Origin of the sequence: Actinokineospora pegani, assembly GCF_009745975.1 — a bacterium.
Taxonomy (GTDB): Bacteria; Actinomycetota; Actinomycetes; order Mycobacteriales; family Pseudonocardiaceae; genus Actinokineospora; species Actinokineospora pegani.
On record NZ_WHOL01000079.1, the window covers coordinates 1 to 55,913 of the forward strand.

Sequence of the window (55,913 nt, forward strand, 5' to 3'; positions counted from 1 at the left end):
ACACCGCACGACCGTGCCTGTCGATCACACCCTGGTTCGGGTCCTCGAGCAGGGGCGGCAGAACCGAGCCCATCCAGTCGCCTCACCCACCAACCCCGTGCGCGAGGCAACCGAGCAAGCCGACACCGACCGGACCCCCTCACCCGAACCCTCCACCACACCCGCCCAACCAGGAAAAACACTAAGTAAGTGGCATTGCCGGGGGCCTGGAGCGCGGCGAGCAGGGACCACGCCGACGAGGGGGCGGGGCGCGCTGGTGCCGCCGGGGCGCACCGATGGGCAGGGCGAGGTGGGGATACGGTTTCGGGGAGAGCAGCGAGCGAAGGAGTGAGTGTGCGCCCAGAGCCGGACCCGGACCTGGGGACCCTCTACCTGGTGCCGACCCCCATCGGCGACCCCGAGGACATGACCCCGCGCGGTGTCGCGGTGCTGCGCGCGGTCGCGGTGGTGGCCTGCGAGGACACCCGGAACACCAAGACCCTGCTCGCGCCGCTGGGCGTGCGGGCGCGGCTGGTCAGCTACCACGAGCACAACGAGGAGACCCGCGGGGAGCAGTTGCTGGCCCGGCTCCTCGACGGCGAGGACGTGGCCGTGGTGTCCGACGCGGGCACGCCGTTGGTCAACGACCCCGGGTTCCGGCTCGTGGCCTCGGCCATCGACGCGGGGGTGCGGGTGCGGCCGCTGCCGGGGGCCAACGCGCCGGTGACCGCGCTGATCGGGTCGGGGCTGCCGGTGCACCGCTTCCAGTACGCGGGCTTCCTGCCGCGCAAGTCCGCTGCCCGCCGGGCCGCCCTGACCGGGTTGGCTGGCGCCGACGCGACGCTGATCTTCTTCGAGGCGCCGCACCGCCTGGTGGAAACCCTCACTGACATGCGCGAGGTGCTGGGCGACCGCCAGGCCGCCGCCGCCCGCAACCTCACCAAGAGCTCCGAGGAGTTCCTGCGCGGCCCGCTGTCGGAGCTGATCGACCTGCTGGCAGGCGAGGACCCGGTCCGGGGTCAGTTCACCCTGGTCGTCGGCGGGCTGGACAGCTCCGGAGCGGACCCGGCCAAGGAGTTGGCGGGCAAGCTCGCCACCGCCCTGGTCGCCCACGGGGCCACCGCCCGCATGGCCAGCGACGTCATCCGCGAGGTGACCGGTCTGCCGCGCAACTGGGTCTACGACCGGGTGCAGTCCGTTGAGCGCGCCGGGAAGTGAGCTGCTCCGGCTGACCGGCCGGGGCCACCACGAGATCCGCGCGACCCACGACCGCACCCTCGAACTCACCGCCGACACCGACATCACCGGGCGTGCGACCTGCGTGCTGGGCGTGGGCGCGGCCGTGGCGGGCTCGGCGCCGCCGGGGATCGCGGGGCCGGTGGACATCACCATCAGCGCGGGCGGGGCGTCGGCTGTGGTGCGGGCGGTGGCGAACTCGGCTTGGCGTCCCGGTGGTTCTGCCGTCGTGCGGCGCAGTGGGGTCCGGCTGGCGAACACGATGGCCACGGACGCCGATGCGACTGCCCGCGACCTGCCCCGGTCGCTGGCGCTGGCGTTGACCGACCCCGCTGTCGACGTGGAGGTGGTCGTGCGGCGGGGTGTGGCCGAGGGGCCGGTGTTGGTGCTGTTCCGCTCGGGGGACGATGCGCGGTTGGCGGCGGAACGGGCCGCTGCGGACGTGGTCGTCGTTGGGGAGCGCGGGTGGGACGCGGGGCTCTCGGCGTTGGGTGGTGGTGGGCGGGTGTTGGCGGTGGACGCGGACGGGTTCGCGGCTGCGGCGTTGGAGTCGGGAGGGCGTCCTTCGGTTGAGGTTTTGGGGGTGGCACCGGAGTTGGCTGTCGCGGCGGTGTGTGGGCGGCGGGCGCCGGTGGTCGTCGCGGGGGCGGTGGGGAAGAAGGAGCTCGCGCGGGTCGTTTCGGCTTATCCGGCGGCTGTGGTGGTGTTCCGGGTGCCTGGGGCTGGGTTGGGTGGGGCGTTGGACGCGGCGGTCAAGGCTGTCGGAACGCGGGCGGGGGCCGTGGGTGTGGATGAGCGGCCGGTGTGGGGGGTGGTTGAGGAGTTGCGGTTGTTGGAGCCTCGGGGGGAGGTGTGGTGTGCGTTGGAGCCGGTGGTGGAGGACGTGGGTGGGGAGGTGGGGGCGCCGGAGGAGTTCATCGTGGGGTTGTTGGGGCAGGGGGTTTCGGCTACTACGGTGGTGCGGGCGTTGGCTGGGGTGCCGGGGTGGTCGCGGAAGCGGGCTTACGACGAGGTGTTGCGGCTTAGCGGAAAGTAGGTGTGTGGGATGGGGCCTTGCTTGCGGCTGGGTGGGGCCTGTCCCGTGGGCCGCGGAGTGTGCAACTCCACGAGGCCCAGGGATGACAGGGCAAGTGGGTGGGATGAGGGAGCGTGGTTTGTGTGGTGGAGGGAGCTTTGAGGCGTGTTCGCAAGGGGTGATGCGGGGTGCGGACGCGGGATAAGCCCTGGCTTTGTGGAGTGGGGCAGGGCGCTGAGTTAGTCGCCGATGGTGCCGGTCAGGGCTAGGACCTCTAGGCGGTCGCGGGTGGAGTTGAGGCGGCGGGTCCAGGAGGTGGAGAGGGCGGCGATCTCTTCGGCGTTCAGGTAGGCGGCGGTGGTCAGGTGCCAGCCTGCCGCTTCGAGGGCGGGGGCCAGGGTGGCCATGGCCGACCCGGGGGTGGGCTCGGGGTGGTCGCCGACCTCGGGGACGGGGGGTTGCCAGGCGTGCAGGTTCAGGGTGATGAGGAAGGTGGCTCCGGGCTGGCAGGTGGCGGCCATGCCGCGCAGCATGGCCGGGTCGGAGCCCAGGACGCCGCGCAGCAGGCTGCCCCAGGGCATGAGGACGTGCAGTTCGGTGAAGCCGGTGAGGCCCTCGGGAAGGCTCTCGGCCGCCGCCCACACGTAGAGCAGGTTGGGCAGGCCGCCCTTGGCCGGTTTGGCGGCGGCCTTGGTGGCGGCCTTGCGGAAGTTGTCCTTGGCCGCGTCCAGGCCCACGACCAGGGTGTCGGGGCGGGTGCGGGCCAGGTGGAACGGGTGCTTGCCGTCGCCGGTGCCGATGTCGAGGACGGCGTGCGGGTACTGGGCGCGGAGGGTGGCGAACTCGGCCGCGGGGAGCTCGGTCGTCTGCTTTCCGGTCACGCGGCGCATGCGGCAAGCCTAGACAGGCCCCGGCTGGGAACGGGGCGGACCCCGGCACGCTGGGTGGGGGCGCCGGGGTCCGCGGGGTGTCACCGGCTGGTGGCGGTGGCGTCCTTCCCCGGACCGGTGACGAAGCCTGAACCAGGTGTCTTCTCGGAAGACGACTCGACGTGTTGTGCGTCAACGGGTACCAGCAGAGACAGGGCGCTACCACTGGATCACCACCGGTGACCATCCAGTGTGGAACAAAAAGGTGGCTTGCTCCCCAGGTGGGTGAAACCCCCTTGGGGTGACCGCGGTGGCGATGACGAAACGGGAGGCACAGAGCGGCGATCTGTCGCTCAATCGGGGTTGTCAATCGTGACAGGCCACTCGATTGGCGGTTTCACCATGCAGGAATAGCGAACAGCCGCGAGCGCGCGGGAATCGGCGAATAATCCACGAATCACTGCCAGGGGGAGTTGACCTCGTTGGTCAGCGCCGAGACGAGGTCGGGGTACACCGCCACGACTTCCTGGATGCCGGTGACCATCAACGTGGTGAGCGCCGCCCCCGGCCCGGCGGCGACGCGCAGCAGCTTGCCCCGGTGCAGGCAGTGGTAGTGCGCGCGCAGGAACAAGGGGGCGCTGCCCACGCTGAGGAAGCTCACCTCGGTCAGGTCGACGACCACGAACCGCTTGAGCGTCTGCTCCTCGCAGGCGTCGAGCACCTGTTCGCGCAGTGGGGCCTCGCCCGCGAGGTCGACCCGGCCCACCACCGCCACGACGGTGGCGGAGCGGGTGCCGCGGGTGGTGACGCGGAGGGCCTCGCTCACGGCGGGTACCTCCGGGCGGGTCCGGGGAGCGGCGGAGGCCGCTCGAGTTCCGAGGAACTATAACGGGATCGGACCCGAGATCGCCTCGATGGCGGCTCTCGTGACGCAGGTTCGTTTCCCGCATTCCCCCGTCCTGGGGATCGACACGTCGGACGGGGGCGCTACCGCGCCGGAAAGTGTCGGTCCCCACCGTTAGCGTGCCGGGCATGGGGAATCAGCACATGGGGGGCCGGTATGCGGACGACGACAGGGAGTGGGCGTTCAGCCCTGCGCCAGGCGCGGCGGGAAGCCGCCGGTCGCCACGGGGCCCCAGCGCTCGATGGTGACCCGGATCAGGCACTTGCCCTGGCGGGCCATCGCCGCGCGGTACTCGTCCCAGTCCGGGTGCTCGCCGGAGATGGAGCGGAAGTACTCGACCAGCGGCTCCAGCGCCTCCGGCAGGTCGAGCACCTCGGCGGTCCCGTCGACCTGGACGTAGGGGCCGTCCCAGTCGTCGGAGAGCGCGCAGATCGACACGGCCGGGTTCCGCTTGGCGTTGCGGGACTTCACCCGCTCCGGGTAGGTGGAGATGACGACGCGCCCCTCGGCGTCCACGCCGTAGGAGACCGGGGAGAGCTGCGGGCGGCCGTCTGCGCGGGTCGTCGACAGCAGGCACTTGCCGCGCTCGCGCAGGAAGGAGAGGAGGTCGTCGCGGTCGGGCCTGATCGCTGTGGCGGTGCGGGGCATGACTTCGACCCAACCACACCGCGCTGGCCGCCGCGGGTCAGCGCGGGACCGGGAAGGCGGCCACGACCGGTTCGACCAGGCTGCCCACCCAGACCGTGCCGTGGTGCTCGCGCACGCCCGTGGCCATGTGGAAGTCGGCGGGCTCGCCGTAGAAGTCGTGCACCGTGGCGCCGGTCACGGGATCGATGGCGCGCACCCACACCGTGCGCTGCGGGCTGGGCTGGAGCTTCTGCGGCAGCAGCCACAGCGCCTTGCGGAGCGCGGGCGGGCCCGCCACCAGCCGGTCCACCTTGGGGTCGCGCGGGCTGGCGTAGGCGATCCAGACCAGGCCGTCGGTGCCCAGGGACATGTTGTCGGCGAACCCCGGCTGGTCGTCGACGAAGACCTCGGACTCCCCCGTCGCCGTGGCGACCTTGAGCAGCCGGTAGGCGGCCATGTCCGAGACGATCACGGCCGACCCGTCCGGGGTGAGGGCGACGCCGTTGGCGAAGGCGAGGCCGTCGACCAGGACCTCGACCGCGCCGTCCGGGTCGCGGCGCAGCAGCCTGCCGGTGGCGGAGTGCTCGATGATGTCGGCGCGGTAGTCGGCGAGGTCGTACCGACTGGTGGAGTCGGTGAAGTAGACCGCGCCGTCGGCGGCGACGGCCGCGTTGTTGCACAGCCGCAGCCCGTGCTCGCCCCGGGCCACCAGGACCTCGACGTGGCCGCCGTCGAGGGCCAGCAGGCCGCGTGCGGCGTCGCAGACGACCAGCCTGCCGTCTGGGTGGCGTTCGACGCCCAGCGGCCGCCCGCCGGTGTCGGCGATGGTGCGGGGCGCGCCGCCGCGCGGGTCCAGGCGGACCACGCGGCCGTCGGCGAGCCCGGTCACCACCGAGCCGTCGACGTCGACCAGGACGTCCTCGGCGCCCTCGCCGCCCGCGTCGTGCAGGGTCAGCGCGGGCAGGGGCGCGGGCGTGGGCTTGGGCCCGGGAGGGGGCGCGTGCCACACGACGGGTTCGATACTCGGACGACCCACACTGGTCTCCTTCGGAAGAGCGGTTACCGGTAGCTGAGCAGGTCCCGCCGTGGGCCCTCGAAGTGGGCGTGGTCGTTGAACGACACCAGCGACGCCCCGGCGCGCCCGTGCACGACCTTGGTCACCGCCGCGTTGACCACGACGCGGTTGAGCGCGACCACCGAGGCCCCGCCGAGCAGCCGGGACGCGAGCGCGGCCAGGATGCCGCCGGAGGTGAACACGACGCCCACTCCCCCGGACCCGAGGTCCTCGGCCAGCTCGACCAGCGCGGCCCACGCCCCGTCGGCGAACTGGGCGAACCCCGGCGTGGTCGCGTCGACCCACTGCTGCAGCGCCCGGTCGAGGACGGCCTGGAACTCGCGGGGCGAGGTCGGCGGCTCGACGTCCTCCCGCTCCGCAAGCGCTTGCACCAGCCCGATGTGGTCGTACTCGTTCCACCGGGGGTCCTCCTCGACCGGCAGGTCGAGCCCGGCGACGGCGAGCGCGGTGACCGCTGTGGCCCGCTGCCGCGACAGGCTGCCCGCCACGGCGCGCACCGGGGTGATCCCACGGGCCCGCAGGGCCTCGCCGACGACCTTGGCCTGCAGCTCGCCGTTGGGCGAGAGCACGTCGTAGTCCGCCGCGCCGAACGACGCCTGCCCGTGGCGGACCAGGTAGATCGCACTCATGTCCTTGGCCTCACGCTCTGTTGACCACTTCACGGCAGCGCCACTCCAGGTAGCCCACGAACATCCAGAAGTCCTTGAACCTCGGGTTGGTGGTCTGCCCGTGGTGGAAGCGGTAGTAGATCTGCTGCATGATCACCGCCAGCCGGAACAGCCCGAACGCCTCGTAGAACGCCCAGTTGTCCGGGCTCAGGCCCATCCGCGCGCAGTAGTGCTCGACCAGCTCCGCGCGGCTGAGCATGCCGGGCAGGTGCGTGGGCTGGCGGCGGGCCTGCTGGAACACCGCGTCGTCGTCGGCCTCGATCCAGTACGCCGCCGCGCCGCCCAGGTCCATCAGCGGGTCGCCGAGGGTGGACATCTCCCAGTCCAGCACGCCGACCACGGCCAGGGAGTCGTCGAGCACCACGTTGTCGAAGCGCCAGTCGTTGTGGATGACGACGGTCGCCACGTCCTCGGGCTGGTTGTCCGCCAGCCACGCCATGACGGCCGCGAAGTCGGGCACGTTGTCGGTGCGCGCGGCGGTGAACCGCCTGGACCACCCGGCGACCTGCCTGCCGACGTACCCCGCGCCCTTGCCCAGGTCGGTGAGCCCGGCGGCGCCCGGGTCGACCCGGTGCAGGTCGACGAGCCGGTCGACCAGCGCCGTCGACAGAGCGCGGGCGGCCTCGGGCTCGAGCCGCATGCCCTCGGGCAGGTCGTTGCGCAGGATCGTGCCCTCGACCCGCTCCATGACGTAGAAGTCGGAGCCGATCACCGACTGGTCCTGACACAGGCCGAGCACGGTCGGCACGTACGGGTAGACCGGCTTGAGCGCGCTCTGCACCCGGAACTCGCGGCCCATGTCGTGCGCGGAGGCCGCCTTCCTGCCCGCGGGCGGGCGGCGCAGGATCAGCTCGCGGTCCGGGTAGGACAGCAGGTAGGTCAGGTTCGACGCGCCGCCGGGGAACTGCTTGACCGCGGGCGGTCGCGCGGGCAGTCCCTCCACAACGGACCCGAGCCAGGCGTGCACGGCCGCGGTGTCGAAGCTGTCCTCGGCGCGCAGCTCACCCGCCTGGTCGCGGGTGGTCACGCGATCCTCCGCACGACCGGCAGCGGCAGGACGCGCATCGCGAAGCCGATCGCGGTCCACGGCCACGACGGCGAGCAGGCGGTGGTCGACTCGCGCTCGATGGCCTTCACCATCGACCGCACGCCGGGCACGGTGTCGACCATGAGCGGGGTCTTCTTGACCTTCTCGTTCATCTCCGACCGGATGTAGCCGGGGAAGATGGTGGAGACCTTGATCTTCGTGCGCATCAGGTCGGAGCGGATGCCCTCGGCGAGGGCGGCGACCCCGGCCTTGGTGGCGGCGTAGGTGGTGACGTTCCCGCGCATCCCGCGCATGGCGCTCATCGAGGAGATGACGACCAGGTGCCCGGCCCGCTGCTCGCGGAAGATCTCCACCGCCGCCTCGCACTGGGCCAGCGCGGCGACGAAGTTGGTCTCGGCGGTCTGCTTGTTGGCGTGGAAGTTGCCGGTGCCGACCGGCTGCCCCTTGCCCAGGCCCGCGTTGACGATGACGCGGTCGATGCTGCCCAGTTCCTCGCGCGCCTCGCCGAAGACCTTGAACACCGCGTCGTGGTCGTTGACGTCGAGCGCCTTCACCAGGACCTTGATGCCGGGGTAGGCCCCGGTCAGTTCGGCCTTGAGCTGGTCGAGCCGGTCGGTGCGCCGGGCGGTGATCACCAGGTTGCGACCCAGCGCCGCGAACTGGCGGGCCATCTCCGCGCCGAGGCCGGAGCTGGCCCCGGTGATGATGGTGTTCTTGCGGCTCACAGATCCTCCTGCTTCTCGGCGGCGGCGATTTCCGCGTCAGCCGCGTCCACCTTGACACGCAGCCGGTCCCAGAACGAGATGACCTGCGCCTCGTAGGCCTCGGGCTTGGCGCGCTTGAACTCGTGGGACTGGCGGCCGTCCTCGTGGGTCAGCACCAGGAACTGGTTGGCCGCCACGCCCGCGACGACCTGGTCGGCGACGTCCTCGGCGGTGACGGTCGCGGCGGCCATCAGCTTGCGGGCCACGTCGACCTCGGGCACGTCGGGGTTGCGCGCGGCGTCGGGCAGGTTGGTCTGGAAGAACCCGGGGCACACGACGGTCGTGCCGATCCCGTACGGGGCCAGCTCGAACCGCAGCGTCTCCGACAGCGACAGCACCCCGGCCTTGACCACGTTGTACGGGCCCATGGCTGGCAGGTTCATGATCGCGGCCATCGAGGCGACGTTGACGAAGTGCCCCGAGCCCTGCGCCTTGAACAGCGGCGTGAAGGCGCGGCAGCCGCGCACCGGGCCCTTGAGGTTGATGTCGATGATCCAGTCCCAGTCGGCCATCGGGACCACCTCGATGCGCCCGCCCAGGCCGACGCCCGCGTTGTTGACCACCACGTCGACGCCCTGCCACTCCATCATCACCCAGGCGATCGCGGTCTCCCACGACTCGTCCGAGGTCACGTCGAGCCGCAGCGACTCCGCGCCCAGCTCCGCGGCGACGGCCGCCGCGGCGGCCTCGTCCACGTCGGTGACGAGCACCCGCGCGCCGTCGCGCGCCCACCGGGCGGCCAGCGCCTTGCCGAGACCGGACCCCGCTCCGGTGACCAGGACGCGGGCGCTCACGGCAGGTACTTCTTGAGCTCGATGCGGGCGACGACGCCCTGGTGGACCTCGTCGGGCCCGTCGGCCAGGCGCAGCGCGCGGGCGCCCGCGTAGGCCGCGGCCAGCGGGAAGTCGTCGGTCATCCCGGCGCCGCCGTGCAACTGGATGGCCATGTCGATGACCCCGAGAGCCATGTTGGGAACCACCACCTTGATCTGCGAGATCTCCGACAGGGCGCCGCGCACCCCGTGCGTGTCGAGCTTCCACGCCGTGCTCAGCACCAGCAACCGCGCCTGCTCGATGGCGATGCGCGCGTTGGCGATGCGCTCGCGGTTGCCGCCGAGGTTGGCCAGCGGCTTGCCGAAGGCGACCCGGTCGGTGGCGCGGGTGCAGGCGTACTCCAAGGCCTTCTCCGCCAGGCCGATCAGCCGCATGCAGTGGTGGATGCGGCCGGGCCCGAGCCTGCCCTGGGCGATCTCGAAGCCGCGGCCGGGTCCGGCGATGACGGCCTCGATGGGCAGGCGCACGTTGGTGAAGGAGATCTCGCCGTGGCCGGACGGGGCGTCGAGGCGGCCGAAGACGGGCAGCATCCGCTTGACCTCGACGCCGGGGGTGTCCAGCGGGACCAGGACCATGGAGTGCCGGGCGTACTTGTGCGCCTCCGGGTCGGTCAGGCCCATGAAGATGGCGACCTCGCAGTTCGGGTGGCCGATGCCGGTGGAGAACCACTTGGTCCCGTTGAGCACGACGTCGTCGCCGTCGACGATCGCGGTGGCGGCCATGTTGGTGGCGTCGGAGGACGCGACGTCGGGCTCGGTCATGCAGAACGCCGACCGGATCTCGCCCGCGAGCAGCGGTCCGAGCCACCGCCGCTTCTGCTGCTCGCTGCCGAACATGTGCAGGACTTCCATGTTCCCGGTGTCGGGCGCGGAGCAGTTGAAGACCTCGGGGGCGATCGCGGAGCGGCCCATCAGCTCGGCCAGCGGGGCGTACTCGGTGTTGGTGAGCCCCGCGCCGTGCTCGGGGTCGGGCAGGAACAGGTTCCACAGCCCGGCGGCCTTGGCCTTGGCCTTGAGCTCATCGATGACCGGGAGGACCACCCACGGATCGTCGAGGGCCGCGAGCTCGCGGTGGTAGCCCTCCTCGACCGGTTCGACCTCGGCGCGGATGAACTCCCCCACCCGCTCGAGGTACTCGGCGGCGCGGGGCGTGTGCGCGAAGTCCACGGGCTAGCCTCCCTGTCGACCCTATTGAGCAGTGCTCAATAAGCTACCGCTTAGTAGCGGCGGGCTCAACACCCCGATCGGAGGCCGGATGACCCGGGAGCGGCGCACGGCCGAGGACCGGCGCAGGCAGTTGATCGGCATTGGCCTGCGGATGCTCACCGCCCGCCCGATCCACCAGGTGACGATCGACGAGGTGGCGGGCGAGGCCGGCATCTCGCGCAGCCTGCTGTTCCACTACTTCCCCACCAAGCAGGACTACTGCGTGGAGGTGGTCCGCGCGGCCTCGCGGCGGCTGCTGCGGGAGGCGGGGGCGGACACGGTGGCGGGGATGGTGGCCGGGTACGTGGCGTTCATCCAGCGGCGGCGGACCCAGTACGTCGGGCTGTTCCGGGGTTCCGGGCAGGACGACTGGGTGCGGGAGATCCACGACGGGACGCAGGCGGAGCTGACGGCGCGGGTGCTGAAGGCGCTGGGGGTGGCGGCGACACCGGGGCTGGAGGTGGCCGTGCGGGCTTGGTGGGCGTTCACGGAGGAGCTGGTGATCGAGTCGGGCGGGCGGGGTTCGGCGGACCAGGAGGCGCTGACCCGGCTAGCTCTGTCCACTCTGGACCACGTGGTGCGGGAGGCTTGAGCCGGTCAATCCACGCGCGCGTGCCTGCCCGGCGGACCTTGCTCGCGCAAGCCCCCCCAGGCGCGCGCGGACGCGGCTGGGCAGGATCGCCCGCAGGAGCCACAGGACGGCCAGCCCCAGCGGCCACAGCGCCAGGACCAGGAAGCCCAACGCGACCCACTCGAAGCTGGTGTCGGCCAACAGCGCCACGGGGATCAGGCAGAGGAAGACGACCGCGAGCCGCTGGACCACTGCGACGAGGCATGCCAGCCTGTCGATGACCTCGTCCGGCACGCGGTCCACCACCGAGCCCAAGACCTTCTCCACCCGGTTCACCCCACGATGATGCCATCGGCGGGGCGCCCGGAACCTGAAGATCGGCGATGGGAAGCCGGAGCCCCGCCACCGGTGCGGTGGCGGGGCTCCGGGGGCGCTGGTGTGTCAGGAACCCACGTACAGCAGCAGGTTCGGGGTGCCCGACGAGGCGTTGGTGATCTTGTCGGCGCTGGCCGCGCCGGTCAGGGCCGCCTCGATGTCGGCGGGGGTGGCGCCCGGGTCGCGCGCCAGGTGCAGCGCGGCGGCGCCCGCGACGTGCGGGGAGGCCATCGAGGTGCCCGAGATGGTGTCGGTGGCGTCGGCGCCGCCGATCCAGGTGGAGGTGATGTCCACGCCGGGGGCGTAGAGGTCGACGGCATCGCCGTGATTGGAGAACTCGGCCTGGGCGTCGGCGTCGTCGGAGGCGGCCACGGTGATGGCCTCGGAGACGCGGGCCGGGGAGAAGCCGTTCGCGTCGGCGGAGGAGTTGCCCGCCGCGACCGCGAAGGTCACGCCCGCCTGGATCGCGCCCCGCACGGCCGAGTCGAGCGCGGCGTCGGTCGGGCCGCCGAGGCTCATGTTGGCGACCGATGGGCCGCTGGCGTTCTGCGCGACCCAGTCGACGCCCTCGACGACGCCCTCGGTGGTGCCGCTGCCGTTCGCGTCGAGGACGCGGACCGGGACGATGTCGACGCCCGGGGCCACGCCGTGGGTCGCGCCGCCGATGGTGCCCGCGACGTGGGTGCCGTGGCCGTTCTCGTCGTCGGCGTCGGTGTCGCCGTCGATCGCGTCGTAGCCCGCGCCCACGCGGCCGCCGAAGTCGGTGTGCGCGGCGTTGACGCCGGTGTCCACGACGTAGGCGGTGACGCCCGCGCCGTCGGAGGCCGCGGTGTAGCCGTCGTCGAGCGGCAGGTCGGCCTGGTCGATGCGGTCCAGGCCCCAGGACGCGGTGGCGTCGACGGTGAACCGCTGGTTGGCCTGGACGTAGGCGACCGAGCTGTCCGCCGCCAGCTTCTTGGCCTGCGCCTCGTCCATGCGGACGGAGAACCCGTTGAGCGCCGAGTCGTAGGTCTTGCCGACCGCGCCGCCGTAGGAGCCCGCCAGCGTGGTGGCCTGCGTGCCGACCTGCGCCGATCGGACGGTGTCCTTGAGGACGACGATGTAGCTGCCCTCGACGGCGTTGCCGCTGTCGGCCAGCAGGATCCGCCCCTCCGCCGCCTGGGCGGGGGTGGCGGCGAGCGCGGCGACCGCCGCCGCCGCGCCGACGAGACCGATACCCGCGGCGAGCCTGCCCCGCCCGCCTTCGCGCCTGGTGTTCATCCGGAAACCTTCCGTTCGCCCCGACAGAACGCTCTGACACGGAGAACGGCGATCTCAGTCACTCTCCGCGTCGTTGCTTGAGTGTTATGCAACGCGCGGACAGAACCTCCCGGCAATGCTTCACAGTTGCCGGAACTGGTGCGAATGGAGTAAACGAACGCCCCCGTGCGTACCAACCCGCTCACTGGCGACACCGTGGCCGATTAACGCTGGAACCTATGACAACGATCGAGTTTCAGCAGCTCAGAGCAGCCACAAGGACAACGAGGGAGATCTCTTGGTGATTAGTTTTCCAAGATCGAGACAAAAGCGAAACTCGTTGTTGCGAGCTCGGTATCCGGCCTAGTCGCGGTCGTTTTCGCCGCGCATCCCCGACTACCGGTGCTTGCGCGGCGAAACGACCCCGTGATAAAGGAGGAATCAGCCGAAGTCGGACAGGCGCTTGCGCAGCAGCTTCCCGGTGGCGTTGCGCGGCAGCTCCTCGAGGAAGATCACGTCGCGCGGGACCTTGAACCGGGCCAGGTTGCCCTTCACGTGCTCGCGCAGGTCGTCCTCACTGGTCTTGGCGCCCTCCTCGAGCACCACGTAGGCCTTGAGCCGCTGCCCGAACTTCTCGTCGTCGACGCCGAGCACGGCCGCCTCGACCACGCCCGGGTACTCGACCAGCAGGTTCTCGATCTCGGCCGGGAAGACGTTCTCGCCGCCGGAGACGATCATGTCGTCGTCGCGGCCGTCGATGAACAGCCTGCCCTCGCTGTCCCAGTGGCCGACGTCCCCCGTGGACAGCAGGCCGTCGATGAGCTCCTTGTGGCGCCCGTCGGTGTAGCCGGCGAAGGCCAAGCCGGACCCGGCGAACACCCGCCCGGTGACCTCGGGCTCGGTGATCGCGTTGCCGTCGTTGTCGTACAGCACGACCGTGCAGCCCACCGGCGGCTTGCCCACGGTGCCCGGGGCCGCGCGCCAGTCGGCGGGGGTCGCCACGGTCACCACCGAGACCTCGGTGGAGCCGTAGAGGTTGTGGATGACGTCGCCGAACACCTTGGACGCGCGGTTGCCCAGCTCCGGGGACAGCGCGGACCCGGCGGTGAACACGATGCGCAGCGTCGAGGTGTCGTACTTGGCCAGGATCTCCGGGCCCAGGTCCATGATCCGCTGCAGCATGGTCGGGACCAGCACCATCGCGGTGGCCTTGTTGTCCTCGATCATCCGCAGCGTCGACTCCGGGTCGAACCTGCGGCGCACCACGACGGCCGAGTGCAGCGCGAAGGAGATGATGAACTGCGAGAGCCCGGTCGCGTGGAACAGCGGCGCGCCCATGACCGTGGCCTCGCCCGCGCGCAGCGGGACGCGGTCGAGGAACTGCGCGGCGGCCAGCGGCGAGCGGACCTGGCGCGGGGCGCCCTTGGGGGTGCCGGTGGTGCCCGAGGTCAGCAGCACCATGCCGCCGGGCTCCGACGGCGGGGGCAGCGCGCTGTCGTCGGACTCGGTGATCAACTGCTCCAGCGTCCTGCCCGCGGTCCTGGGGTCGTCGACCCAGGCGGTGAAGCGCGGCATCTCGTCGGGCAGCGCGGAGACCAGGTCGGTGAACTCCTGGTCGGCGACGAAGACGGTGACGCCCTCGCGGTTGGTCACGTCGACCAACTGCGGGCGGGCGAAACCGGTGTTCATCAGCAGCAGGCGCGCGCCGAGCTTGCCCGCGGCGAGCATGGTCTCCACGGCGCCGCGGTGGTCGCGGGCGAGCAGGGCGACCACGGAGTGCTCGGTGACGCCGTTGGCGGCCAGCGCGCGGGCCAGGGCGTTGGAACGCCGGTCGAGCTGGCTGAAGGTCAGCGAGCCGAGCTCGTCGACCAGGCCGATCGCCGCGCTGTCCCGGGTCGCGGCGACCCGGGCGGCGCCCGCGATGGGCCCGTACTTTCGCACCGCCATCGCGGACTTGAGGACGTGGTCGGGGCGGCTGAGCGGGACCAGTCCCGCCCGGCGCATGACGTCGACGCTGCGCACCGCCGTCGGGACCATGGCCGCAAGATCACGCACACGCGTCAGGTACTCGGTCACCGGTTCCTCCTGGCTACTCGTCAGTAGCACCGTGCCGCACCGGGTGCGGGGCCGTCAACAAGGCGACCTACCGGCGGTGGGTATCGCTCACTTCCTCCCGCTTCCGGTGGATCTTTCTTGTCGTGTGCGCGCAAGGGGCGGGATTGTCGGTGGGCAGGCGCACAATGCGCGGGTGCGGGATAGCGGGAGGGTCGTACTCGTCCCCGGGGCGGACGGCGCGGGGGTGGCCGTTGTGGACGGCGCCCCGGTCGCGGTCGACGACCTGGCCGGGTGGGTGGGGCAGGTGCAGCGCCGGTCCTCGCCGCGCTGGGTGCTGCCCTCGGTCGAGCAGCACTACCCGCCGCTGCTGGCCGCCGGGGTCCGGCTGGGCCGCTGCCACGACCTGGGCTTGACCGAGGCGGTGCTGCTGGCCTTCGCCGAGCGGCCGGGGCGCCCGCGCGGGGTCGAGGCGGCCTGGGCCAGGCTGCGCGGACTGCCCGAGCCCGAGGACCCGCGCCCGGTCACCCGGGGCGAGCAGCCCACCCTGTTCGAGGCCGCCCGCCCGGTCGTCGCCGTCGACCGGGTGCTGGCGGTGCTCGCCGACCAGGAGCGCCGCATCGCCGCGACCGCCCGCCCCGACCTGCTGCGCCTGCTGGTGGCCGCCGAGTCGGCGGGCGGGCTGGCCGCGGCGGAGATGACCCACGCGGGCCTGCCCTGGCGCGCCGAGGTCCACCTCGCGCTGCTGGCCGACATGCTCGGCCCGCGCCCGGCCCCCGGCAACCGCCCGGCCCGGCTGGCCGAGCTGGCCGCCCGGGTCTCGGTCGCCTTCGGCGGCCGCCCGGTCAACCCCGACCACCCGCCGAGCATCGTCAAGGCGTTCGCCAGGGAGGGGATCGAGGTCGAGTCGGCCCGCGCGTGGGTGCTCAAGGAGCTCGACCACCCGGCCGTCGAGCCGCTGCTGGCCTACAAGGACCTGGCCAAGCTGTGGGTGGCGCACGGCTGGTCGTGGCTGGAGAGCTGGGTGTCGGACGGGCGCTTCCGCCCGGACTACGTCGTCGGCGGTGTCGTCTCCGGCCGCTGGGCGACCAGGGGCGGGGCGGCGTTGCAGTTGCCGAAGGTGCTGCGCCGGGCGGTCCGGGCCGACCCCGGCTGGTCGCTGGTGGTCGCCGACGCCGCCCAGCTCGAACCCCGCGTCCTCGGCGCCCTGTCCGGCGACCGGCGCTTCGCCGAGGTCGCCCGCGGTGAGGACCTCTACGCGGGCCTGGCCGCCGACGCCTTCGACGGCGACCGGGGGCGGGCCAAGATCGCGATGCTCTCGGCCATGTACGGCGGCACCTCCGGGGAGGCGGGCCCGCTGCTCGCGGTGCTGCGCAAGCGCTTCCCGGTGGCGGTGGAGTACGTGGAGCAGGCGGCCAGGGCGGGCGAGGCGGGCCGTGCCGTGCGCTCGCGCCTGGGCCGGACCTCCCCACCGGGCGAGGAGGACGTGGACGAGCGCCGGGCCAGGCAGTGGGGCCGGTTCACCCGCAACTTCGTGGTCCAGGCGTCAGCGGCGGACTGGGCCCTGACGATGCTGGCGTCGCTGCGCAGGCGGCTGTTCCAGACCGAGGCGCAGATCGTCTTCTTCCAGCACGACGAGGTGATCGTGCACTGCCCGCGGGACCTGGGCGAGTGGGTCGCCGCGGAGGTCTCCGCGGCGGCGGACGAGGCGTCCGCGCTGGTGTTCGCGGGCAGCGCCGTGCCCTTCCCGCTCCAGGCGTCCATTGTGGAGACCTACGCCGACGCGAAGTGACTCGCACCCAGCGGTGCGCGCCGAGCGCGGTGTCGACCGCCCGCCAGCGCGCCGCGGCTCCAGGTGGCTCGACCACGAACGTGCGCTCGGCGGCGGCGGTCGCCAGGTCGGACACCGTGCGGGCGCGGTCCAGGCGGTCGGTGAACGCGCCCACCCACGGGCAGCGCACCACCGCCCCCGTGACCTGTGCCGTGTGGGCTGTGCGGGAGATGTTGGCCGAATCCGCCAACGACGTTCCTGTCACGCCAAGGCCCAACCATGGGAGCACTCAGCGGGGCCGGTGCATCCGGGACAATCCGACAACGCACACCAAGCCGGCCAGCGCGGAGCCCGCCAGGGTCGGGACGAGCAGGCCCGTGCCCGTCGCGCCGAAGGCCAGCCCCACCGACCACGCCGTCAGCGCCAGCGCCGCGAACCCGAGCAGTCCGACCCCCACGCACAGCAGCGGCATCAGCCGCCACAGCTCCGGCGGGCGCAGCCGGGACGTGCGCGGCAGGCCCATCACCCCGTGCACGCCCAGGCCGGCCACCCCGAGGAGGACGGCGAGGGCGAACCACACCAGCAGCCGCGACGGCACTGGCCCCCCGGCGACCAGCAGCAGGAACCCGCCCACCAGCAGCCACCCGGCGCACCGGCGCAGCAGCAGCCACAGCGCGATCCGCTGGGCACGGCCGAAGGGCACCTGCGGCCCGGGGTCTGCGCGGGCGGCGCGCACGCCCTCCAGTGTGGTCAGTCGGGCGCGGACCTCCCGGTTGCCCTGGTCCAGGCGCAGGGCGTCGATCAGGGCCCGTTTGGCCAGCGGGCGCTCGTCGGCCCAGAGCGCGGCGAGGCCCAGGATCTCGTGCGCGCGGGGCACGTCCGGGGCGACCTCGACGGCGCGGCGGGCGGCGGTCAGCGCCTCCAGCGGGGCGCGCGGGCCGTAGGCCTCGGCGAGGGCGACGTGCGCGCGCCAGTCCTCGGGGTCGCGCCGGGCCGCCTCGCGGGCGGAGACGGTGGCCTCGTCGTAGCGGCCCAGCTCGCCCAGCGCCAGGCTGGCCAGCCGGTGCGCCCAGGACCGCTCACCGAGGGTGATGGCCCGCTTCGCCGCGTCCAGGCACTGCTCGGCCTGCCCGGCGTCGAGCAGCGCGGCGGCCAGGCGGCACCAGGCGGCGGGGTTGTCCGGGTACGCGACGACGACCGGCCGCAGCAGGCTGATCGCCTCCTCGGGCCGTCCGGCGGCGGTCAGCTGCGCGGCCTCGAACAGGACGGCGTCGATCGGCGCACCCCGGTCGACCGGCTCTCCGATCGGATCGGCCATCGCACCTCCCGCCCTCGCCGCGCCCAGTGTGTCAAGCCGCTGTTCAGGTCAGGCTGCGACGCGCCCGACCTGGGACGACCGTAACCACCGGCTCCCCTCCGAAATGAACCCGTCCCAGCGACCGCCGAACGGGTGATCATGTGTCACCCGGAAACCATCTTGTCTCGAAGACAAGGCCTTGACCAGCAGGTTCCCCCGAGTGGCGCAAGCCATGCAGATGAGCCGTCCGGTCATCCCTAGACTGATCGGGTGTATCCGCCGCGACGGGCAAGGAAGCCCCGGCTCGCCTTGATCCTGGGCGGGCTCGCCGCGTTCGGCCCGCTCTCGATCGACATGTACCTGCCCGCCTTCCCAGACCTGGCCCGGACCCTGGGCGCCTCCGAGTCGATGGTGCAGCTCACCCTGACCGCGTTCATGGTCGGCCTGGCGGCGGGCCAGGTGGTGGCCGGGCCGCTGTCGGACTCCTTCGGCAGGCGGCGGCCGCTGCTGGTCGGCCTGGTGCTCTACACGGCGAGCTCGCTGGTCTGCGCGGTGGCGCCGTCGATCGAGGCGCTGGCGGCGCTGCGGCTGGCGCAGGGCGTCAGCGCCGGGGCGGGCATCGTGATCGCGCGCGCGGCGGTGCGCGACCTGTACTCCGGCACCGAGATGGCGCAGTTCTTCTCCATGCTGATGCTGGTCAACGGGCTCGGCCCGATGCTGGCGCCGGTCATCGGCGGGCAGGTGCTGCGGGTCAGCGCGTGGCCGGGGGTGTTCGTCGTGCTGGCCGGGTTCGGGGTGCTGCTGCTGGTCGCCTCGGCGCTGGGCCTGCCGGAGACGCTGCCGCGCGACCGCAGGAGACCGGCGCGGGTGGGCGGCATCGCCCGCACCTACGCGCGCATCGCGACCGACCGCACGTTCATGGCCTACGCCCTGTCGGCCGGGTTCTCCATGGGCGCGATGTTCGCCTACATCTCCGGCTCGTCGTTCGTGCTGCAGGGCATCCACGGCATGAGCCCGCAGGGGTTCAGCCTGGTGTTCGCGGTCAACGCGCTCGGGATCATGGCCCTGTCGCAGGGCAACCGGGTGCTGCTGCGCCGGTTCAGCCCGCGCAGGCTGCTCAGCTCCGGCCTGTGGGCCTCGGCGGTGGGCGGGCTGGTCGTGCTGGCCTCCGCGCTGCTGGACCTGGGGCTGCCCGTGCTGCTGCCCGGCCTGTTCGTCGTGGTCGCCAGCGTGGGCGTGGTCAGCCCGAACTGCGCGGCGCTCGCCCTGGCCGACCACGGCCGCCGGGCCGGGGCCGCGGCGGCGCTGCTGGGGCTGCTGCAGTTCCTGTTCGGCGGGCTGGCCGCCCCGCTGGTCGGCCTGGGCGGCAACGGCACGGCGCTGCCGATGGCCGTGGTCATCGCCGTGCTGTCGGTGGCGGGCGTGGTGACCTTCGCCGCCACCCGGCCGACCCGGCGCAGGCCAGGCCGCTACGTCGCCTTCCGCGAGGCGGAGACGATGGAGATCGAGGTCCCGCTCGGCGGCCTGGGCCCCGGGCTAGCGAAGCCCGCGCCAGAGCGGGCGCAGGACGGTGGAGGCGAGGACGGCGAAGGGGGACTCGGCCCGGCGCCGGGCTTCCGGGGCCGATTCCGGGGAGAGTCGGTACGCGAGGTTGAGCGCCCGGCGCGCGGTGTCCGGGACGAGCACCCGTAGCACCTCCATGGCCAGGCCCTCCGGCCGCTGCACCACGTCGCCGCCCCCGCGCATGGCGCGCAGCACCATCCGCGCCGCGCTGCGCGGGCTGGCCGCGGGCAGCGCCGAGTAGAACTTCGTCGCGCCGATCATCGGGGTGCGGACCAGCGGCATCCGCACCGAGGTCACGCTCACCCCGTCGGCGAGCAGCTCGCGGCCCGCGGCCCGGCCGAACGCCTCCAGGGCGCCCTTGGAGGCCAGGTAGGCGGCGAACCTCGGGGTGTCGGACTGCAGGCCCATCGTGGTCACGTTGACCACCCGGCCGAACCCGCGCGCCCGCATCCCGGGCAGCAGGCCCAGGGTCAGCCGCAGCGGGCCGAAGTAGTTCAGCGCCATCGTGCGCTCGTAGTCGTGCAGCCGGTCGACCGACAGGTGCACCGACCGGCGGATGGACCGGCCCGCGTTGTTCACCAGCACGTCGACCACGCCCAGCTCCTTGACCAGGGCGGCGACGGCGTCGCCGTCGGTCAGGTCGCACGGGTGGACCTCGGCGGCGCCGCCACCGGCCTCGACCGCCGCGCGGACCCGGTCCAGCTCCTCGGCCCGGCGCGCGACCAGCAGCACCGTCGCCCCCTCCGCCGCCGCGGCCAGGGCGGTGGCCTCGCCGATGCCCGACGACGCCCCCGTCACCACGACGCGGCGCCCGCGCAGCGAGTCCGCCCGCACCCAGGCCCGGTCCGGGTCCAGGTGCCGCTCCCAGTAGCGCACCAGCGGCTCGGCGTACTCGGCGAACGGCGGCAGCTCCACCCCGCTGCCCGCGAGCGCGACCTGGGTCGCCCCGGTCTCGAACTCGGTGGGGATGTCCAGGTGCGCCACGACCTGCGCGGGCACGCCCAGCTCGGCCAGCACCGCGGCGGCGGGCTCCGGGACCGACCGCACCGGGGGCAGCCGCACCGGCAGGGTCGCGGCGATCCGCGGCGCCCCGACGACGGCGGCGAGCGCGTTGTAGACCTCGCGCACGGGCTGCCCGCCCTGTTCGGCGAGGTGGTAGGTGGCCCCGGACGGGGCGTCGAGATGCATCAGGTGCGCGAGGGCGTCGACGACGTAGTCGACCGGGACGACGTTGGTCCGGCCCAGGTCGGGCAGCACCAGCGGCAGCGCCCTGGGCAGCCGCGCCAGCCGGGCCAGCGCGGGCAGGAAGTAGTACGGGCCGTCGACCTTGTCCATCTCGCCGGTGCGCGAGTCGCCGACGACCGCGGCGGGCCGGTAGACCCGGAACGCGACGTCGTCCTGCTCGCGGACCAGGCGCTCCGCGGCGAACTTCGTCCCGTGGTACGGGCTGTGGTGGCGCTGGCCGAGGTCGAAGTCGGACTCGGCGAAGCGCCCCCGGTGATCGCCCGCGACCGCGATGGACGACACGTGGTGCAGCAGGCCCGCGCGGTTGGCCGCGGCGAAGGCCAGCACGTTGGCCGTGCCGGTGACGTTGGCGGCGTGGTTGGCCTCGGCGGGGGCGGTGAGGTCGTAGACCGCGGCGAGGTGCACGACGTGGTCGACCGGTCCGGGCAGCGCCCCCGGCCCGAGGCCCAGCCCGGGCTCGGTGATGTCGCCGGGGACCGCGACCACTGACGCGGGCCACCCCCTGGCCTCGAACTTGGCCATCGATTCGGGGCGGACCAGGGCGTGCACCCGGTCGCAGTCCGGTCGGGCGATGAGCCGCTCCACCAGTCCGCGACCCAGGAACCCGGTCGCGCCGGTGACGAAGTAGGTAGCCATGCCGTGCCTCCTCGACACGGATTCTGTCAGTATCTACTCCTGGGTCAAGCGGTCCGGCCGCTCAGTTCGGCTCGATCGAGGCGTCGACCGCCGCGTCGCGCAGCGCCGCCCGCAGCCTGCCGACGTCCAGCGGCGACAGGATCGCCGTCTCCCCCGGCGGCGACACCAGCACCACCTTCCCCGCCCGCGCGAACACCGTGACCTCGCGTTTGCGCCCCGCGAGATCACGACAGCCCACGACCCACTCCTGATGACCGCCCACCCGGCGCCTCCCCTCCCCGTCGACGTCCGACCCATCGCTCGGAACCCGTCACTGTTCTCGACGCGTTCGGTAACGAGTGGTGACGCGAGCAGGTCACGGGATAACCGAAGATTCCAAGATCGCGCGATATCGAGCCAGGGATTGACCACCTTCCTACTACCCGGGGGTGACGCCAGGTGACCGGTCGGCGCGGCAGACTGGGCCTTGTGAGCGACGTCGAGGAACACAGGCTGCGGGCGCCGGCGAACCTGGTCAGCCCGAGGGCGAAGGGGCTCTGGGCGCTGCGCGCGGGCCTGGGGTGGCTGGTCGTGCTGGTCGGCCAGGCGGTGCCGCTGGTGCTGTCGGCCGCGGCACGGCCCTGGCTGGTCGCCACGCTGGCGGCCACCGCCGTGCTGGGCGTGGCGCACACGGCGGTCATGCCGTGGTGGCGCTACCGGGTGCACCGGTGGGAGACCACAGCGGACGCGGTGTTCACCCGCGCCGGGTGGGCCACCCAGGAGTGGCGGCTGGCCCCGGTGTCGCGGGTGCAGACCGTCGACACCGCGCGCGGGCCGCTGCAGCAGCTCTTCGGGCTGGCCACGGTCACCGTGACCACGGCGTCGGCACAGGGCCCGGTCACCATCGAGGGTCTCGACGAGGCCGTCGCCGCCCGCATCGTCGACGAGCTGACCGCCACCACCCAGGCCACCCGGGGCGACGCGACGTGAACGAGCGCGAGTGGGGCAGGCTCAACCCGCTGATGATCGTCGTCCGGCCGCTCAACGAGCTGCTCGGCCTGGTCCCCGTGCTGTTCGCCATCCTGGTGGTCGGCGACGTGGACCTCATCCGGCTGGGCATCGCGGTGGGCACGGTGGTGCTCGTCGTCCTCTACGGCCTGCTGTCCTGGCTGACCACGAAGTACCGCATCACCGAGTCCCGGGTGGAGCTGCACAAGGGCGTCCTGTTCCGCCAGCAGCTCTCCATCCCCCGCGACCGCGTGCGCACTGTCGACCTGACCGCCAAGCTGGGCCACCGCCTGTTCGGCCTCAGCGCCGTCCGGGTCGGCACCGGCAAGCAGGAGGCCAAGGGCGAGGGGGTGTCCCTCGACGCGGTCACCGCCGCGGAGGCCGACCGCCTGCGCCAGGAGTTCCTGCGCCGCGCGCCCGAGGCCGCCGCCGCCCCCGTCGAGGAACACCAGTTGTCCATCCTGGACAAGGCCTGGTACCGCTACGCCCCGCTGTCGCTCTCCGGCCTGATCGGCGTCGGCGCGGTCGTCGGCTTCGGCGCCAACCTGGCCTCCGAACTGGACCTGGGCCTGTCCGACAGCGGCGCGGCCCGCTCCCTGTCCGCCTGGGTGACGTCGTCGTCCACCGCCGCGGTGGCACTGGCCTGCGTGGTCGTCGTCCTCGTCTTCTCCACCCTCGCGTCCCTGGTCGGCTACCTCCTCCAGAACCACGGCTACCGCCTGACCCGCCAGGCCGACGGAACCCTCCGCGTGCGGCGCGGCCTGCTGACGACCCGCTCGGTCTCGGTCGAGGAGGAGAAGCTTCGCGGCGTGGTCCGCCACGAGCCACTGCTGCTGCGACTGGGCGGGGGCGCCCGGCTCAGCGCGGTCACCACCGGCCTGGCCAGCGAGTCCGGCAGCGCCCTGCTGCTGCCCGCCGCCCACGCCGCGGAGGCGACGCGGGTGACCGACGAGGTCCTGGGGTCCCGTGTGGATGTGACCCTGGCGAAGCACCCACGGCGGGCGCTGTCGAGGCGGCTGGTGCGGGCCGTGACGCCGTCGGTCCTCGTGGTCCTGGTGCTGGCCGGGCTGTCCCTGACGGCTTCGTGGCCCACCTGGCCGTGGGTGACGGGAGCGGTCGTGTTGGTGCCCGCGTCGGTGCTGGTCGCCTTCGACCGCTACCGCGGGTTGGGACACGGGTTGACACCGCGGCACCTGGTGAGCCGGTCGGGGTCGCTGAACCGCTCGACGGTGGCGCTGGAACGGGCGGGCGTCATCGGCTGGAAGGTGCGGCAGACGTTCTTCCAGCGCCGAGCGGGCTTGATCACCGTGACCGCGACCACCGCCGCCGGGGCAGGCGGGTACGAGGTCATCGACGTCGGCGAGGAACAGGGCCTGGCACTGGCCGACGAGGCCGCACCCGGGCTACTGCGCCAGTTCCTGGCCTGACCACAGCACTTGACCTACCGGTCCGACCTACCTCCTCGGCGCGTACCGCATCGCCACGGCCCCCGAGCCGAACTCCAGCCTGCTCACCGGCTCCAAGTCGACATGCTTCGACAGCCCCGCGAACAACGTCGGCCCGTGCCCCGCGATCCTGGGGTGCACCACGAACTCGTACTCGTCGATCAACCCCAGCTCCGCCAACGCCAGCGGGAGCCGCACACCGCCCACGAACAACCCCTTGCCCGGTTCCCGCTTGAGCCGCTGAACGGCCTCGCCCAGATCCCCGCGCACGAGTTCCGCGTTCCAGTCGACCTGCTCCAGGGTGCTCGACACGACGTGCTTCCTCGCCGCGTCGATCGTCCGGGCGAAGGGTTCCACCCAACCAGGCCTCGCTCCCGACGGCCGCCACGCCGACTCCATCAGCTCGTAGGTCACCCGGCCGAAGAGGAGGGCATCGGCCTGGTTGAGGTTCTCGACCGCGTGCCGGTGCAGCTCCTCGTCCGCGGGGATCACCCGGTGGTCGCAGCACCCGTCCACCGTGACGTTGATGGAGTACCGAAGAGGTCGCATCTCGCGACAGTACCGGCGGTGCGCCGCTGCGGTCGCGCCCGCGCTAGTCCACGGGCCAGGTGTGGACCGGGTCGTTGGTGTGCATGAACTTGGCGTAGCGGCGGACCATCTCCCGCAGGGCCTGTTCGCGGCTCAGGGAGGTGGTGGCCTCCAGGGACTTCACCGTCTCGACCTGCCAGGTGGCGCCGTTGCGGCCGGTGAGGCAGCGCTGCTCGATGATGCCCAGGAGGCGGTCGCGGTCGGCGGGGGCCACGCCCCAGGCGTCGAGGCCCTCGTGTGCCATGGGCAGCAGACGGCGCAGGACCAGCTCGGTGACGGGGACCTCGCCGACGCCGGGCCAGTAGAGGCGGGAGTCGATGCCGTTGCGGGCGGCGGCGTGGAAGTTGTCCTCGGCCGCGGCGAAGCTCATCTGGGTCCAGAGTGGGCGGTCCTGGTCGGCCAGGGCGCGGACCAGGCCGAAGTAGAGGGCGCCGTTGGCCATCGTGTCGACCACCGACGGGCCCGCGGGCAGCACGCGGTTCTCCACCCGCAGGTGCGGGCGGCCGTTGACCACGTCGTAGATGGGGCGGTTCCAGCGGTAGATGGTGCCGTTGTGCAGGCGCAGCTCGTGCAGTTCGGGGATGTCGCCCCTGGCCAGGACCTCGACCGGGTCCTCGTCGTCGGTGAGCGGGAGCAGCGCGGGGAAGTACTGGGCGTTCTCCTCGAACAGGTCGAAGATCGAGGTGATCCAGCGGTCGCCGAACCAGACCCGGGGGCGCACGCCCTGGGTCTTGAGCTCGTCCGGGCGGGTGTCGGTGGCCTGCTCGAACAGGGCGATCCTGGTCTCGGCCCAGAGCTGCTTGCCGAACAGGTACGGCGCGTTGGCGCCCAGCGCGACCTGGACGCCCGCGATGGCCTGGCTGGCGTTCCAGTGCTTGGCGAAGTCCTCCGGGGCGGTCTGCAGGTGGTACTGCACGCTGGTGCAGGCGCTCTCCGGGGCGATCGAGTCGGCGTGGGCGACCAGCCGCTCCGGGCCGCCGATGTTGATTTCGAGGTCCTCGCCGCGGGTGGCGAAGACCTGCTCGTTGAGCAGCTTGTAGCGCGGGTTGGCGCTGATCGTGTCCAGCGTGATGTGGCGGCGCTGGAGCGTGGGCAGGATGCCGACCATCACGATGTGCGCCGCCACCCGACCGGCCTTGGCGTCGGCCTCGTTGAGGTTGTCGCGCACGATCCGCTCGAAGGTGGCCAGGCCGTCGGGGCCCAGCCGCTGCGGCGGCAGGTTGATCTCGATGTTGAACTGGCCCAGCTCGGTCTGGAACGCCGGGTCCGAGATGGCCGCGAGCACCTCGGCGTTGCGCATCGACGGGTCGCCCGCGGCGTCGACGAGGTTGAGCTCGATCTCCAGGCCCGCCATCGGGCGCCCGGAGTCGAACCGCGACTCGGCGAGCATCTGCGCGAACACGTCGAGGCAGCGCCGCACCTTCTGCCGGAACCGCTGCCGGTCCGCGCGGGTGAACTCCGTCGACTCCACATCCTTGCCCATGCGCTCAAGGGTGATCCATGCCGCCACCGGCCGCCACACGCCGTAGGCCATCCGGACGCGCCCGGCGGTGACCCACCCGTGATCACGGACCCGCCGGGCGGCGGCCGCGACCCCGGCTAAGCTGCACCGCGTGACGGACCGCCTGGTATGGATCGACTGCGAGATGACCGGCCTCGACCTGGGCCGCGACGCCCTGATCGAGATTGCCGCCCTGGTCACCGACTCCGAGCTGAACGTGCTCGGCGAGGGCGTGGACCTCGTGATCCACACCGATGACGCGACCCTCGACGGGATGCCGGAGGTCGTGCGCGAGATGCACGCCAAGTCCGGCCTCACCGAGGAGGTGCGCACCGCCACCCTCACCCTGGCCGAGGCCCAGCAGAAGGTCCTCGAGTACGTGCGCGAGTGGGTCCCCGACCAGCGCACCGCCCCGCTGTGCGGCAACTCGATCGCCACCGACCGCGGTTTCATCACCCGGGACATGCCCGAGCTGGACGCCCACCTGCACTACCGCATGGTCGACGTCTCCTCGATCAAGGAGCTGTGCCGCCGCTGGTACCCGCGCGTCTACTACGCGCAGCCGGACAAGGGCCTGGCCCACCGCGCCCTCGCCGACATCCACGAGTCGATCCGCGAGCTGCGCTACTACCGCGGCACGGCCTTCGTCGCCCAGCCCGGCCCGACGACCGAAGAGGCCAAGGCGGTCGCCGAGTCCGTCCTGACCGCCGATGCCTAACCCGGTTTCAACTCTTTCCCGGCAAGCGCTATAGTTCTCCCGTTGCTCGCAAGAGCAACGCCATGGTGGGTGTAGCTCAGCCGGTAGAGCACCTGGTTGTGGTCCAGGAAGTCGCGGGTTCAAGTCCCGTCACTCACCCGACCGAAGGCCGACCTTGTTCGCGGAAAGCGCGAACGAGGTCGGCCTTCGTCATATCCGGGGGGCGACCCCCCGGACCCCCACGGTGCGGTGTGTCTCGATCCAGCGTGGCGGGGTGGGGGACGAGACGAAAAGGGGTGGCGGGGGATGATGTCGGGCATGCGGGAAGTGCGTGAGGTGCCCATCCGTGACGAGATGATCCGGTTGGGGCAGCTCCTCAAGCTGGCGGGTGTGGCCGAGGACGGCACGCACGCCAAGGAGCTGATCGAGACCGAGGAAGTCGAGGTCAACGGCGAGGTCGACACCCGGCGCGGGCGCCAGGTGCGCCCCGGCGACGTGGTCCGGGTCAGGGCGGAGAGCTTCAAGGTCGTCTCAGGCTGAGGAACAGCACGGCCCCGGGGGAACCCCGGGGCCGTGTGTCTCAGGCGCGCTTGCCGCCCTGCTTCCAGGTCTCCCACGGGACCTGCCAGTCGCTGAGGCCGTCGGCCGGCTCCAGGACCGGGCCGCCGCTGTTCTGGACGATGATCAGATCGCCCTTCTGCGAGATCTGCTGCAACCAGGCGGCGTTCTCGGTGCTCATGTTGATGCAGCCGTGGCTCACCGCCCGCACGCCCTGGTCGCGGACCGACCACGGCGCGGAGTGGTAGAAGATGCCGCTGTTGGACATCCGCGAGGCGATCGCGACCTTGGTGCGGTAGCCGTCGGCCGAGTCCGTGGGCACGCCGTAGGTGGACGAGTCCATCGTGTAGTTCGTGTGCTCGCTCATCACCGTGTAGGTGCCGACCGGGGTCTCGTTCGCCTTCTTGCCCATGGAGATGGGGATGGTCCTGGCGACCTGGCCGTTGACCGTGACCGTCATCTGGTGGGTGGCGCCGTCGGCGACCGCGACCACCGAGTCGCCGACGGTGATGGTGGCCGTGCGGTCGGCGCGACCGTAGACGCCGTTGCCGAAGTGCTTGCCGTAGATCATCGCCGAGACGGTGACCTCGCTGTGGGCGGGCAGGTACTCCTTCGACCGCCAGTGCACCTCTTTGTCGCTGAACCAGTAGAAGGCGCCCTCGACCCCGGGACCAGCGGTGACGGTGATGGCCTCCTCGACCGCCGCCTTGTCCTTGATCGAGATGTCGAAGTAGAAGGCGAACGGCTGCCCGACGCCGACCGTCTGCCCGTCGAGCGGGTTCATCGACAGCGCGGTCTGCCGCGCGGGCTTGACCGTGCTGAACGTGGACGTCGACGTGGTCGTCCTGCCGCTCGCGTCCTTGGCCGTCGCGGTGGCGGTGTAGGTCTTGCCGTAGCCGAGGCCCTCCGTGGTCGTCCACGTCGTGCCGTCGGCGGCCAGCGCGCCCGCGACCACCGTGCCGTCGGCGCCGGTGACCGATGCCTCGCTGATCGTGCCGCCCGCGGCCGAGACCGTCACCGGCTCGCCGGGCGCGACCCCGTCCGCGGTGTCCGCGGGCACGACCGTCAACCCCAGCGGCACCACCGGTGTGGTGCTCGTCGCACTCGCCGACGCGGACGACTGCCCGTTGCCGGGTTGCGTCGCGCCTTCGGCTGTGCACGCCGTCGCCAGCACGACGGCCGAACCGATCGCCACGAGACGCGAGAACTTGCCCATGCGCAGTCCGCCGCCCCGGAAATACATGCTGACCTGAGATAACACGCTCAAGCCCCCTCCTAACCCTGACCCTTCTCCCAGTGTGCAGGAACAGACCGAACAAGTGGGGCGAGACAGTCGAATCGAGACATAGGACCCCCGATTTCGAGTTCCGACGGGGGCTGTGCTAACTTTTTCCCCGTCAGCGAGAGAGACCCTCTCGATTGAGCGCCGCTAGCTCAACTGGCAGAGCAGCTGGCTCTTAACCAGCGGGTTCGGGGTTCGAGTCCCTGGCGGCGCACAGCAGCAAGGCCCCCGGCATCGCACCGGGGGCCTTGTTCTTTGTCCACTGGGGACGGTCCGGAACCGGTGTCAGCACGCGGCTTTGGCGCGCAGCACCCGCTGTAACGAGGCAACCGCGGCGGCCGGGTCCAGCTCACCCGCCGCCACCGCGGCCTCCAGGCGGTCGAGCACCTCGACGACCCGCCCGCCCGAGGACCAGAACGCGATGTCCGCGCCGGAACGCAGCGCCAGCAGCACCGCCTCGGGCAGCGGGTAGCGGTCGGAGACCGCGCGCATCGCGCCGAGGTCGTCGGTGATCGTCAGGCCGTCGAAGCCGAGTTCGCCGCGCAGCACCTGGTAGGCCTGGGGCGACAGCGAGGCGGGCACGCCCTCGGTCAGGTCGGGCACGGTCAGGTGGCCGGTCATCACCGCGACCGCTCCCTCGGCGGGCAGCTCCCGGTACGGGCGCAGGTCGTTCGCGCGCAGCGTGTCCAGCGGCGGCGTGCTGACCGCGCCGCGGTGCGAGTCGCCGGAGGCGCTGCCGTGGCCGGGGAAGTGCTTGAGCACCGGCAGCAGGCCCGCGTCGCGCAGTCCGGCGGCGAACGCCCCGGCGTACCGGGTGGCCACCTCGGGGTCGGCGCTGAACGACCGGTCGCCGATCACCGAGCCGTCCGGCTGGGTGCTGAGGTCCACCACCGGCGCGAAGTCCAGCGTCACACCCCGGGCGCGCAGCTTGGTCCCGCGGTCCGCGGCCGCCGCCCGCACCTGCTCCGGGGTCATCGTCGCGGCCATCACCCGCGGGCTGGGCAGGTCGCCGTCGAGGGCGTCGATGCGCTGCACGCGCCCGCCCTCGTCGTCGACGGCCACGGTGAGCGGGATCGCCGCGGCGTCGCGGACCGGGGCCAGCGCCTGGTCGACGAGCAGGTCGGTGGCGTTGCCGCCGAGGAACACCCCGCCGACGTGGTCCTGGCCCACCACGACCAGCGCGGCGGCGGGGCCGGAGGGGTCGACGCCGACCATGAGCCGCTGCGCCAGCCGGTCCCGGGGGGTCATGGCCTCGATCAGCACCGCGCACGGGTCCGGTTCGGGTTCGGGTTCGCTGGTGGCAGGCGGCTCCGGCTTCAGCAGGTGCTGGGCGGTCGGGGCGCCGTCGGTCGTCCCGTCGGGAGTCAGCAGGCAGGCGCCCAGGAGCGCCCCCGCGCCGAGCGCGACGAGCAGCAGCCGCGCCCGTCGTCGTCGGCCCACTCGGCTCGAAGTCATCGCCCGCATTGTCGTCCTCCGACCCCCCGTTCGAGCAACCCCGACAAAACGGACACCGCGCGGACCGTGCCCGCGCGGGCGGCGGAACCGGGTGCGAGGATCGCCAACGGCACACGGCGAGGAGTGGGATGAACGAGGACGAAGAGCTCGAGGTCCCGGCGGAGGTGCACACCGTCTGCCAGTACTGCGGCGGGGGTGGCATGGTCGCCGATCCCAAGCTGGCGGTCGTCGGCGGCGCGCCCCGCGTCCTGGACAACGGCAGGCCTTGTCCGCACTGCGAGACCAAGGGCCAGTTCGCCGGCATAGTGCCGCCGGTTTAGGCCTCGCCACAAGAGCTCCACGACACGTGCGGACGCGGGGGCGTGTCGACGCGTCCGGAGCGGGACGCGGTCACCCGCAACGCCGGCCGCGACGGTGGTGCCCGGTCTCACTTGGCGACGATCACCCAGATCCCGACGCCCACCATCGCCACGCACAGCGTGAAGCTGATCACCGCCGTGCCCAGCCCCAGGACGTTGGCGCCGCCCGCCTTCCTGGCGTCGGCGTGGTCGGACCAGCCGCGCACGCCGAGCGCGAACAGCACGACCGCGCCGATGCCGGTGGTCATCGCCGCGAAGACGACCTCGCCGAGCAGTGCCCACCTCACCGCGTCCCCCCGGGGGCCGGGGCGGGCTCCAACGGCTCGACCGGGATGTCGTTGACGTTGTGCGCGCCGACGGCGTCGCGCCGCGACATGGCGAAGACGGCGCAGGCGAAGACGACCCCCACGACGGCGACCGCGACCGTGCCGACGGTGCCGGACTCGGCGACCAACCCGGCGATCGCGCCCGCGACGCCCGCGGCGGGCAGGGTGATCAGCCAGGCCAGCAGCATCCGGCCCGCGGTGGACCAGTGCACCTTGGCCTGCGGTGTGCCCAGGCCCGCGCCGAGGATGCCGCCGGAGCACACGTGCGTCGTCGACAGGGCGATGCCCAGGTGCGAGGAGGTGAGGATGACCGCGGTGGCGCTGGTCTGCGCGGCGAAGCCCTGCGGGGCGCCGATGTCGGTGATGCCCTTGCCCAGCGTGCGGATGATGCGCCAGCCGCCGAGGTAGGTGCCCAGCGCGATCGCCAGCCCGGCGCTGACGATCACCCAGGTGGGCGGGCCGGAGCCGGGGGCCAGGGTGCCCGCGCTGATCAGCGTCAGGGTGATGATCCCCATCGTCTTCTGCGCGTCGTTGGTCCCGTGCGCGAGCGACAGCAGCGACGCCGAGGCGATCTGGCCGACCCGGAACCCCTCCGGTGTCTTGCTGGCCGTGGCCCGCCGGGTGATGCGGAAGGCCAGGTAGGTCGCCAGCGCCCCCGCCACCCCCGCCACCACCGGCGCGGCGACCGCCGGGACCAGCACCTTCTCCACCAGCTTGGCGAAGTGCACCGCGTCGCCGCCCGCGGCGACCCAGGTCGCGCCGATCAGCCCGCCGAACAGCGCGTGCGAGGAACTCGACGGCAACCCCACGTACCAGGTCAACAGGTTCCAGACGATCGCCCCGACCAAGCCCCCGAACACCACCGCGGGCGTGATCGCCGCGTCGTCGACCAGCCCCCCGGAGATCGTCTTGGCCACCTCGACCGACAGGAACGCCCCCACCAGGTTCAACACCGCGGACAGGGCGACGGCCACCCGCGGCCGCAGCGCACCGGTCGCGATGGAGGTCGCCATCGCGTTGGCCGTGTCGTGGAACCCGTTGGTGAAGTCGAAGAACAGTGCGGTCACCACGACAAGCGGGACCAACACGCTCAGGTCCATCGAGAGACTCCCTCCCCGAAGGGTGCTCCACTGGGAAAACCGGACGCGTGATCAGGTTAACGGCAGATGGCCAGAACATCACCAGCCCGAAACCACCTGTCCACATGGCCCAGAACCATCCACAGGTCCGCCGCACCCGGGCCCCGCCCCCCCACCCCCGATATCCTGCGGAAACCGCCGATCCCCTGGGAGGGTGCGGGGTTGGGATGGCGCGGGGGCCGCTCGCCGTGTCAGCAGGTCCGTGGCGGTGGTCCTGGGGTCCGTCGGTGGGCGGGCCGTTCTCAGGGGGCCATGCGGACGCGGTTGCGGCCGGTGCTCTTGGCCTCGTAGACGGCGGCGTCGGCTTGGCGGAGGAGGCTTTCCAGGGTGGTGGTGGGGGCTGGGGCGGCGGCGACGCCGATCGAGGTGGTCCGGGCGTCGATGGCCACGGGGTTCCCGCGCTTGTCGGTGGCGGGGACGATCATCGCGGCGATGCCCTGGCGGACGCGCTCGGCGACGACGGCGGCCTGGGGGGCGTCGGTGTCGGGGAGCAGGAGGACGAACTCCTCGCCGCCGAAGCGGCCGACGATGTCGCCCTGGCGGGTGGTGTGGTGCAGGACGGTGGCGACGGCGCGCAGGACGGCGTCGCCCGCGGGGTGGCCCCAGGTGTCGTTGACGACCTTGAAGTGGTCCAGGTCGAGGACGGCCACGGCGACCGAGGAGCCGCGGCGGCGGGCGCGGACGAACTCGCGGTCGACCTGCTCGTGCCAGCCGCGGCTGTTGAGCAGGTCGGTCTTCTCGTCGGTGCGCGAGTCGCCGCGCAGGGTCTCGATCTGCAGGACGCCCCAGTCCAGGGCGCACAGCAGCGGCACCACCAGCAGCGGCGCGGCCCAGGCGTGCGCGACGGCCAGGGCCACCAGCACGCCCACGAACATGGTCACCGCCGCCATGGCGTTGTCCCGGCGGCTGCCGACGACCTCGGTGCGGGTCGGGCGCGACGAGGACAGGGCGATGACCCCGGCGATGGCGCCCGCGTTGAGGAAGAAGTGCACGGCCGCCGCGGCCAGCAGCACCAGCAGGTCCACCGGGGTGAGGCGGTCGAGCACGTCCAGCCCCGCCAGCCGGACCACCGCCAGCGACGCCAGGGCGGGCAGCAGGATGCCCGCGGTCCCGAAGGTGTAGCGGTAGAGCGGCCGCCGGGCGACCGGGTAGAGCTGGACGCGCAGCAGCAGCAGCGACAGCACGGCCATCCACGCGGGCAGCATCACCATCGCGGGCAGCACCCACACCACCGACGTGTCGAAGTGCGGGCCGGAGCGGGTCGCGCGCCTGGTCTCCTCGACCCGGCGGGACAGCCACAGGTGCACAGCGCCCGCCAGGGCCAGGGCCGCGAACCGCTGCCAGTCGACCTCGGAGGTGTGCCGATCGCCCAGCAGGGCTACCCCGGTCGCGACCAGGGTGACCAGCTCGAACACCAGGATGTAGGCGATGGCGGGCCGGGGTAGAGACCTCAGTCCCACAACACCCGGGACGTGAGTCACACTTGTGGCTGATTCGTGGACCCAACCGGGATCGGCGTGACCTGAGCCACTCCCGGACGTTGTGTCCTTGGACTCGAGGGGAGGTGGATCGGATGCGCAACCGTGACTGGTGACGCCGCGCTCGCGGCCGGTGTGCTGTGCCATGGCCGCGACCTCCTCACTCCCGCAGAACGACGCCTTCCCAGAAGGATACGTGCCGCGTTCGTTGAAGTTTAACTGTCAACGACCGGTCGTCACGCGGGTGCCAACCACTTGCGCAGCTTGGGCGGCATCCGCTTCTCCAGCCCGTAGGGCTCCAGGTGCCCGCCGAGCACCTCGGCGAAGGCGAGGTCGACGCTGTCGACGTCCCACTCGTCCCGGCGCAGGATGGGCGGTTTGAACATCGGCTGGCCCACCACGTGCAGCTCGGTGCCGGTGCAGCGGACCACCTGGCCGGTGATGCCCGCCGACCGCTCGTCCAGCAGGTAGTGCACCAGCGGCGCGACCAGGTCCGGCCTCTTGTCCGGCCCGGTCACCTTCGACGCGCGCGGGGAGTTGCGGACCATCCTGGTGTGGGCGAGCGGGCAGACGGCGTTCACCCGGATGCCGCTGTCCTCGAGGTCCAGCGCCCAGGAGTACGTCAGCGACGACACCGCGCCCTTGCTCGCCGAGTACGCGCCCAGCGTGCGCTGGCCCAGCGAGGCCCCCGAGGAGATGTTGACGATCGCCCCGCCGCGCCCGCGCATGCGGCGGATCGCGGCCATGCCCGTGTAGAGCACGCCGAGGACGTTCACCTCGATCAGCGCCCGCACCCGCTCCGGCTCGTCGTCCCACGGCAGGACCTCGTAGTTGACCCCGGCGTTGTTGACCAGGCCGTCCACGGCGCCGAACTCGTCGGCGCACAGCGCGACGATGGCCTCGGCCCCCGCCGGGTCGGCCACCGAGTGCCCGCTGACCGCGGCGCGGCCGCCCTCGGCGCGGATGCCCGCGGCGGTCAGCTCCGCCTCGTCGCGGTCGATGTCGTTGACCACCACCGCGGCCCCCGCGCGGGCCAGGTGCGCCGCGAACGCCGCGCCCAACCCCCGTCCCGCCCCGGTCACCACGACCGCCTTGCCCTTGAGGCTGCTCATGTTGTGCTCCTCCCCGCCGACCGCGGTGTCGACTGGTCCCAGTGTTCGCACGTCGGGACACCTGCGCGGGTGGACTTCGACGAGTGGCCGGTTCATTGCGACGAGCGCGGCACCGGGCTACAGCCCGGCGGAACGCCGCGCTGATCAGGCCGTGCAGGCGGACAGCAGCGCGTGCACGTGGTCGGCCTCCGGCACACCGAGCGCCTCGAACACCGGCAGCGCCGCCCGCCAGTCCAGCACGGCGGCCCGCAGGTCGCCGGTGCGCTGGCGGGTGAGCGCCCGGACGTGCCGGGCCCTGGCCCCGGCCAGCCGCTGCCCGCTGGCCGCGGCCAGGTCCAGGCCGCGCTCGACGTGCTCGGCGGCCGCGGCGTGCTCGCCCGCGTCGAGGTGGGCGTGGGCGAGCTCGGTGAGCGCGCGCACCTCGAGCAGCCGCATGCCGGACTGCCGCATCAGGGCCAGCGCGCCGTTGCCGTGGTGCAGGGCGGCGGGGTGGTCGCCGGTGCGCCGGTACAGCGCGCACAGGCCGGTGAGGACGGACGCCTCGCCGTAGCCGAACCGGATCTCGCGGGCCAGCGCGAGCGCCTTGGCGTAGTGCTCGGCCGCGGCCGACCACTCCCCCGTGCGCTGGGCGATGGTGCCCAGGATGTCCAGGCAGCTCACCTCGTGCCTGCGCTCGCCGAGGTGGCCGTTGGCCGCCATGGCGTGCTTCACCTGGGCGCGGGCGGCCTGGTAGTCGCCCGCGTCCGCGCCGGTCTCGGCCAGGCAGACCAGCATGCTGACCTCGCCGTGCCGGTAGCCGTAGCGGCGGCAGACCGACAGCGCGTGCCGGTAGCGCTCGGTGGCCCGGGGCAGGTCGCCCATCGCCCAGTGCGCCAGGCCCAGGCCCTGGCACGCGGCGGCCTGGACCTGGCGGTGGCCGATGGCGGTGCTCAGCTCCATCGCCTCGGTGTGCCGGGCGATGGCCTCCTCGGGGCGGCCCAGCGACAGCGCGGCGACGCCGAGGTAGTGCAGGGCGGCCGCCTCGCCGAAGCGGTTGCCGATGTCGCGGTTGAGCAGCAGCGAGCGCTCGTAGAACCGCGACGCCTGGCCGGGCTGGCCGAGCTGGGAGTGCGCGCGGCCCAGGTTGTGCAGCGCGGAGGCCTCGACGACCCGGTTGCCGGTGCCCTGGCTCAGCTCCAGCGCCCACCCGTGGTGCTCGACGGCGGCGGCGTAGTCGCTGAGGTTGCAGTGGATGAGCCCGACCAGGTCGTGCACCGAGGCCTCGGCGTCGACGTCGCCGCTGGTCCTGGCCGCGGCCAGGGCGGCCCGGCCGACGGCGAGGCCGTCGGCGCCGTGGCCGCGGTTGAAGAAGAACGCGCGCAGCGCCTCGGCGAACCGCCACGCGTAGCGGGCCAGGCCCAGCTCGGCGGCCTCGGTGGCGGCGGCGACCAGGTTGCCCAGCTCGGCGTCCAGCCAGCCCAGGGCCACCTCCTCCGCGCCCGCCTGCCGGGGGGCGCCGACCCGCCAGAGCACGGCGCTGTGCGCCTCGACCTCGCCGAGGTAGTGGTCGAACAGGGCCACCAGCGCGCCCGAGCGCTCGTCGTCGGCGTCCTCCGCGCGGCCCCTGGCGTAGTCGCGGAGCAGGTCGTGCATGGCGTAGCGGCCGCGGCCGTGCTCGCGGATGAGGTTGCCGTGGTGCAGCACGCGCAGCAGCCGGGCGGCCTCGGGCAGCGCCAGCCCGGCGAGGGCGGCCGCGGACGGGGCGCCCAGGTCGGCGCCGGGGACCAGGCCGAGCAGCCGGAAGAGCCTGCGCGCGGCCGGGGCGAGCTTGGCGTAGGACAGGTCGAAGGCGGCGCGCACGGCGGCCGACTCGTCGCCGGAGACCGACAGCCCGGCCAGCCTGCCCCGGTCGCGCAGCTCGCGGGTGTAGTCGGCGATGCTCACCAGCGGCCGCACCGCCAGGTTGGCCCCGGCGATGCGCAGCGCCAGCGGCAGGCGCCCGCAGACCTCGGCCATCTCGGCGGCGGCCTCGGGCTCGCGGCGCAGCCGGGCGGAGCCGACCATCCGGCCGAGCAGCCGCACGGCCTCGCGCGGGTCGAGCACGTCGAGCGGGAGCTGGTGGGCGCCGTCGTGGGCGGTCAGGCCGGTGAGCCGGTCGCGGCTGGTGACCAGCACCAGGCAGCCGGGCGAGCCGGGCAGCAGCGGGCGGACCTGCTCGGCCTCGGCGGCGTTGTCCAGCAGCACCAGCACCCGCTTGCCGGTCAGCAGGGTGCGGTACAGGCCTGCCGCCTCGTCGGTGTCGACGGGGACCCGCTCCGGGGGGACGCCGAGGGCGTGCAGGAAGCGGACGAGGACCTGGTGGGTGCTCAGCGGCGTCCCGGCGGCGTACCCGCGCAGGTTGACGCTGAGCTGCCCGTCGGGGAAGCGCTCGCGGACCCGGTGCGCCCAGCGCAGCGCGAGCGCGGTCTTGCCCACGCCCGCGGTGCCGGACACCGCGACCAGCACCAGCCCGGTCCCGACCTGCGCGACCAGCGCGTCGAGGGCGGCCAGCGGGGAGACGCGGCCGACGAACCCCGGCGACTCGGCGGGGAGCTGGGCGGGGGCGGGCTGCTCTGCCCTCGGGTCCGGCTCCGGGTCGGCCGGGGCCGAGCGCAGCACGCTGACGTGCGCGTCGCGCAGCTCCCGGCCCGGCTCGACGCCGAGCTCCTCGGCGAGGCGGGCGCGCAGCTCGGCGTGCACGCGCAGGGCCTCGACCTGCTCGCCGGTGCCCGCCAGGGCCAGCATCAGCCGGGCGTGCAGGCCCTCGTGCAGCGGCTCGTCGACCAGCAGGGCGCGCAGCGCGGCGGCGACCCCGGCGTGCTCGCCCAGCGGCAGCGCCAGGTCCGCGTAGGCCAGCGCGGCGGAGCGACGGCGCATGGTCAGATCCAGGGCGGCCGGGTGGGCGCGGACGCGGTCGGGCAGGTCGCAGAGCACCTGCGCCCGCCAGCCGCCGAGCGCCTCGGCGAGCAGGTCGGCGGCGGCGCGGCGGTCCTCGGTGGTCCGGGCGCGCTCGGTCAGCTCGACGAACCGCAGCGCGTCGAGCTGCTCGGCGTCGGCGTCGAGCCGGTACCCGCCGGGCACCGAGACGATGGACCGGCCGGAGCCGACCAGCGCCCGCCGCAGCCGGGAGACGTAGGTGTGCACCAGGCCGACGCAGCTCGCGGGCGGGTCCTCGCCCCACAGCGCGTCGACGATCTCGTCCTGCCCGACCCGGCGGTTGGCGTTGAGGGCGAGCAGGGCCAGCAGGGACCGCTGCTTGACCGCGCCGGGGCGGAGCTGGTGGTCGCCGTGGGTGGCGGTGAACGCGCCGAGGACCCCGATGCGCAGCCCGGCGGGCTCGTGCGCGTCGAACTCGTCCGGCCCGACGCCGACCGCCTCGGCCAGCCGCCGCACGGACTCCTGCCGGGGCCTGCCCACGCCGCCGCGCTCGATGTAGCGCAGGGCCCGCACGCTCACCCCGGACCGGGCGGCGAGCTGCCCCTGGGTCAGCCCCGCGCGCAGCCGGTGCGCGCGCAGGGCGGCGCCGAAGGAGCCGGGCCGACCGGGTTGCATCTCGTCCTCTCGGGTGGCGCCGCTTGGCCGGGTGGCCGACTTGCCGCCCCCGGACCCCGAACTTGCCGGTTCCTGCCGACCCGGACCACCCAAGGAGATCATTGTCGCAGGTGGGGCTTGTACTCGCAGGCCATCCGACTGGATCTCAGCGGTACAGGCCGGTTGCCAATACCGGACACTAGCGTGTCTGGTCGGGGTCGGTCCGCCCTGTGCGGGGGCAGGTGGGCGGGCCTGGTCGTGGCGCGGCGTTNCCACGGCGGGTCGCGCGGCCGAGGGGCCGAGATCACGCCCCGCGGGCGGGTGCGCGCGTGGCGGCGTCGGTAGCCTGCGCGGGGTGGGAGCCACGACGAGGCGGATGGCGGCCTGATGGCACGGGCGGTGGCGGCCGCGGTGGGGGACACGGTCGGCCGCCGGGTCCGGTCCAAGCTGGGCTGGCTGGTGCTGGTGGTGCTGACCGCCGCCGGGTTCGCGGTGGTCGCGTCGCGCTCCGCCGCCCCGCCCGACCACGTGGGCGAGGCCGTCGTGGACGCGGCGGCCAGCGTGGACGCCCTGGTGGACCCGTGGTCGGGGCGCGACCCGATGGCGATGCTGCCCGAGGACTTCACCGACGTGGTCGGCGTCGTCCCCTCCCGGATGCCCGCCCCGGACGGCACCGTGCGCGCGGTGCACACCGACGGCGGGTGCTCGACCCCGTGGGGCGACGACGACACCCGGTGGGACTTCTCCGTGGTCTGCCGGGCCCACGACCTCGGGTACGACCTGCTGCGCTACGCCGCGGCCAAGGGCCAGCCGCTCCCGGCGGGCGCGCGCGAGGCGCTGGACGCGCGGCTGTCGGCGGACATGCACCGGCAGTGCGAGGCGAACCCGCTCGGGTCCGGCGGGACCTGCCGGGTGGTGGCGTCGCTGTACTCGTTCGGGCTGGTGGCGAACTCGTGGCACCAGCGGTGGGGGCCGCCGGTCGCCGAGCCGGTGGGCGGCTGGGGGATGGCGCTGCTGGTCGTGGTGGTGCTGCTGGCGGTGCGGGTGCCCGCCTTCGCCCGGCGCCGGGTGCCGCGCGAGCACACCCGCCCGCTGAGCGCGGCCGAGGGCGACCGGGCCGCCTACCTGGGGATGGCGCGGCTGGTCAGCCTGGTCGGGATCGTGCTCGCCGAGTCGGCGCTGGCGTTCGGGCCGCTGGTGGGCGTGCCGGTGTCCGACCTGTGGCCGCTGACCTGGGTGCTGCAACTGGTGCCGCTGTTCTTCTTCGCGGGCGGCAACTCCAACCTGCTGGCCTGGCGGGCGGTGCGCGCGGGCGGCGCGGGCTACGGCGAGTACCTGGCCAGGCGGGTCTCCTGGCTGATCCGGCCGGTGCTGGCGCTGGTCACCGCGTGGCTGGTGGTGCCGTTGTCGCTGGACCTGCTCGACGCCCCGGACGCGGCTGTGGGCGCTTTCGGGCGGCTGGTGGCGCAGCCGCTGTGGCTGCTCGGGCTGTACCTGCTGGTGGTCGGGCTCGCGCCTGCGGCGCTATGGCTGCACGAGCGCGCCCCGCTGAGCACCCCGGCCGCCCTGGCGCTGGGTGTGGCCGGGCTGGCGGTGTTCGGCTCCGGCACGGTCGTGGCCTACCTGGGCGGCATCCTGCTGGCCCTGTTCTTCGGGCAGTTGTCGTTCCTCTACGCCGACGGGACCCTGTGGCGGGCGCCGAGGCGGGCGCTGGCCGCGGTGGCGGTGGGCGCGCTGCTGGCCCTGGTGGCGCTGACGACGGTGGGCGGGCACTCCCCCGGCCTGATCGCCGAACCGGCCGAGACGGCCAGCTTCGTGCCGTCCGCGGCCGCGGTGCTGCTGCTCGGCCTGGCCCAGGTGGCGCTGGTCGTGGCCCCCGGCCCGGCGGCGGTGGCGGCGGTGGCGCGCGGGATGGCGGCGCGGTGGGTGCGCTTCGCCCGGTCCGCGCCGATGACGGTGTACCTGGTCTACCTGTGCGCGCTGCTGCTCGTGGCCGGGGTGGTCGGCGCGGTGCGCTGGGGCGGACAGGGCGGCTGGGCGCTGTCCCCGGCGGCGCTGGCCGCGCTGGGTCTGCTGGCGGTGCCGACGGCGCTGGCGTTCCTGCTGTTCGAGCGGCACCGGCAAGCCCCCGGCGCGCCGCCGCCGCGGCGTGGGGCGGGCAGGTGGGACGTGGTGGCCGCGACGGCGGGCACGGCGTGGGGCGCGCTGGGCATCACCGGGTTCGCGCTGACCGGGCTGACCGGCACCGAGCACGGCCCGCACGTGCTTGGCCTGCCGCTGGACCCGATGGCCAGCGTGATCCACCTGCTGCTTGGCTGGTACCTGCTGCACACGGCCAGGATCGGCACCGCGGGCACCCCGGGGCCGTGGCTGCTGGCCGCGGTGGCGAGCGTGCCGCCGACGCTCACCACCGTCAGCGGCGAGGGCGCCGCTGTGCACCTGGTCACCGGGGCCGCCGCCCTGACCGCCGCGGCCATCACCGCGTGGCCGCGGCTGCGGCGGCGGCGCAGTTCGGAGGCCACTTCCCCGGACCGTGAGTCGGTGGCGGGCTAGCGCCGCGGCACTGGCTGGACGCGTGCCCTGACAGCGGCGACACCCGGGTGTGTCACGCTGTGGCAACCTGCGAGCGGTTGTCCGCGTCCTTCTCCACAGCGGGACCGGGGTGCTCGCGCGCGTCCACCGCGGTCCGACAGGGAGGAGCAGGGCGTGGAGTACCGGCCGCCGGGGTCAGGCAGCGGTGCGGGCCGAGAGCGGCCCGAGCGCAGGCGCGGCGACGGACCCGCCCGGGGTCCGCGCCCCCCGCAGCGCCGCCAGCCCACCTCGCGCGAGCGCCGCCAGCCCCCTCCCGAACGCCGTCAGCCGCCGCCCGAGCGCCGGGGCGAGCCCCGCGTCGCCGCCCGCGAGCCGAAGGACCGCCGGGTGCCTCCCCCGCGCCGGGTGGTGGACGCGGCCGTCGAGACCGAGAAGATCACCCCCCGCCAGCGCCCGCGCCCGGCCGCCGAGCCGGACCGGCGGCGGTTCTTCGGGGCCAAGGTGCTGCTGGCGCTGCTGTCGGCGGGCGTGGTCGCGGGCACCGGCTACTACTGGAAGGTCCAGGACGACCTGGCCGACGCGCTGACCCGCCAGGACGTCATCGCGGGCGGTCCGACCGAGCGGCCCGCCGACGGCGCGATCGACATCCTCATGGTCGGCGTGGACAGCCGCATCGACGCGCAGGGCAACCCGCTGTCGAAGGAGCAGTTGGCGATGCTCAGCGCGGGTGTGTCCGAGGGCGAGCTCAACACCGACACAATCATGATGATCCGGGTGCCCAACGACGGCACCAAGGCCACCGGCGTCTCCATCCCGCGCGACTCCTACGTGAACATCCCCGGCTTCGGCAAGCACAAGATCAACTCGGCCTACCTCCGGGCGAAGAACGAGGCGCGCGAGAAGCTGCAGGCCGAGGGCGTCGAGGGCAGGGACCTGGAGCTGCGGTCCAACCAGGAGGGCGCGAAGACGCTGATCGAGACGGTCAACAAGCTCACCGGCGCCAAGATCGACCACTACGCCGAGGTCAACCTGCTCGGCTTCTACGACATCACCAACGCCATCGGCGGCGTCGAGGTGTGCCTCAAGGCCCCGGTGCGGGACCGGTACTCCGGGGCGGACTTCCCCGCCGGGGTGCAGACGATCTCGGGCACGTCCGCGCTGGCCTTCGTCCGCCAGCGCCACGGCCTGCCCGGCGGCGACTTCGACCGGATCGTGCGGCAGCAGACGTTCATGGGCGCGATGGCCAAGAAGGTCTTCTCCCAGGACGTCATCGCCCCCGGCTCCTCGACCCTGCCCAAGCTGCAGGACGCGATCAGCAAGTCGGTCGTGCTCGACCGCAACTGGGACATCATGCGGTTCGCCCAGCAGATGACCGGGATCACCGGCGGCAACGTCACCTTCGAGACCATCCCCACCGGCAACCCGGAGCTGCGCACCTCCGAGGGCGCGCTGGCCATCGAGGTCGAGCCCGCCGAGGTCCGCCGGTTCGTCGACGACCTGCTGCACCCCGAGCGCCCGACCAGCTCCACCGCGGGCGCGGGCGACAGCTCCGAGCCCAACGCGGACAAGCCCGCGGTCAACGTGCTCAACGGCTCCGGCAAGACCGGCCTGGCCGCCGAGGTGGCGGCCGCGCTGACCGACGACGGGTTCACCGAGGGCGCCACCGGCAACGCCGCCAGCCGGGCCAAGACCGTCGTCCGGCACGCCCCCGGCGCGCAGGCCGAGGGCGAGGACGTCGCCGCGTCGCTCAGCGGGGACCACACCGTGGAGCCCGACACCGACCTCGACGCGGGCACCGTCACGGTCATCCTGGGGCGCGACTACTCGTCGAACACGAACCTGGCGGGCAAGCCCCTGCTGGACCTCGACGCCCCGGCGCTGGCCCAGGAGCAGCAGCCCAGCGGCCCGCCCTGCATCAACTGACCATCACCCGATCGACGGGTTTGGGCTGGTTGGCGCGTCAGGCCGGGACCAACCGGGACTCTCCACGGAGTGGTCCGAATCGACGAGGCGGCGTACCAGCGCGCGCTCGGCGCCGAGCTGCGCGCGCTGCGCCGCACCCGCCGGTGGACGCGCAAGGAGCTGGTGGGCCGCCTCGACACCGAGATCTCCGTGCAGACGCTGGCCAGCTACGAGCAGGGCGTCCGGCACTGCTCGGTGGTGCGCTTCGTCGAGCTGTGCCAGGCGCTGGGCGTGCTGCCGCACGAGGTGCTCGACCGGGTCGACCTGCGGGCGTTCGCCTGCTCCCCGGTCGGCAGGACCGCGGTCGACCTGCGGCGCGCGGCCGGGGTGCGCGAACCCGAGTACGCCCCGCTGCGCCGGTGGGCGGCGCAGCGGGGCGGTGCGGGACCGAACGTCGTCTACCTCGACGCCACCGCCCTGACCAGCCTGGCCACCCTGTGCGGGGTGCCGCTCGCCGTGCTGGCGGCCAGGCTGGCGGAGCTGGACGAGGGTGCCTAGGTCGTGGCGCCCGCGGGCTGCGGGGACCGGCTGCGGGTGATCAGCTCGAAGTCCGAGCCGTCGACCTTGCGGGTCTTGAGCCAGTACTTCCAGGTGAACCCGGGCCACAGGGTGCGGTTGACGCCCTGGGCGTCGAGGTACCAGCTCTTGCAGCCGCCCTGGGTCCACACGCCCTCGCGCAGCTTGCGCTGGATCTCGATGTTGAACTGCTCCTGCGCGCCGGGGCGCACGTCGATGGCCTCGACGTTGTGCCGCTCGGCGAGCTTCATCGCCTCGCGGATGTAGTTGAGCTGGGCCTCGATCATGAACACGACCGAGTTGTGGCCCAGGCCGGTGTTCGGGCCGAGCAGGAAGAACAGGTTCGGGAAGCCCGCGACGTTGATGCCGTTGTAGGTGTTGACCCCGTTCTCCTGCCACAGCTTGCCCAACTGGACGCCGTCGCGGCCGACGACGTCGAGGTGCTGCATGGCGTCGATGACCTGGAAGCCGGTGCCGTAGATGATGGCGTCGACCTCGATCTCCTGGCCGTCGTTGGTGACGATGGAGTTCGCCTTGACCTCGGCGACGCCGGAGGTGTCGAGCGCGACGTTGTCCCGGCGGAAGGTCGGGTAGTAGTCGTTGGAGATCAGCACGCGCTTGCAGCCCATGACGTAGTCCGGGGTCAGCTTCGCGACCAGCTCCGGGTCGCGCACCGAGCGCTTGATGTTCCAGGCGGCCAGCCGCGAGGCGGCCTTGAGCACGCCGAGGTTGCCGTTGAAGCCGACCGCGCGGACCTCGTTGAGCCAGTACAGGAAGTGCCGGTAGCCGCGGAAGGCGCCGGGGACCTTGGCGAAGGCGCTCTTGGACCACTCCGGCATCGCGTGGTCGGGCTTGGGCATGACCCACGGCGGGGTGCGCTGGAACAGCGTGAGCCGCGCGACGTCCTTGGCGATGCGCGGCACGAACTGGATCGCGCTGGCGCCGGTGCCGATGACCGCGACCCGCTTGCCCGCGAGGTCGTAGTCGTGGTCCCACCGCGCGGAGTGGAAGGCCTTGCCCTGGAAGTTCTCGATCCCGTTCAGGTGCGGCACCTGCGGCAGGTGCAGCGCGCCGATGCCCGAGATCAGGTACTGGGCGACGTAGGTGTCACCGGTGGTGGTGGCGACGTACCAGCGGTTCTCCTCCTCGTCCCAGCGCGCGCCCGCGACCTCGGCGCCGAACACGGTGTTGCGGGCGAGGTCCCACTTGGCCGCCACGCCGCGCATGTACTCGTAGATCTCCGGCTGCGGCGCGAACGCGCGCGACCAGTCGGCCTTGGGCTCGAAGGAGAACGAGTACATGTGCGACTGGATGTCGCAGGCGCAGCCCGGGTAGCTGTTGTCGCGCCAGGTGCCGCCGAAGTCCTTGGCCTTCTCCAGCACCACGAAGTCCTCGCGGCCCTGCTTGCGGAGCTGGATGGCCATGCCCATGCCGGAGAACCCGGTGCCGATGACCACCACTCCGGTGTGCACGAGCTTGCTCATCTGCCACGCCTTTCGGGGACTAGGATGTGTTGCGAGTACCTGTTACCGAGAGTCAAGCTTACCCGGGGTAGGTTACTTGCGGTAGACTCATTCTCGTGACAACGGCCGATGGCAAGGTTGAACGCAGGCGACGAATGCCGCGGGCCGAGCGCGAACGGCAGATGGTGGCCGTCGCCGAGGAGATCTTCGCCGACCGGGGCTACCTGGCCGCGTCCATGGACGACATCGCCGAGCGCTGCGGCGTCTCGAAGCCGATGATCTACGAGTACTTCGGCTCCAAGGAGGGCCTGCTCGTCGCCTGCATCCGCGAGGCGCGCACCGAGCTGGCCAAGGCCACCACCGAGTCGGTCATCGGCGCGGCGACCCCCGAGGAGGCGCTGCGCCGGGGCCTGGTGGCCTTCTTCGAGTTCACCGACACGCACCGGCGGGCGTGGTCGCTGATGCTGCGCAGCGAGGCGGCCGTGGCCGGTCCCGCCGCCGCGGCCGAGATCGAGGCGGGCCGCCAGGAGCAGGTCGAGATCGACATGGCGCTGTTCCGCGCGTTCCTGCCGGAGACCTCCGAGGTGGAATTGGAGGCGGCGGCGCAGATCGTCGTGGGCGCCTGCGAGCGCCTGTCCCTGTGGTACGTCGGCCGCGACGACGTGACCGCCGACCAAGCGGCGGACCACCTCATGCTGGCGCTGTGGACCGGGCTGTCCAGCCTGGTCCGGGCGTGACCCCGGGCGCGATCCCCCCATTCGGCCTAGGCTGAGCGGGGAACAACCGCAGGGAAGGCGGGGCCATGTTCGAGCCCATCGTGGCCAACTACACACCCGACGGCGACGACTGGAAGGTCGAGGTCACCGGTGGCGGCCAAGTCCACACCGAGACCGCGCCGGGGTTGGTCGCCGCGCGCGACGAGGCCGAGCGACTCGCCGAGCGGATCGCCCCCGGCGACCAGCCGCGCACCATCGTGCACACCATCGACGGCGACGCGCTGGAGTTCACCACGGCCTACCTCAACGCCCGGCTGGGCCGCCCGCCCGCCGAGCCGGAGCAGGCCGCGGGCTGAAGCCCCCTGGCGCCCGGTGTCGTCTCCGAGCGCCAGGGTGTCGTTCAGCCGAAGATCTTGCGCACCAGGAGCAGGCCCACGAGGACACCCGCCCCGATCAGCGCGTACTTGACCCTGGGGTCGTCCATCTTCGTCCTGGCCTCGGCCTTGGCGCCCTCGACGAGCCGCTTCGGGCTCGCCTTGTCGCCAAGCTGGTCCAGTGTCGCCGCCAGCGCGTCGCGCGCCTGCTCGATCTCGCGCTGGATGGTGTCGGGGTCGCGGGCCACGTAGTCCTCCTAGGAAACCGCCGTCGGCGGCCACCACGGTAGATCACCGACCACCCGCCCCGCGCGCCGGCCACACCGTTACCCTGAGCACGACCGCCACCGCGGTGGCGGCGGGGGACCGTAGCCCAATTGGCAGAGGCACACGGTTTAGGTCCGTGCCAGTGAGAGTTCGAGTCTCTCCGGTCCTACGACACAGCTCTGAGCAGCGCGGACGCTGGTCGAAGCCTGTGCGGCCAGACTGCCTGCGCACGCTCGACCAGCCCCCTCCGCCGCCTGTGGCCCTGGTCAGGCCCCCAGCGGAGATGGCCCGGTGCGGGTAGCCGGCCTCGGTCTTCATCCCGAGCAACACCTCCGGCGACCTGGCCGCACCCACGTGGACGCAGGGGTGACGCAGGCGTCCGCCGCGCCTTCCGCCTCGGCCAGGCCATCGCCGTCGGCGGTAGCCTCGGCGCATGGGCAAGAAGGCTCAGCAGCCGGGGACCATCGCGACGAACCGGAAGGCCCGGCACGACTACCACGTGCTCGACACCGTCGAGGCCGGTGTCGTGCTGATGGGCACCGAGGTCAAGAGCCTGCGGCTGGGGCGGGTGTCGGTGGTCGACGCGTTCGCGACCATCGACGACGGCGAGGTGTGGCTGCGGGGGCTGCACATCACCGAGTACGCCTTCGGCACCTGGACCAACCACGAGCCGCGGCGGGTGCGCAAGCTGCTCCTGCACCGGCGGGAGATCACCAAGCTGGAGATGCGGGTGCACGAGGGCGGGCTGTCGCTCGTCCCGCTGTCGATGTACTTCACCGAGGGGCGGGTGAAGGTCGAGCTCGCCCTGGTCAAGGGCAAGAAGCTGTGGGACAAGCGGGCGGCGGTGGCCGAGCGCGACGCCAAGCGGGAGATCGCGCGGGAGTTCTCGCGGCACGTCAAGGGCAGGCGGCGCTGAGCTGTGGAAGCATGCGGCGGGTGCGCGTGCCCCGTCCGATCGCCGCGGTCCTGCGGCTGGTCGACCGCTTCGAGGAGCGGGGCACGCACGCGCCCGGCGCCGAGGACCGGGTGGACAACCGGCCGGTGGTGCCGTGGCGGGACTTCGGCTGGCTGATCGCCGCCTGGTTGGTCGGGGTCGGGGTGTTCGTCCTCTTCTTCGCCTTCGCGAGCTGACCCCCGCGGCCACGTGGTTTCGGTCACCCGGCGTGCGCCGCTGATCACGGCTCGGCCACAGCACGACACCAGGTGCGCTTCAACCCCCGATCGGCTGCGGCATCCCGGCCGTCGGCGCGTCACTGTTGACGGTGCACCCCCGACAGGTGCACCCCGAAGCTGTCTGGAACGGCACCCCTGCGCGAAGAAAGGCTGATGCGGTGAAGCTCGCCCATGTGGTCCTCACCTCGTGCGCCTGCGTGGCGCTCGTCGCGGGCTGTGGCGGCGCACAGGAGTCCGCGGCCCCGTCGACGACGAGCACCCCGTTGACGGTCACTGAGAAGATCGCCAGGTCCGGCGGTCCCGCCTCCCGGGGCGGCGAGCGCACCTCGCTGGGCTCGGGGCTGGCCATCACCGTCTCCACCCCCAAGTCGTTCGTGCCGACCGCGACGGCCTCGCCCATCGCGCCGCGCGCGGTCGGCCTCGAGGTCGTCGTGGAGAACGAGGGCACCTCGGCCTACAAGCCCGCGCAACTGCGGCTGCTGGCCAAGGTCAACGGCGAGAGCACCCAGCAGGTGATCGACTCCACCCAGGGCTACAGCGGGCTGGGCAGCACCGGCGACGTGGAGCCGGGCGACTCGGTGCGGTTCTCCGTGGCGTTCGCGGTGCCCGAGGACAAGACCTGGATCGTCATCGCCGCCACCCCGAAGCCCGACGCCGAGGCCGTGTCGGTGTTCAGCACAACCGCGTGAGGCCTGCCCGCTAGCGTCTGGCGCATGACCGAGCAGAAGCGCCTCGCGGCAGGCGACCGCGCCCCCGACTTCACCCTGCCCGACAGCGAGGGCGCCGAGGTGTCCCTGTCCGACTACCGGGGCAGGTCGGTGATCATCTACTTCTACCCGGCCGCGGCCACCCCCGGCTGCACCAAGCAGGCCTGCGACTTCCGCGACAACCTGGCCGAGCTCGACGGGGCGGGTCACGCCGTGCTGGGCGTGTCCCCGGACAAGCCCGCCAAGCTGGCCTCCTTCGTCGCCGCCGAGGGCCTGACCTTCCCGCTGCTGTCGGACCCGGACAAGGCGGTCATGAACGCTTACGGCGCGTTCGGCGAGAAGGTGATGTACGGCAAGACGGTCACCGGGGTGATCCGCTCCACCTTCGTCGTGGGCGCCGACGGCCTGCTCACTCACGCGTTCTACAACGTCCGTGCCACCGGCCACGTCGCCAAGCTGCGCAAGGACCTCAAGATCTGACCGGAACCCCCGACAACCCGCGACCGGCAATCTAGTTGCAGATTGAACTATTTTGCCGGGGGCGGGCGTTGTCCTGGTCATGGAGCGAAGACGGGCGGCCCGGGTGGCGGCCGCGGTGGTGGCGGTGGTCCTCTCGGCGACGGCGATCGGCCCCGCGGCGCAGGCGTGCGAGCACCCTCCCGCCGCTCAGGAGACGGTCGGGGCCCCGACGCCGCAGAGCGCCTACGAGCCCAAGACCGAGCGGCTCGACCCGGCGCCGGTGGTCACCGCGGTCCAGTCCGCCGTCCCCGGCGCCCGGGTCGGCGCGGTCGTCGTGGACCTGGAGACCAACCGCGTCCTGCTCTCCACCGGCGCGGACCTGCCGTTGCACTCCGCCTCGCTGGTGAAGCTGCTCATCGCCATCGCCGCCGCCAACGAGGCGGGCGACGACCCGGCCCACGCCGCCCGCGTCGAGCGGATGCTCCGCGACTCCGACGACGACGCCGCCAGCGCCCTGTGGGGGCTGCTCGGCGGCGACACCCTGCCCTCCAGCACCGCCGCGGACCTCGGGATCGGCGGCGTCACCGACCCCGACGTCCCCGGCCGCTGGGGCAACACCCTGATGACCCCGAACTCCGTGGCGGCGGTGCTGGCGCACCTGGTCGCGGAGGCGCCCGAGGCCATCGCGCTGCTGGCCCAGGCGCCCCGCCTCGCCGCGGACGGGTTCGACCAGCACTTCGGCATCCCCAGCGCCTTCACCGACTGGGCGGTCAAGCAGGGCTGGGGCAACGGGCGCGGCTACACCGCCGTCCACAGCGCGGGCGTCGTGGACGGCCGCCACGCGGTCGTGGTGATGGCCGAGTTCGACGCCGGGGTCTCCCCCGACACCGGCGCGGCTGCCGTCACGGCCGGGGCGCGGGCCCTCGCGGGTCTGCTGGCCTGACTCAGGCCCGGCCCGCCAGCGGGGCCAGCAGCGGCACCAGCAGGCGCAGCGCCTTGCCCCGGTGGGAGTCCGCGTCCTTCTGCTCCGGGGTCAGCTCCGCCGAGGTGCGCGTCCCGCCCTCGGGGACGAAGATCGGGTCGTAGCCGAAACCGTTGTCCCCCCGGCCTTCCCGGGTGATCGTGCCCCGCCACTCGCCGCGCACCGCGGCCTGCGTGCCGTCGGGCAGCGACAGCGCGGCGACGCAGACGAACGCGGCGCCCCTGCGCTCGTCCGGGACGTCGGTGAGCTGGCCCAGCAGCAGGTCCAGGTTGGCCTGGTCGTCGCCGTGCCTGCCCGACCAGCGGGCGGACAGGACGCCGGGCATCCCGTTGAGGGCGTCCACGGCGAGGCCGGAGTCGTCGGCGACCACGGGCAGGCCGGTGGCCAGGACCGCGTCGCGCGCCTTGGCCAGGGCGTTGTCCTCGAAGGTGGCGCCGGTCTCCGGGGCGTCGGGGAACTCGGGCACGTCGGCCAGGCCGAGCACCTCGACGCCCTCGACCTCGGCGGCGAGGAGGATGCGGCGCAGCTCTTCGAGCTTCTTCTGGTTGCGGGTGGCCAGCAGGACCCGCGCCATCACTTGCCCGCCTTGGGGCCGGGCAGCGTGCCGGGGTAGGGCAGGGCCAGCGCCTCGGCCTGGACGCGGTTGAGGTCGGCGCACCCGGCCAGCGCCAGGTCGATCATCTTGTCCAGGGTGGACCTGGCGAAGGTCGCGCCCTCGCCGGTGCCCTGGACCTCGATCAGGGTGCCCGCGTCGGTGGCCACCACGTTCATGTCCACCTCGGCGCGCGCGTCCTCCTCGTAGGGCAGGTCCAGCCGGACCCGGCCGCCGACGACGCCGACGCTGACCGCCGAGACCGCGCACGACAGCGGCTGCGGGTCGGCGAGCCTGCCCGCCGCGGCCAGCCAGGTCACCGCGTCGGCAAGCGCCACGTAGGCGCCGGTGATGGCCGCGGTGCGGGTGCCGCCGTCGGCCTGGATGACGTCGCAGTCGAGGTGGATCGTGTTCTCGCCCAGCGCGGCCAGGCCGATGCAGGCGCGCAGCGACCGGCCGATCAGCCGGGAGATCTCGTGCGTGCGCCCGCCGACGCGGCCCTTGACCGACTCGCGGTCGGACCGGGTGTTGGTCGCCGAGGGCAGCATCGCGTACTCGGCGGTCAGCCAGCCGAGGCCGGAGCCCTTGCGCCAGCGCGGGACGCCCTCGGTGACGCTGGCCGCGCAGAGCACCCTGGTCTTGCCGAACTCCACCATGACCGACCCCGCGGGCCACTCCTGGAACCCCCGGGTGATCTTGATGTCCCGGAGCTGGTCGTCGTTCCTGCCATCGCTTCTCACCACGCCGACCACCCTACGATCAACCTCAGACCTCGTAGCTCGCGCCCTGCCGGACCAGCACCACGTCGCCGCGGAAGGCCGCGCGCGCCTCGGCCAGCACGGCCGCGGTGTCGGTCCACGGCGGGATGTGGGTCAGCAGCAGCCTGCCCACCCCGGCGTCGGCGGCGACCTCGCCCGCCTCCCGGCCGGACATGTGCAGGTCGGGGATGACCGCGCCGCCGTGGGTCCACGACGCCTCGGCCATGAACACGTCGACGCCGCGGGCCAGGTCGGACAGGCCGTCGTAGACGTCGGTGTCGCCGGTGTAGGCGAAGCTGCGCCCGCCGTGGCTGATCCGGAAGCTGAACGACTCGCACGGGTGCGCGGCGGCGGCGGCGACCACCTCGAACGGCCCGATCTGGAACTTGCCGACTTGCAGGGCCTGGAAGTCGAACACGTCCGACAGGTCGGTGACCGCGCGGTCGGCCGCGTCGGTGCCGTACTGGGCGCTGAACCGGGTCGGGGCCTCCGCCGGGGCGTGCACCGGCAGCTTGTTCGCCCGCGGGTCGATGGTCGGCCGGGGGTGGTAGCGCCGGTAGACGCTCAGCGCGGAGAAGTCCGAGCAGTGGTCGGCGTGCAGGTGCGAGAACAGCAGCGCGTCGAGCTCGAACGGGTCCCGGCGCGACTGCAGCTCGGAGAAGGTCCCGTTGCCGAGTTCGATGCCGAGCAGGAAGCCCTCGGCCTCCAACAGGTAGCCGGATGCGGGGGCGCCGGGCCCGGGGACACTCCCGGAACAGCCGAGGACGGTCAGCAGCACGAGGGACAGGGTGTCATACGAATGGCCTCCAGCACGATCATCGGACCGGAGCGGCCACCACAGCCGCCAGTTCCGGGCCGAGGAAGCGGCGGGCCAGCCGGGCGAACGGCTCGGTCGGCCCGGTGGCCCGGAACTCGTGTTCGCCACCACCACCCGGGGGAGCCAGCAGGTCACTCTCGGTGAGAACCCGGAAGACGTCCTTGGCGCACTCCTCCGCGCTCGAGACCAGGGTGACACCCGGCCCCATGACGACCTGGATGAGCCCCGTGAGCAGGGGGTAGTGCGTGCAGCCGAGCACGACGGTGTCGACGTCGGCGCGCTGCAGCGGCTCGAGGTAGGTCTGGGCCAAGCCGAGCACCTGCCGCCCGGCCGTCACACCGCGTTCCACGAAGTCGACGAACCGGGGGCAGGCCGAACTGGTGATCCGCACCCCCGCCGCGGCGGCGAAAGCGTCGTCGTAGGCGCGCGACCGAATCGTTCCAGCGGTTCCGATCACTCCGACCCGGCCGGACCGGGTCGCGGCCACCGCACGCCGCACGGCCGGGACGATCACCTCGACCACGGGCACCGGGTAGCGTTCGCGGGCGTCGCGCAGGCAGGCCGCCGAGGCCGTGTTGCAGGCGATGACCAGCATCTTGACCCCGTCGTCGACGAGTCCGTCCGCGATGTCCAGCGCGCGTGCGCGCACCTCGGCGATGGGCAGCGGGCCGTAGGGGCCGTTGCCGGTGTCGCCGACGTAGCGGACGCGCTCGTCGGGCAGTTGGTCGAGGATCGCGCGGGCGACGGTCAGTCCGCCGACGCCGGAGTCGAAGACCCCGATGGGCGCGGCGCTCACGCCCGCTGCGGCGCTTGCGCCTTGTTCGCCTGGCTGACGAACCACGCGGCCAAGACCCCGCCGAGCGCCCCGAACAGGTGCCCCTGCCAGGAGATCTGCGGGTGGGTGGGCAGGACGCCCAGCAGCATGCTGCCCCAGTACATGAACAGCACGAGCGCCACGCCCAGTTGCAGCGCGCTGCGGTTGAAGATGCCCCGGACCAGCAGGAACAGCAGCCAGCCGAAGCAGAGCCCGGACGCGCCCACCGTCACCCCGTAGTCGGGGGAGACCAGCCACACGCCCGCGCCGGAGACGAGCCAGATGGTCGCGGTGACGGCGACCCACTGGCCGATCCCGTTGGCCATCGCCAGGAAGCCCAAGACCAGGAACGGCAGCGTGTTGCCGAACAGGTGGGCCCAGTCCGCGTGCAGGTACGGCGCCCACAGGATGCCGTCGAGGCCGTCCACCGACCGCGGGATGATGCCGTTCTGGTCCAGTGCCAGCGGCAGGACGCTGTCCAGCGCCTCGATCAGGTAGAGGGCCAGCGTGAAGGCGCCCATGACGATCCCGGCCTGCACCGGTTTGGGCGGCAGCACACGTCCCCGGGAGACGGAAGCGGGCGTAGTGGTCACGCTTTCGAGACTACGTGCCCGACCGGGGCCGCGTATCAGGGTTGACCCTGGTCACGCGCTGAATCCCCACGAGCACGCACCGTCGGGTTCGCGGGGCGGCCGGGGGCGGGGTGGCCGGGAGTGGGGTGCGGCGGGCAGGGTGGTGCCATGCGGAACGGGAAGTTGGGCGCGGTCGAGGTCGGTCGGATCGGCTACGGGGCCATGCAGTTGGCGGGCCCCGGGGTGCTGGGTCCGCCCAAGGACCGCGACGGCGCGATCGCGGTGCTGCGCCGGGCGGTCGAACTGGGCGTGCGGCACCTGGACACCTCGGACTACTACGGGCCCTACGTGGTCAACGAGATCATCGCGGAGGCGCTGCGGCCCTACCCGGAGGACCTGGTGCTGGTCACCAAGGTGGGCGCCCGGCGCGACGCGGAGGGCAACTGGCCCGCCGCGCTCGACCCGGACGACCTGCGGCTGGCGGTGCGGGAGAACCTGGACCGCCTCGGCGTCGAGTCGATCGGCGTGGTGAACCTGCGGATGCCCGGCCTGCACGGGCCGCAGGAGGGCTCGCTGGCCGAGCCGTTCGGGGTGCTGGCGGAGCTGCGCGAGCAGGGCTTGGTCCAGGAGTTGGGCGTCAGCAACGTGACCGCCGCCCAGCTCGCCGAGGCGCGGGCGATCGCCCCCGTGGTGTGCGTGCAGAACCTCTACAACGTGGTGGACCACAACGACGACGCGCTGGTGGACGAGACGAACCGGCAGGGCATCGCCTACGTCCCGTTCTTCCCGCTCGGTGGGTTCAGCCCGATCCAGGCCGAGGCGCTGGACGCGGTGGCCGGGCGGCACGGGGCCACCGACCGCCAGATCGCCCTGGCGTGGCTGCTGCACCGCTCGCCGAACATCCTGCTGATCCCCGGCACGTCGTCGATCCCGCACCTGGAGTCGAACCTCGCCGCCGCGGACATCGAGCTCAGCGAGCGGGACCTGGCGGACCTGACCCTCTGAGGGCCAGGTCGACCGCGAGCTCGGCGTGCAGGCGGGTCGTGGGGAACACCGGGACCGGACTGTCCTCCTGGGACACCAGCAGCTCGATCTCCGTGCACCCCAGCACGACCCCCTGCGCGCCGCGCTCGACCAGCCGGGCGATGACCTCGCGGTAGACCTGCCGAGACCGCTCCAGGACCCGGCCGAGCACGAGCTCGTCGTAGATGACCCGGTGCACCTCGGCCCGGTCCTCGGCGGACGGGGTGAGCACCGTGAGGCCGTGCGACTCCAACCGGCCCCGGTAGAAGTCCTGCTCCATGGTGAACGCCGTGCCCAGCAACCCGACCGTGCGCACCCCCGCCGCCTCGACGGCCGCCGCCGTGGCGTCGCCCAGGTGCAGGATCGGCCCGAGCGAGTCAGCGACCTTGTGCATGGTGTTGGTGCACAGCACGATGATGTCGGCCCCCGCCCGCCGCAGCGCGTCGGCCCCCGCCCGCAGAAGTCGCGCGGCGTCGTCCCAGCGGTCCTCGGCCTGCATCCGCTCGACCTCGGCGAAGTCGACCGAGTAGAGCACCACCCTGGCGGAGTGGTAGCCGCCGAGCAGCAGCTTCACCCGCTCGTTGACGATCCGGTAGTACTCCGCCGACGACTCCCAGCTCATGCCGCCGAGCAACCCGATGACCTTCACCGCCCGTGCTCCTGCTCCAGCTCCAGCGAGCGGGTGAGGCGAACCAGGCACTCGTCCAGCTCACGCCCTATCGCGGCGGCCCCGACCAGGTGCAGCGCGATGGCCCTGCCGATGCCCGCAGGGGTGAGCTGCGATTCCAGCCGGACCCGCGTGCCCCTCCCCTCGGGTTCGAGGCGAACCCGGAAGAGCACGTCGGTGGCCCGGACGGTCGCGGGCTCGCCGTCGTGCCGCTCGGCGAGCTGCCGCCAGGCGATGACCTTGTGGGGCTCGTGCTCGACCACTTCCTGGTCGATCTCCTGACGACGGCCGTCGTGGCGGCCGTGGGCGAGCCTGCGCTCACCCATGCCTTGACCGGTGACGACGTCCACGCGGTCGGCCAGGGAGTACCAGTCGGGGAGGCGGTCCGCGGCGGAGACCACGGGCCAGACGGCCTCAGCCGTGGCGGGGATCTCGGCGGACCTGGTGATCACTCGCACGGAGGAGAGAGTACGTGCGCTGTGGAAGAACGGGGGAACTGCGGAGTCCCGCTGGTTGCGAACGCCCTGCTTAGGTCGCCCCGATGTCGCTTATTCGCTCTGGCATTCGAAGTAGGTGTTCGAATCCTTGTTTACACAGGTCAGAGCCCACATCAGGAGCTACACTGAGGCGACTGGGCGGGGCCTCGCAGTGGTTGACGGTTGAATCGGGGAGGGCGCGTGGTTCACAAGAAAATCGAGTACCGAACCGTGTTGGGGTTGCATCTGAGACAACGTCGGTTGACCGTCGAGGACTTCGTCAAGCGTGTCGAGCAGTATGCCCGGGAGAACAAGGAAGAGGGCACCCTGAGCGTGCGTCATGCCCAGCGACTAGTTGCTGGAATGCGCACCGCCGAACAATTGCGACCAGCCACCGCCCGCCTGATAGAGGGCTACCGTGGGCGGTCCATCGAGGAACTTCTGGCACCGCTCAATGATCTTGGGCCACGGCCGACCGGATCGGGGGCTGACACACAGTTGAAGCCCGAAAGCCCGCTCAAGATCGCTCGGCGGCGCGCCGGACACACACAGGAGAGCTTCGCGGAGGCTGTCGGTGTCGAGTTTTCGACCGTCGGGCGATGGGAGCGTGGACAACACCGCCCCCAGGTGTGGGTGCGGCCGAAAATAGCCCGAGCTTTGAACATGACCACCGAAGCGCTGGTCGAAATGATCGAACCCTCGACGTCCAGTTCCGAAGACGCCGACAAGAGCGGAAGCGCGGTATCCATCTACTGGTCCAACACCATCTACGCAGACAGTGGAGTAACCGAGGTGAGGGGTGATCCTGACATGCCAGTCAACCGACGCTCTTTTCTGTCCCTCGCGAGTGTCGCCGCTGTCAACATGAATGTGGCCGAGGAGTTCACCGCAAGCATCGCGGGCGGCGACGCCGATCCGCTCACCCATGTCCAGACGACCTACGAGATGGACATGGCCGTGGCATCGGTCGTCGACAAGGGCACCAAGAACACACTGGTCCGGTGGACTGAAACCCAAGGCAATCCCGTCGCAAGGGTCAACGCCGCTGGGATCTTGGCGAAAATGCCCGATCAGGGCGAATCCGCACACGTCGCTGCGGTGCTGGGCAATGACGGCGAAGTGCGACGCTTGTATCTGACGGCAGTGACCATGCGGGTGTGCTCGATCGACTGGGGCGAGGCAGCGCGTTTCGTGGAGGCTCCGACCGCGTTTCCCCTCGCCTCGATCGCTGTCGAGCGGTTCATGCGAGAAGTGATCAACCCAGCGGACATCGGTGCGCGGTGGTGCTCCGCCAAGATGCTGCAAGAACTCAGCCCGGTCATCGGAAGGTAGGACAGTGCGCGTCCTCGATGTCACAAACGGCGAACTGGTCGAATCACTCACCAGGAAGGCCGAAGAACAGGGAATCGCCAACGCTGCCATAGTCAGTCTGATCGGTGGTGTCGACTCCTTCACCGTCTCGACCATGCCCGCCGACGACGCCACCAAGGACAACATCTCCGACTACCGCCTGCCCGCCGAGATGCACGGCGCAGGCGAGATAAAGGACGGCGTCGTCCACATCCACGCGACCATGGCTGTCGAGGGCGACAAAG

55 protein-coding genes, 3 tRNA genes and 1 pseudogene (1 of these 59 running past the window's edge) are annotated in these 55,913 nt (G+C 72.5%); 26 read left to right on the forward strand and 33 right to left on the reverse strand.

The window, feature by feature from the left end; translation table 11 throughout:
• Positions 1 to 333: 333 nt before the first annotated feature.
• On the forward strand, positions 334 to 1,197 hold the full coding sequence (gene rsmI, locus GCL84_RS12820) for a 16S rRNA (cytidine(1402)-2'-O)-methyltransferase (protein WP_197523208.1): 864 nt from the start codon (positions 334 to 336) through the stop codon (positions 1,195 to 1,197).
• Positions 1,178 to 2,251 (forward strand): DUF371 domain-containing protein, encoded by a 1,074-nt coding sequence (locus GCL84_RS12825; protein WP_156755685.1) that lies wholly within the window; start codon positions 1,178 to 1,180, stop codon positions 2,249 to 2,251. Before rsmI ends, GCL84_RS12825 begins: the two co-directional genes overlap by 20 nt.
• A gap of 218 nt (positions 2,252 to 2,469) precedes the next feature.
• Here GCL84_RS12825 and kamB read toward each other — a convergent pair whose 3' ends face one another.
• From kamB to GCL84_RS12870, 9 genes are all read right to left on the reverse strand, one after another.
• Positions 2,470 to 3,120, reverse strand: a complete 651-nt coding sequence (gene kamB, locus GCL84_RS12830; protein WP_156755686.1) for a 16S rRNA (adenine(1408)-N(1))-methyltransferase KamB — start codon at positions 3,118 to 3,120, stop codon at positions 2,470 to 2,472.
• A gap of 436 nt (positions 3,121 to 3,556) precedes the next feature.
• Positions 3,557 to 3,925 (reverse strand): STAS domain-containing protein, encoded by a 369-nt coding sequence (locus GCL84_RS12835; protein ID WP_156755687.1) that lies wholly within the window; start codon positions 3,923 to 3,925, stop codon positions 3,557 to 3,559.
• A 261-nt stretch (positions 3,926 to 4,186) separates the two neighbouring features.
• Complete coding sequence (locus GCL84_RS12840) at positions 4,187 to 4,651, reverse strand: PPOX class F420-dependent oxidoreductase (RefSeq protein ID WP_156755688.1); 465 nt, start codon at positions 4,649 to 4,651, stop codon at positions 4,187 to 4,189.
• A gap of 37 nt (positions 4,652 to 4,688) precedes the next feature.
• On the reverse strand, positions 4,689 to 5,666 hold the full coding sequence (locus tag GCL84_RS12845; RefSeq protein ID WP_235926200.1) for an SMP-30/gluconolactonase/LRE family protein: 978 nt from the start codon (positions 5,664 to 5,666) through the stop codon (positions 4,689 to 4,691).
• 23 nt (positions 5,667 to 5,689) lie between these two features.
• Positions 5,690 to 6,334 carry a histidine phosphatase family protein gene (locus GCL84_RS12850; protein ID WP_156755689.1) on the reverse strand — a complete coding sequence of 215 codons (645 nt, stop codon included), beginning with the start codon at positions 6,332 to 6,334 and terminating at the stop codon, positions 5,690 to 5,692.
• Positions 6,335 to 6,344: 10 nt separating this feature from the next.
• Positions 6,345 to 7,400: a phosphotransferase family protein gene (locus tag GCL84_RS12855; protein ID WP_156755690.1), complete on the reverse strand. Its 1,056-nt coding sequence runs from the start codon at positions 7,398 to 7,400 to the stop codon at positions 6,345 to 6,347.
• On the reverse strand, positions 7,397 to 8,146 hold the full coding sequence (locus GCL84_RS12860) for an SDR family oxidoreductase (protein ID WP_156755691.1): 750 nt from the start codon (positions 8,144 to 8,146) through the stop codon (positions 7,397 to 7,399). The genes GCL84_RS12855 and GCL84_RS12860 overlap by 4 nt, the downstream gene beginning before the upstream one ends.
• On the reverse strand, positions 8,143 to 8,979 hold the full coding sequence (locus tag GCL84_RS12865; RefSeq protein ID WP_156755692.1) for an SDR family oxidoreductase: 837 nt from the start codon (positions 8,977 to 8,979) through the stop codon (positions 8,143 to 8,145). The genes GCL84_RS12860 and GCL84_RS12865 overlap by 4 nt, the downstream gene beginning before the upstream one ends.
• Entirely contained in the window at positions 8,976 to 10,184 is a 1,209-nt protein-coding gene (locus GCL84_RS12870) for an acyl-CoA dehydrogenase family protein (RefSeq protein WP_156755693.1), read from the reverse strand. The genes GCL84_RS12865 and GCL84_RS12870 overlap by 4 nt, the downstream gene beginning before the upstream one ends.
• A gap of 88 nt (positions 10,185 to 10,272) precedes the next feature.
• Here GCL84_RS12870 and GCL84_RS12875 point away from each other — a divergent pair, with 88 nt between their 5' ends.
• A complete protein-coding gene (locus tag GCL84_RS12875; RefSeq protein ID WP_156755694.1) occupies positions 10,273 to 10,815 on the forward strand; it encodes a TetR/AcrR family transcriptional regulator in 543 nt (180 codons plus the stop codon).
• On the opposite strand, the gene GCL84_RS12880 is transcribed toward GCL84_RS12875, so the two are convergent.
• From GCL84_RS12880 to GCL84_RS12890, 3 genes are all read right to left on the reverse strand, one after another.
• On the reverse strand, positions 10,774 to 11,130 hold the full coding sequence (locus GCL84_RS12880) for a hypothetical protein (RefSeq protein ID WP_156755695.1): 357 nt from the start codon (positions 11,128 to 11,130) through the stop codon (positions 10,774 to 10,776). The genes GCL84_RS12875 and GCL84_RS12880 overlap by 42 nt on opposite strands.
• Positions 11,131 to 11,235: 105 nt before the next feature.
• Positions 11,236 to 12,429 carry a S8 family peptidase gene (locus GCL84_RS12885; RefSeq protein ID WP_156755696.1) on the reverse strand — a complete coding sequence of 398 codons (1,194 nt, stop codon included), beginning with the start codon at positions 12,427 to 12,429 and terminating at the stop codon, positions 11,236 to 11,238.
• 420 nt (positions 12,430 to 12,849) lie between these two features.
• The gene (locus GCL84_RS12890) at positions 12,850 to 14,445 is read right to left on the reverse strand and encodes an acyl-CoA synthetase (RefSeq protein ID WP_207710092.1); all 1,596 of its coding nucleotides are present in this window, start codon (positions 14,443 to 14,445) and stop codon (positions 12,850 to 12,852) included.
• A gap of 211 nt (positions 14,446 to 14,656) precedes the next feature.
• On the opposite strand from GCL84_RS12890, the gene GCL84_RS12895 reads away from it, so the two are divergent.
• The gene (locus GCL84_RS12895) at positions 14,657 to 16,252 is read left to right on the forward strand and encodes a bifunctional 3'-5' exonuclease/DNA polymerase (protein WP_407924387.1); all 1,596 of its coding nucleotides are present in this window, start codon (positions 14,657 to 14,659) and stop codon (positions 16,250 to 16,252) included.
• A 268-nt stretch (positions 16,253 to 16,520) separates the two neighbouring features.
• On the opposite strand, the gene GCL84_RS12900 is transcribed toward GCL84_RS12895, so the two are convergent.
• Positions 16,521 to 17,549: a tetratricopeptide repeat protein gene (locus GCL84_RS12900; RefSeq protein WP_156755699.1), complete on the reverse strand. Its 1,029-nt coding sequence runs from the start codon at positions 17,547 to 17,549 to the stop codon at positions 16,521 to 16,523.
• 249 nt (positions 17,550 to 17,798) lie between these two features.
• Between GCL84_RS12900 and GCL84_RS12905 the strand changes: the two are divergent.
• Positions 17,799 to 18,950, forward strand: a pseudogene (locus GCL84_RS12905) (multidrug effflux MFS transporter); the annotation flags it as partial.
• A gap of 114 nt (positions 18,951 to 19,064) precedes the next feature.
• On the opposite strand, the gene GCL84_RS12910 reads toward GCL84_RS12905, so the two are convergent.
• The gene (locus GCL84_RS12910; RefSeq protein WP_156755700.1) at positions 19,065 to 20,972 is read right to left on the reverse strand and encodes an SDR family oxidoreductase; all 1,908 of its coding nucleotides are present in this window, start codon (positions 20,970 to 20,972) and stop codon (positions 19,065 to 19,067) included.
• 61 nt (positions 20,973 to 21,033) lie between these two features.
• Complete coding sequence (locus GCL84_RS12915) at positions 21,034 to 21,234, reverse strand: hypothetical protein (protein WP_156755701.1); 201 nt, start codon at positions 21,232 to 21,234, stop codon at positions 21,034 to 21,036.
• 206 nt (positions 21,235 to 21,440) lie between these two features.
• On the opposite strand from GCL84_RS12915, the gene GCL84_RS12920 reads away from it, so the two are divergent.
• On the forward strand, positions 21,441 to 21,941 hold the full coding sequence (locus GCL84_RS12920; protein ID WP_235926202.1) for a PH domain-containing protein: 501 nt from the start codon (positions 21,441 to 21,443) through the stop codon (positions 21,939 to 21,941).
• Entirely contained in the window at positions 21,938 to 23,386 is a 1,449-nt protein-coding gene (locus GCL84_RS12925; protein ID WP_235926204.1) for a PH domain-containing protein, read from the forward strand. The genes GCL84_RS12920 and GCL84_RS12925 overlap by 4 nt, the downstream gene beginning before the upstream one ends.
• A 27-nt stretch (positions 23,387 to 23,413) precedes the next feature.
• Here the strand turns inward: GCL84_RS12925 and GCL84_RS12930 are convergent, their stop codons facing one another.
• The gene (locus tag GCL84_RS12930) at positions 23,414 to 23,953 is read right to left on the reverse strand and encodes a dihydrofolate reductase family protein (RefSeq protein ID WP_156755702.1); all 540 of its coding nucleotides are present in this window, start codon (positions 23,951 to 23,953) and stop codon (positions 23,414 to 23,416) included.
• Between the two features lie 43 nt (positions 23,954 to 23,996).
• Positions 23,997 to 25,475 carry a glutamate--cysteine ligase family protein gene (locus tag GCL84_RS12935; protein ID WP_156755703.1) on the reverse strand — a complete coding sequence of 493 codons (1,479 nt, stop codon included), beginning with the start codon at positions 25,473 to 25,475 and terminating at the stop codon, positions 23,997 to 23,999.
• Between the two features lie 130 nt (positions 25,476 to 25,605).
• On the opposite strand from GCL84_RS12935, the gene orn reads away from it, so the two are divergent.
• The 3 genes from orn (at position 25,606) to GCL84_RS12950 (ending at position 26,730) form a co-directional block, all read left to right on the forward strand.
• Entirely contained in the window at positions 25,606 to 26,211 is a 606-nt protein-coding gene (gene orn / locus GCL84_RS12940) for an oligoribonuclease (protein WP_156755704.1), read from the forward strand.
• A gap of 65 nt (positions 26,212 to 26,276) precedes the next feature.
• Positions 26,277 to 26,349 (forward strand) — tRNA-His (locus GCL84_RS12945).
• A 159-nt stretch (positions 26,350 to 26,508) separates the two neighbouring features.
• Positions 26,509 to 26,730, forward strand: coding sequence for an RNA-binding S4 domain-containing protein (locus GCL84_RS12950; RefSeq protein ID WP_156755705.1), 222 nt, complete (start codon positions 26,509 to 26,511; stop codon positions 26,728 to 26,730).
• Positions 26,731 to 26,770: 40 nt separating this feature from the next.
• Here the strand turns inward: GCL84_RS12950 and GCL84_RS12955 are convergent, their stop codons facing one another.
• On the reverse strand, positions 26,771 to 28,015 hold the full coding sequence (locus GCL84_RS12955; RefSeq protein WP_407924388.1) for a L,D-transpeptidase: 1,245 nt from the start codon (positions 28,013 to 28,015) through the stop codon (positions 26,771 to 26,773).
• A gap of 156 nt (positions 28,016 to 28,171) precedes the next feature.
• Here GCL84_RS12955 and GCL84_RS12960 point away from each other — a divergent pair.
• Positions 28,172 to 28,244: transfer RNA gene (locus tag GCL84_RS12960), tRNA-Lys, on the forward strand.
• A 71-nt stretch (positions 28,245 to 28,315) separates the two neighbouring features.
• Here the strand turns inward: GCL84_RS12960 and GCL84_RS12965 are convergent.
• Positions 28,316 to 29,485, reverse strand: a complete 1,170-nt coding sequence (locus GCL84_RS12965) for a glycoside hydrolase family 3 N-terminal domain-containing protein (protein WP_156755706.1) — start codon at positions 29,483 to 29,485, stop codon at positions 28,316 to 28,318.
• Positions 29,486 to 29,613: 128 nt separating this feature from the next.
• On the opposite strand from GCL84_RS12965, the gene GCL84_RS12970 reads away from it, so the two are divergent.
• A complete protein-coding gene (locus GCL84_RS12970; RefSeq protein WP_156755707.1) occupies positions 29,614 to 29,805 on the forward strand; it encodes a hypothetical protein in 192 nt (63 codons plus the stop codon).
• Positions 29,806 to 29,912: 107 nt separating this feature from the next.
• On the opposite strand, the gene GCL84_RS12975 is transcribed toward GCL84_RS12970, so the two are convergent.
• From GCL84_RS12975 to GCL84_RS12995, 5 genes are all read right to left on the reverse strand, one after another.
• A complete protein-coding gene (locus GCL84_RS12975; RefSeq protein ID WP_156755708.1) occupies positions 29,913 to 30,131 on the reverse strand; it encodes a hypothetical protein in 219 nt (72 codons plus the stop codon).
• Positions 30,128 to 31,270 carry an inorganic phosphate transporter gene (locus tag GCL84_RS12980; protein ID WP_156755709.1) on the reverse strand — a complete coding sequence of 381 codons (1,143 nt, stop codon included), beginning with the start codon at positions 31,268 to 31,270 and terminating at the stop codon, positions 30,128 to 30,130. The genes GCL84_RS12975 and GCL84_RS12980 overlap by 4 nt, the downstream gene beginning before the upstream one ends.
• Positions 31,271 to 31,551: 281 nt before the next feature.
• Complete coding sequence (locus GCL84_RS12985) at positions 31,552 to 32,769, reverse strand: GGDEF domain-containing protein (protein WP_197523209.1); 1,218 nt, start codon at positions 32,767 to 32,769, stop codon at positions 31,552 to 31,554.
• 254 nt (positions 32,770 to 33,023) lie between these two features.
• Positions 33,024 to 33,899, reverse strand: a complete 876-nt coding sequence (locus GCL84_RS12990; RefSeq protein ID WP_156755711.1) for an SDR family NAD(P)-dependent oxidoreductase — start codon at positions 33,897 to 33,899, stop codon at positions 33,024 to 33,026.
• Between the two features lie 144 nt (positions 33,900 to 34,043).
• Positions 34,044 to 37,469, reverse strand: coding sequence for a tetratricopeptide repeat protein (locus tag GCL84_RS12995; RefSeq protein WP_197523210.1), 3,426 nt, complete (start codon positions 37,467 to 37,469; stop codon positions 34,044 to 34,046).
• 366 nt (positions 37,470 to 37,835) lie between these two features.
• Between GCL84_RS12995 and GCL84_RS13000 the strand changes: the two genes are divergently transcribed.
• From GCL84_RS13000 to GCL84_RS13010, 3 genes are all read left to right on the forward strand, one after another.
• Positions 37,836 to 40,001, forward strand: a complete 2,166-nt coding sequence (locus tag GCL84_RS13000) for a phospholipase A2 (protein ID WP_156755713.1) — start codon at positions 37,836 to 37,838, stop codon at positions 39,999 to 40,001.
• Between the two features lie 366 nt (positions 40,002 to 40,367).
• Entirely contained in the window at positions 40,368 to 41,903 is a 1,536-nt protein-coding gene (locus GCL84_RS13005; RefSeq protein WP_156755714.1) for an LCP family protein, read from the forward strand.
• Between the two features lie 69 nt (positions 41,904 to 41,972).
• Positions 41,973 to 42,440: a helix-turn-helix domain-containing protein gene (locus tag GCL84_RS13010; RefSeq protein ID WP_156755715.1), complete on the forward strand. Its 468-nt coding sequence runs from the start codon at positions 41,973 to 41,975 to the stop codon at positions 42,438 to 42,440.
• On the opposite strand, the gene GCL84_RS13015 is transcribed toward GCL84_RS13010, so the two are convergent.
• Complete coding sequence (locus GCL84_RS13015; protein ID WP_156755716.1) at positions 42,437 to 43,942, reverse strand: flavin-containing monooxygenase; 1,506 nt, start codon at positions 43,940 to 43,942, stop codon at positions 42,437 to 42,439. The genes GCL84_RS13010 and GCL84_RS13015 overlap by 4 nt on opposite strands.
• A 95-nt stretch (positions 43,943 to 44,037) precedes the next feature.
• Here GCL84_RS13015 and GCL84_RS13020 point away from each other — a divergent pair, with 95 nt between their 5' ends.
• Both GCL84_RS13020 and GCL84_RS13025 read left to right on the forward strand, forming a co-directional pair.
• Entirely contained in the window at positions 44,038 to 44,658 is a 621-nt protein-coding gene (locus tag GCL84_RS13020) for a TetR/AcrR family transcriptional regulator (protein WP_328618771.1), read from the forward strand.
• A 65-nt stretch (positions 44,659 to 44,723) separates the two neighbouring features.
• Positions 44,724 to 44,993, forward strand: coding sequence for a hypothetical protein (locus GCL84_RS13025; protein WP_156755717.1), 270 nt, complete (start codon positions 44,724 to 44,726; stop codon positions 44,991 to 44,993).
• Between the two features lie 44 nt (positions 44,994 to 45,037).
• Here GCL84_RS13025 and GCL84_RS13030 read toward each other — a convergent pair whose 3' ends face one another.
• Positions 45,038 to 45,259 (reverse strand): DUF3618 domain-containing protein, encoded by a 222-nt coding sequence (locus tag GCL84_RS13030; RefSeq protein ID WP_156755718.1) that lies wholly within the window; start codon positions 45,257 to 45,259, stop codon positions 45,038 to 45,040.
• 114 nt (positions 45,260 to 45,373) lie between these two features.
• Between GCL84_RS13030 and GCL84_RS13035 the strand changes: the two genes are divergently transcribed.
• The 6 genes from GCL84_RS13035 (at position 45,374) to GCL84_RS13060 (ending at position 48,560) form a co-directional block, all read left to right on the forward strand.
• A tRNA-Leu gene (locus tag GCL84_RS13035) sits at positions 45,374 to 45,447 on the forward strand.
• 264 nt (positions 45,448 to 45,711) lie between these two features.
• A complete protein-coding gene (gene smpB / locus GCL84_RS13040) occupies positions 45,712 to 46,194 on the forward strand; it encodes an SsrA-binding protein SmpB (protein WP_156755719.1) in 483 nt (160 codons plus the stop codon).
• An 11-nt stretch (positions 46,195 to 46,205) separates the two neighbouring features.
• Complete coding sequence (locus GCL84_RS13045) at positions 46,206 to 46,409, forward strand: hypothetical protein (protein WP_156755720.1); 204 nt, start codon at positions 46,206 to 46,208, stop codon at positions 46,407 to 46,409.
• Positions 46,410 to 46,609: 200 nt separating this feature from the next.
• The gene (locus tag GCL84_RS13050) at positions 46,610 to 47,140 is read left to right on the forward strand and encodes a hypothetical protein (protein WP_156755721.1); all 531 of its coding nucleotides are present in this window, start codon (positions 46,610 to 46,612) and stop codon (positions 47,138 to 47,140) included.
• A 24-nt stretch (positions 47,141 to 47,164) separates the two neighbouring features.
• Positions 47,165 to 47,638, forward strand: a complete 474-nt coding sequence (gene bcp / locus GCL84_RS13055; protein WP_156755722.1) for a thioredoxin-dependent thiol peroxidase — start codon at positions 47,165 to 47,167, stop codon at positions 47,636 to 47,638.
• 79 nt (positions 47,639 to 47,717) lie between these two features.
• Entirely contained in the window at positions 47,718 to 48,560 is an 843-nt protein-coding gene (locus GCL84_RS13060; RefSeq protein ID WP_156755723.1) for a D-alanyl-D-alanine carboxypeptidase, read from the forward strand.
• 1 nt (position 48,561) lies between these two features.
• Here GCL84_RS13060 and rdgB read toward each other — a convergent pair whose 3' ends face one another.
• Genes rdgB through GCL84_RS13085 form a run of 5 tightly spaced genes read right to left on the reverse strand, consistent with a single transcriptional unit; the run spans position 48,562 to position 52,137 of the window.
• The gene (rdgB, locus tag GCL84_RS13065; protein ID WP_156755724.1) at positions 48,562 to 49,173 is read right to left on the reverse strand and encodes an RdgB/HAM1 family non-canonical purine NTP pyrophosphatase; all 612 of its coding nucleotides are present in this window, start codon (positions 49,171 to 49,173) and stop codon (positions 48,562 to 48,564) included.
• A complete protein-coding gene (gene rph, locus GCL84_RS13070) occupies positions 49,173 to 49,934 on the reverse strand; it encodes a ribonuclease PH (protein WP_156755725.1) in 762 nt (253 codons plus the stop codon). Before rph ends, rdgB begins: the two co-directional genes overlap by 1 nt.
• Positions 49,935 to 49,956: 22 nt before the next feature.
• Entirely contained in the window at positions 49,957 to 50,727 is a 771-nt protein-coding gene (locus GCL84_RS13075; protein ID WP_156755726.1) for an MBL fold metallo-hydrolase, read from the reverse strand.
• A gap of 37 nt (positions 50,728 to 50,764) precedes the next feature.
• Positions 50,765 to 51,562 carry a glutamate racemase gene (gene murI, locus GCL84_RS13080; protein WP_156755727.1) on the reverse strand — a complete coding sequence of 266 codons (798 nt, stop codon included), beginning with the start codon at positions 51,560 to 51,562 and terminating at the stop codon, positions 50,765 to 50,767.
• Entirely contained in the window at positions 51,559 to 52,137 is a 579-nt protein-coding gene (locus GCL84_RS13085; RefSeq protein WP_156755747.1) for a rhomboid family intramembrane serine protease, read from the reverse strand. The genes murI and GCL84_RS13085 overlap by 4 nt, the downstream gene beginning before the upstream one ends.
• A gap of 183 nt (positions 52,138 to 52,320) precedes the next feature.
• Here GCL84_RS13085 and GCL84_RS13090 point away from each other — a divergent pair, with 183 nt between their 5' ends.
• A complete protein-coding gene (locus GCL84_RS13090; protein ID WP_156755728.1) occupies positions 52,321 to 53,157 on the forward strand; it encodes an oxidoreductase in 837 nt (278 codons plus the stop codon).
• On the opposite strand, the gene GCL84_RS13095 is transcribed toward GCL84_RS13090, so the two are convergent.
• A complete protein-coding gene (locus GCL84_RS13095) occupies positions 53,123 to 53,824 on the reverse strand; it encodes an aspartate/glutamate racemase family protein (protein WP_156755729.1) in 702 nt (233 codons plus the stop codon). The genes GCL84_RS13090 and GCL84_RS13095 overlap by 35 nt on opposite strands.
• On the reverse strand, positions 53,821 to 54,300 hold the full coding sequence (locus tag GCL84_RS13100) for an SRPBCC family protein (protein ID WP_156755730.1): 480 nt from the start codon (positions 54,298 to 54,300) through the stop codon (positions 53,821 to 53,823). Before GCL84_RS13100 ends, GCL84_RS13095 begins: the two co-directional genes overlap by 4 nt.
• 219 nt (positions 54,301 to 54,519) lie before the next feature.
• Between GCL84_RS13100 and GCL84_RS13105 the strand changes: the two genes are divergently transcribed.
• Both GCL84_RS13105 and GCL84_RS13110 read left to right on the forward strand, forming a co-directional pair.
• On the forward strand, positions 54,520 to 55,650 hold the full coding sequence (locus tag GCL84_RS13105) for a helix-turn-helix transcriptional regulator (protein WP_235926206.1): 1,131 nt from the start codon (positions 54,520 to 54,522) through the stop codon (positions 55,648 to 55,650).
• Positions 55,651 to 55,654: 4 nt separating this feature from the next.
• A protein-coding gene (locus GCL84_RS13110) for a PCC domain-containing protein (protein ID WP_156755731.1) crosses the window boundary here: on the forward strand, positions 55,655 to 55,913 show its 5' portion. 74 nt of this gene lie beyond the right edge of the window; 259 of the gene's 333 nt are visible here — the first part of the coding sequence; it begins with the start codon at positions 55,655 to 55,657; its stop codon lies off the right edge, out of view.

Excerpts from the sequence above, each read along its gene's own strand:
- kamB (WP_156755686.1), bottom strand. The coding sequence starts at position 3,120 with ATGCGCCGCGTGACCGGAAAGCAGACGACCGAGCTCCCCGCGGCCGAG.
- GCL84_RS12840 (WP_156755688.1), bottom strand. The coding sequence starts at position 4,651 with ATGCCCCGCACCGCCACAGCGATCAGGCCCGACCGCGACGACCTCCTC.
- GCL84_RS12850 (WP_156755689.1), bottom strand. The coding sequence starts at position 6,334 with ATGAGTGCGATCTACCTGGTCCGCCACGGGCAGGCGTCGTTCGGCGCG.
- GCL84_RS12875 (WP_156755694.1), top strand. The coding sequence starts at position 10,273 with ATGACCCGGGAGCGGCGCACGGCCGAGGACCGGCGCAGGCAGTTGATC.
- GCL84_RS12885 (WP_156755696.1), bottom strand. The coding sequence starts at position 12,429 with ATGAACACCAGGCGCGAAGGCGGGCGGGGCAGGCTCGCCGCGGGTATC.
- GCL84_RS12890 (WP_207710092.1), bottom strand. The coding sequence starts at position 14,445 with ATGGTCCCGACGGCGGTGCGCAGCGTCGACGTCATGCGCCGGGCGGGA.
- GCL84_RS12900 (WP_156755699.1), bottom strand. The coding sequence starts at position 17,549 with ATGGCCGATCCGATCGGAGAGCCGGTCGACCGGGGTGCGCCGATCGAC.
- GCL84_RS12910 (WP_156755700.1), bottom strand. The coding sequence starts at position 20,972 with ATGGCTACCTACTTCGTCACCGGCGCGACCGGGTTCCTGGGTCGCGGA.
- GCL84_RS12930 (WP_156755702.1), bottom strand. The coding sequence starts at position 23,953 with ATGCGACCTCTTCGGTACTCCATCAACGTCACGGTGGACGGGTGCTGC.
- GCL84_RS12935 (WP_156755703.1), bottom strand. The coding sequence starts at position 25,475 with ATGGGCAAGGATGTGGAGTCGACGGAGTTCACCCGCGCGGACCGGCAG.
- GCL84_RS12950 (WP_156755705.1), top strand. The coding sequence starts at position 26,509 with ATGCGGGAAGTGCGTGAGGTGCCCATCCGTGACGAGATGATCCGGTTG.
- GCL84_RS12965 (WP_156755706.1), bottom strand. The coding sequence starts at position 29,485 with ATGACTTCGAGCCGAGTGGGCCGACGACGACGGGCGCGGCTGCTGCTC.
- GCL84_RS12970 (WP_156755707.1), top strand. The coding sequence starts at position 29,614 with ATGAACGAGGACGAAGAGCTCGAGGTCCCGGCGGAGGTGCACACCGTC.
- GCL84_RS12980 (WP_156755709.1), bottom strand. The coding sequence starts at position 31,270 with ATGGACCTGAGCGTGTTGGTCCCGCTTGTCGTGGTGACCGCACTGTTC.
- GCL84_RS12990 (WP_156755711.1), bottom strand. The coding sequence starts at position 33,899 with ATGAGCAGCCTCAAGGGCAAGGCGGTCGTGGTGACCGGGGCGGGACGG.
- GCL84_RS12995 (WP_197523210.1), bottom strand. The coding sequence starts at position 37,469 with ATGCAACCCGGTCGGCCCGGCTCCTTCGGCGCCGCCCTGCGCGCGCAC.
- GCL84_RS13000 (WP_156755713.1), top strand. The coding sequence starts at position 37,836 with ATGGCACGGGCGGTGGCGGCCGCGGTGGGGGACACGGTCGGCCGCCGG.
- GCL84_RS13015 (WP_156755716.1), bottom strand. The coding sequence starts at position 43,942 with ATGAGCAAGCTCGTGCACACCGGAGTGGTGGTCATCGGCACCGGGTTC.
- GCL84_RS13025 (WP_156755717.1), top strand. The coding sequence starts at position 44,724 with ATGTTCGAGCCCATCGTGGCCAACTACACACCCGACGGCGACGACTGG.
- smpB (WP_156755719.1), top strand. The coding sequence starts at position 45,712 with ATGGGCAAGAAGGCTCAGCAGCCGGGGACCATCGCGACGAACCGGAAG.
- GCL84_RS13045 (WP_156755720.1), top strand. The coding sequence starts at position 46,206 with ATGCGGCGGGTGCGCGTGCCCCGTCCGATCGCCGCGGTCCTGCGGCTG.
- bcp (WP_156755722.1), top strand. The coding sequence starts at position 47,165 with ATGACCGAGCAGAAGCGCCTCGCGGCAGGCGACCGCGCCCCCGACTTC.
- GCL84_RS13060 (WP_156755723.1), top strand. The coding sequence starts at position 47,718 with ATGGAGCGAAGACGGGCGGCCCGGGTGGCGGCCGCGGTGGTGGCGGTG.
- rdgB (WP_156755724.1), bottom strand. The coding sequence starts at position 49,173 with ATGGCGCGGGTCCTGCTGGCCACCCGCAACCAGAAGAAGCTCGAAGAG.
- GCL84_RS13090 (WP_156755728.1), top strand. The coding sequence starts at position 52,321 with ATGCGGAACGGGAAGTTGGGCGCGGTCGAGGTCGGTCGGATCGGCTAC.